A 45,193-nucleotide genomic window follows, 5' to 3' on the forward strand; every position below is an offset into this window, starting at 1 on the left:
CGGTGAGCGGATCGACATCGGTTGGGACCGTCCCGTCAGCATGCGGGAGGTGGCCGAGGTGATGGGCCGCCGGGCCGGAAGGGAGATCAAGGTGTGGGCCGTACCGTCCGCCGTCGCCCGCGGCGCGGGAGCCGTCGCCGGCCGCTTCCTGCCCCTGGTCAAGGACATGGCCGCGATGTTCCACTGGTTCGAGACCGGACGCTACGTCGCCGACCCGAGCCGCCAGGAGCAGTTGTTCGGCCCCGTTCCCACGGCCGAGGAGGCCCTCTCCCGGTTCGCCGACGAGCTGCGCACAACACCGCACCGGTGACAGGCCCGCCTCCCGAGCGGTCGACGAGAAACGACGACGTCACCGCCCGCGGATCGGGGCGCCCGTGGCGGTGGCGGTGTGCCGCGCCCGCCGGGGTATGACCGGCCGGTATGGCATCGGCGAAGCAGTTCGGTCGATGCGTCAGCGCACGCCCACCGCATCGAGCAGGGTGGCCACCGTGGGCCTGACGAGCCCGGTCAGGTGGTCGGCTCCGATCCCCGCGCGGGCGCTGGCACCGTCGAACACCAGGATGAGTTGCCTGGCAAGCAGGTCGGGGTGGCTCGCCCCACCCTGTTCCGCCTCGGCCCGGAAGAACGCTGTCAGGTTCCCTTTGACCCGGTGGGCCACTTGGCTCGCAGGGTGGGCCTGGTCTTTGAGTTCGATCTGAGCAGCCAGGTACCGACAGCCCTGGAAGCCGGGCGCGCCCGCCTGCTCCTCCAGCTGGGCGAAGACGTGCAGGATCCGCTCGCGGGGTGAACGGCCGTCGTCCGTCACGGGCAGGAGGGTCGCCACGAAGGCGGCGGCGCGCTCCTCCAGGCTCGCTGCCAGCAGTTCGTCCTTGCTCTCGAACAGCTGATACATGGAGCGCTTCGACACTCCGGCCGCCCTGCACAGCGCGTCGACGCCGATACCGACGCCGTCTCGGTAGGTGAGGGTGGCCGCCGCCTCCAGCAGCCGCTCCCTGGTGCTTGACTTCACTTCGGTGGTCACACTGCGAGGTTAACGCGATATGGACGAAATGGAAACCGATCGGTTTGCAACGTCGTCGGGGTGATCTTCGAGCCGTCCACGGCCGAGCGGCCCGACGAACTCCGCAATGCCCTTGCCGACGAGGCCCCCTTCGAAGCGCGCCAGGACAGGGGTGTAGACCGCTACGGCGCCATCGCCTGCGCGCGGGCGGAGGACGCGACCCTCGGTTGTCGGCAGACGTCGGCCACGGGGCGAACGCGTACCACGGGCCAAGGCCGCCACCCTGGACGGTGTCAGGGCCGGTCGTGAGAGGCGGACCATGGCGCGGTAGAGAGCAGCGGGCCGGGGCGCTCCGGGCAGTGCGGGGATCGGTGCGCCGGGGGCGGCGTAGGAGCGGATCATGTGGCCGACGAGGCGGCGCCAGGTGTCGGGGGCGACGTCGCCGGTGACGGTGACGACTCCCGCGTTGGCGATGAGCAGGATGGCGACGTCCTGGTGGGTGAAGGATCACAGCACTTCCCCAGATCCGCGCCGAACTGGCGAAGCCATGAGCTGGAGCCGTCCCCGCCACGGAGGCCACCTGCCAGCGCGGTGCACGAAGAGCCCCCTGTCGGATTGGAACCGACGACCTTCGCTCTACAAGGGCGATGGTCTTCTCGAAATTCGCCTGGGCGGGGACGCGGTACAGCCCCTGACAGCCGGGACCGACCGGCCCATCGCCCCTCGACACAGCGCGGGTGGCGGCACCGGCCGTCGGCCCCACCGTCGCACCCCGGAACAAGCAGGCGTCGTCTCGGAGCAGCCCCGCCTTCCTGCGCTGCTTTACGCCTTACGGACACCGATCAGCGCAGGCGACAGGGCGTTCCCCACAGTGGGTCCGGCAAGCCCGATCTCGGTAGGATCAGGCTCAGTGGGCGATCACGGGCTCGCCCTCCGACGGCGCCAGAGCCTTGTTCGGCATCAGGAACGCTGTGAGTACCGCGCCGACGACGAAGATCCCGGCGCCCCACGCCAGGGTGGCCGTGTAGCTCTCGACCCCGGCCTGCGCCACGGTGAGCGCGCCGGGCTTGTGCGAGGACAGGTAGTCGGTCGCGGCCGACGAGGCAACGGTGGTCAGCAGTGCCGTGCTGATCGAACCGCCCACCTGCTGGCCGGTGTTGATCAGCGCCGAGGCGACGCCGGCGTCCTCGTGGTGCAGGCCTGAGGTCGCCCCCTGGAACGCGGTGGTCATCACCCCGCCGATACCGAGGCCCAGCAGGATCATGCCCGGCATGATGTCGGCGACGTAGCCGCTGTCCAGCGCGAGCTGCGTCAGCAGGGCCATACCGGATGCTGCGACCAGGAAGCTGACGCTGACCACGACCTTCGGACCGACCCTGGGCAGCAGCAGCGAAGGCACCGTGGTCGACGAGGCGACGATGCCCGCGACCATCGGCAGGAAGGCGAGACCGGCCTCGATCGGCGAGTAGCCGATGCTGGCCTCCAGGTAGTAGGTCAGGAACAGGAAGATCGAGAACATCCCCATGCCCGTGACGAACACGGCCAGGAACGAACCACCTCGGGTCCGGTCCAGCACGACGCGCAGCGGCAGCAGCGGATGCGCGACCCTGAGCTCCAGCCACACGAACACGGCCAGCAGCACCACGCCGACGATCATGGAGCCGAGGGCGACCGGGTCGGTCCAGCTGGTGGATTCGACGTGTGCGAACCCGTAGACGATGCCGAACAGTGCGGCACTCACCACGACGGTGCCCGGAATATCGATTCTGGGCCGCTCGGTGACCACGGGCTTGGCCAGCCACAGCAACGCACCGGCCAGCGCGACGCCCGCGAAGATGACGTTCACGTACATCACCCAGCGCCACGACGCCCATTCGGTGAGCATGCCGCCGAGCAGCAGTCCGACCGCGGCGCCCGCACCGGACAGCGCACTGAAGATGCCGAAGGCCTTCGCCCTCTCGGCCGGCTGGGTGAAGGTCACGCTGAGCAGCGACAGTGCCGCAGGCGCGAGCAGCGCGGCGAAGACGCCCTGGGCCACCCGTGCCGCGACGAGGATCTCGAAGCTGCCGGCCGCGCCGCCGACGACGGATGCGCCCGCGAAACCGATCAGGCCGGTCACGAAGGTCGTACGCCTGCCGAACAGGTCACCGAGTCGCCCCCCGAGCAGCAGCAGGCTGCCGAACGCCAGGGCGTACCCCGTGATGACCCACTGCCGGCTGCCGTCACTGAAACCGAGGTCGTGCTGCGCCTCGGGCAGGGCGATGTTCACGACGGTCGCGTCCAGCGTGACCATGAGTTGCGCCACGCCCAGCACGACGAGCACCAGCCAGCGCACCGCGTGTGAGCCGCGGCGGCCCGAGTCTGTTTTCCCGGAGGCGGGCGCCCCGCGATCGAAGGTCGTAGTCATGTCTTCCCTTTACTGCTGGTCACAGGCTGAGCACCGGTCGGAAACCGATCTGTTTCCAGATAGGAAAACAGATCGGTTTCCTCAGTGCAAGTGGAGGGGGGTCCGGCCCGTTGAGCGAGCGGGCGGAGAGCCGGCGGAGGGCTTCGACGGCGTGCGGGATCAAGGCCCGCATCTCGGCGCCGTACCCCGTGCCGAACCGGCAGCTCGATGGCTCCTGACCGCTACCACTCGTCGGAGAGGCTGTCGGCGAGCGCCTGGATCTGCGGATCATGGGGCCAGCGTGCGACGAGTGCCGTCACGGCCTCTCGCTGCAAGTCCCGGTCGGAGTCGTCGACGGCCCGCTCCCGCAGCAGCTTCTCGGTGACGGGGTCGTCGCGCCAACCGCCTGCCAGTGCCTGGACTGCCGCGCCTCGGCTGATCGGGCCGGTTCCGCTGGTGATGATTCGGCGGAGCAGCTCGCCGGTCTCCGGGTCGCGCCAGCCCGCCGCCAGGTCGTATATGGCGGCGGCGCGCAGGTGGTCGTCCGGGTCGTCGATGGCGCGCCGGCGAAGCAGGACGGCGGTCTGCCGGGTGCGACAGTTTGTGACGAGGGCCTGGACGGCGGTCCCACGGACGTGGGGTTCAGGATCGTTCACGGCCCTGTCGTGCAACAACTCGACGGTGTCGGGGTTGTCGCTCCAGCCGGCTCCCAGCGTCCGCACCGCCGCCGCGCGTACGAACTCGGCGTTGCCGTCAACTGCGAGCCTGCGAAGCAGCGACTCGGTTGCCGGGTCGCTGCGCCATCCGGCGGCGAGGGCGAGAACGGCCAGCTCGCGGGCTCGCGACGGGCCCTTGGCTTGGGCGACGCCGCGTAGCAGCGCCCGGACGTCGGGATGGTCGGGCCAAGCCAAGTAGGCGGCCAGCAGCGCGGCCTGTACCACCGGCTCGCTCGTGTCGGAGGTGACGAGCTCACCCAGCCACGGCAGCGTTGCGGGATGGGTGTGCCATTCCGTGGCCAGTGCCCGCACCGCGGCCACGCGGACGGTGCCGTCGGGGTGGTTTCGGGCCTGTTCGCGTAGCAGCACGGGGGTCTTCGCGTCGGTGCGCCGGTCGACGACGAGGGGCTTCAGCACGGCATGTCGCGGATCCTCCGCGACGGGCGAAGACGTCGACCGGGCTGGGGCGGAGTCCGCGGGTCGCGGCTCGGTGCGAGCGAGCGCCTGCTTCGCGGCCTCTCGTACCCATGCCTCGCTTCCGACGTCGGCGGCGGCCGAACGCAACAGCGCCACAGTCTGCGGATCGTCAGGCCAGCCCTCGACGAGGATGCTGAACACCCTGCAGCGCAGGTGCGGGTCCGGATCGCGGGCGGCGCGGTCGCGTACGACGGCCGCAGCGTCCGGGTCGTACGGCCAGCCGCCCGCGATGGATTGCACCGCGGTGAGGCGGACCGAGTCGTCGCGGTCCTCGGTCGCGGATCGGCGTACCAGGGTGAATGTCTCGGGCTCGTTGCTCCAGCCGTCGGCAAGCGCGGCCAGCGCCCCCTGCCGTAGGTACCGGTCGTGGTCGGTGAGGCATGTCCGCAGCCAGTCTCTGGTGGAGCGGTCCTGGTGACGGGTCATCGCGAAGAGCTGCAGCGAGCCTCTCCTGACGTTTCCATCAGGGTCTGTCTCGGCGAACTCACGGAGCAGTCCGGCGACTTGGGGGTCGTCGGGCCATTCCTGGATGAGCGCGCGCAGCGCCTCCTCCCGGTCGGCGGGAGCGGGGCCGAAGACCGCCTTGCTGACCAGGCTCTCGCGGAACTCGCTGTTGTCGCGTAACAGCGCTGCGCCGACGCGAGCGGCCGGTGGCACCTGGACCGAGACGAAGTCCTCCCCGAACCTCGTGACGCTCAGGAACTGGCCGCGCGCCCGGTACCAGTCGTGGTAGTGCCGGCTGATGGCGGGGTTGCCTGCTCCGAGCCGGCCGAGCACGGGTGGCAGCGTCTCCGCGACCGCGCGGATGAGTGACGAATAGGGGGACGTCTTTCCCGTGACCATGTGCTCGATCAGTGCGATCACCGTGTTGACGACGGCGGAACACCGGGCGTGTAGCGTGCCCGGGTCTCGGACCTCGCCGAGGCAGCGAGCGGCGAGCACGATGTGGTGTGGTGTCTCGCTCAAGAACGCCCCGGGCCTCCGAACGAACCACAGCGGATCGGCGGCGAGGAGGTGGTCGACGATCTGGCCGGTGAGGCGCGGTTCGACCATTCCCGCGACAAGGACGAGGGTTTCGTGCCACGTGGGGTCCGCCCAGTGCTCGCCGTACACCTGGTGGATGAGGGCATCCCCGGTCAGGCTGCGCTCGACGACCAGCCGGTGCCGGATCTCCGCCGCGGCGTGGTACTCGAGGAAGGTCTGGTGGGGAAAGCCGAGGCCGTCGGCGTGGTGGACCAGCAGTCCGGTGTGCCGGAGAAGGTTCTCCAGGAATGCATCCCAACGGTCTGGGCGGATCCTGCCGGGACGTTGCACGGCTTCGTGTGCGGCCAGTGCCTCGGTGACCGGGGTCTTGTGGTCCGAAAGCCTCCGGTGGGCCAGGTAACCGATCAGCTCGGGCAGCCGTTCGTGGACACGCCGTGCGGCGGCGTCGGCTTCCTTGCGCGCCCGCGGACTCTGGACGCTTTCCACGAGGCGCTCGATCGATTCCTCGTGGCTGTCCGCGACGCGCTTGCTGTGGTTGTTCTCGTAGACCAGGTCGGTGAAGGCTTCGTACACCGCGGCGCGGCCGTCGGGCAACGGGCGCTCGGGCTCAGCGAGGTAGAGCTGGCACAGCATGAAGGCCATCAGCGGGGTACGGGCCAGTTCGTCCAGGGAGGCCCTGCGAAGCGCACCGGCGAAGTGGCGGGCGCGGCGGGTGGCTTCTTGTCGCGGCCAGCGGGTGCTGAAGTATTTCTCCATGTAGTCGCGCAGATCGTGCGGTGCGAACGCCTGCAGTTCAAAGTGCGGCGCCTTGAGGCCGAGGACCTGGTCAAGGACGCCGAGTTCGCCCTCGGCCAGAGGGCGGGTCGCTACGACGCACCGGTACAGCGGCGGTTCTGCCGCGACGGCGTTGGCAAGCTTCTCCAGCACGGCGCGGCGCTCGTCCGCGTTGGGGAGTTCGTCGAGGCCGTCGACGAGAAGCTGCCAGTGCGCCCCGGTCCAAGGCCGCTGAAGGAAGCGGTCTCGGGTCAGTTCCGGGTGCCGCCCGAACTGGCTGAGCCTTGCGGTGGCAGCGGCGAGCACATCGGGTACCTGCGTGTCCTCTCCAGCGAGGGCGCGTGCGCTCACCCATACCGGGACGGCCGGACCGGACTTTCCGGGGTGGTGCGTGCCGTCGAGCAGTTCACCGGCCGTGTCGCGCAGCCGCGCGCGCAGCAGTGTGGACTTGCCGGTTCCTGGGCCGGCGATGAGCACACACACCCGGTCGGCATACCGGAAAACCGCTTCGGCCGGCTCTCCAGGAACGGCGAGACCTGTACCGCTTCTTCCGGTGGTGGAGCCCTCGCCAGGTACGGCGTGCCCGTCCCGTGCCGCAGCGCGGCTGCGCTGGTGCACGTAGACCTCGGCCAGGGAAGGTGGTTCGGAAAGGTTCGGATACGGGTGCTTCTCAGCGGCCTTCCGGGCGGCTACGAGGTAGCCGCGTACCTCCTCGTCCATGGTGGTCCCGCGGTGGGCGTCCTCGTAGAGCTTCTTCCAGCCGGGGCGCAGCCTGCCCTCCACGTACCGGCTGTCCTGCTGGGTGGCCCATTCGAGCATCACGGCGACCACGGACCACATGTCGTCGAAGTCCTGCGGCAGGCTGGGCTCCTTCGAGCGCTCCCGCTTGGGGAACCAGCCGTTGACCGTCTGGAGGGGCAGATCCGCGCCGCCTTCGCTGCGCGGCCAGGGCACGTCCACTGAACGGCCTGCGGCTTCGCGCCGGCGCCTGTTCGCCTCCGCGACCGCGGCCTTCTGCGTCTGCCGCTCCCCGTCCAGCGCTTCCCCGAGCTGCCCAAGCTGCCGCGCCAGCGCCTGCCGTCCCGCGTGTTCTTTCCTCACGCTCGCTTCCGGCCTTTCCGCTCGGGTACCGATCTGATCCGGCTGATCCGACGCCCCAGGCCCACGGTCCCTGCCATCTGGCAGCTTGCGGCCGGAAATCCGGCGATCCGGTATCCATGTCCGGCCGTCGAAGGTCCTGGAGAAGGTGCTCGTGGCCGTCCCGTCCGGGAGGTCGAGGCTGCTTGGGGAGGGACTGACACATGGACATCTGGTGGGCAGCGGTGCCTTTGGCCGGGCTCGCGATCCTCGCGATCGCCCTGGTGACGATGACCGGTCTGGCACTGAAGGACACTGCTTCTCAGGACCGCGCCGGCATCCTGCGCGCCGTCGCGGCATGCGTGCGGGAACTGTACGGACGCCGATGACGACCCAGGCCCAGGCGTGCTGTCCCGGGACGTCGGTGACACGCGTGCTGGGTGTTTGAACAGGTGAGGGCCTTCTGAGTTCGGTGTGGATCGCGACATCTACGACCGACCGCAGGAGGCCCTCGTGTCCCACCGTGATGCCCCGCTGCCCCCGACCGGCCGACTGCGTCGGGCATCGGGACGATACCTCGCTCTGCGATCGCACGCACCGGACGCCGCCGCGCCCGCCCCTCGGGCAGACCACGCTGCTGCTGCAACACGCTCCGGCCCTCTCGCACCCCGCTTCCCCGCCACAAGTTCCAGCTCGTCATCGAGCATCGTCCAGCACTCGACAAGCTCGTCCATCCTTACCGGCCGCCGCCCCATGGCGCACATCATGCCGAAGCGACCCGGCCAAGAACGCAAAACTGCCAAAGATCCGTCTGCAGCTCCCCCAACTCCCCACGGATCCCGGCGACTTCGGAAGCCGCCTCTGTCATCGCCGCCGAGGTCAACGGCTTCACGGACAGCAATGTGGGCGAGTTGACGGGCATGCCGCTCACCGCCCACTGCCTGGGCGGCTGTCCCATCGGCGACTCTCCCGAGGCCGGCCCAGGCCGAGCGAGTGCGACGCGCGTTCGGGCAGGTGCTGTCTTCGCCTCCCGGATCACGCGGGCCCTGGACCCGATGCGGGTCGGGCTCCGGTGGCGGGAGCCGCCGGTCATCGAAGGAAGAAGTTGAGGAGCGTGTCGGTGCGCTTGCCGAAGGGGGCGTAGAGGAGGCGGGCGGCGTTGAAGTGGCCTTGCACGTAGATGCCCTTGGCGTGCCTGCGTGTCCGGAAGCCTTCGATGCCGTGGTACTGGCCCCGGGGGGGACCTGGTGGTTGACGAGGCGGGCGGCCTGGCCCCGTCCGACGGCACGGTCGCCGCGCACATCACCGCCCCCGCGCTGACCTTCCCCGACTGGGGCACACAGCGCTCCTCCTGGCGCGACAGCGAGGTGACGGTCACCGGCGACACCGAACTCGCCGCCCGCTTCCTCGACACCGTCAACGTCATCTGACGGGCCGTGATCACGGTGTACGGCGCCTTCGCGGACTTGGCGGTGTTCAGCAGCGCCGTGCTCGGGGTCGGCCAGCGGGACTCGCCGATGCAGGATCGCCGCCGCGGGGTGCGTGAGCGGGCGGCCGCTCCGGTGGCCTGGTCAGCGCCACCCCGGTGGCGGGAAACCTGATGGACGAAACGTCATGAGCGTTCCGCGCGGGCAGGCGTTTCCCACGGCCTGCCCGCGGCACCGGCCACCAGCCCGGTTCACCTGATCTCGGTCGCCTGGGACCACACGACCTGCCACCTGCCCTCGAGGCACTCGTAGGTGTCGGTGTGCCAGTAGCGGGTGCTGGGCACCCGATGGCCGCCGAAGACCACTTCGAGCACGGCCTGGTAGCGGATGACAGCGGCGTTCCCCCGGACGCGGACGGCGATGGGGCCGGGCTCCCAGGCGACGTAGTCGATGTGGCCGCTGCTGACGGCTCCCAGGTACTCGTCCTTGGTGAGGAGCGCGCCGACGGGGGTGACGAGCTGGAAGTCCGATGCGTGCAGCTCGGACGCCTCGACGACATCAGCCGCGACAAGTGCCCGGAGCCGGGCCCGCTCCACCTCGCGGATCCGTTCGGCGACCGCGCGGTCGGCGGCGGTCTCGACTGTCTGTGCCATGAAGTTCACTCCTGGTCCTGCGGACGGGCGAGCCTCCAGCCGGACAGGGACGGGGGAAGGGGGCGCCTGCGCGCCCGTGCCATCCCGCATCTGCTCTGCTTGACAAAATGTCGCAGACTGTCTAGTTGGACTCTATGAGTCCAGGAGACTAGCGTATCGGTATGCCAGATGACCGAGCCGGGCACATCCTCGACAGCGCTCTGACCGTTTTCCGTCAGTACGGGTACGCCAAGACCACCATGCAGGACATCGCCCGCGCCGCCGGAATGTCCCGGGCCGCGCTCTACCTGCATTTCGCCGGCAAGGAAGAACTCTTCCGCGCGGGATCCCGAAGGGCCCACTCCCGTGCCCTGGGACTCGTGGACGCCTCCCTCGCCGAGAAGGGTGACGTGCTGTCCAGAATCGACACCGCCATGGCCGCCTACTTCACGGAGCTGACGGCCCAGATCTCGTCGAGCGCCCACGGCGGAGAACTCTTCGACGCCACTCACACCATCACCGAGGACGTCGTCGGCGAAGCCCGGACCGCCCTGGTCACCCGGCTGACGTCCGCGCTGGAGGAGGCCGCCGAAGAGGGGGAAGTACGGTTCGCCGCCGTCGACACCACCCCCGAGGAACTCGCGCTTCTTCTCCTCGCCGTCATGGACGGACTGAAGAACACGAGCGCGAACCCGGCGGTCCGGCACGAGCGGAAAACGCTCTTCCTGCGCCTGATGCGCGCGGCGCTCACCTCACCCGCCGAGACCGGCGGCTGACCCTGCGCTACGCGCCCCCGACCGCCCCTTCCGTGTCCGCGGACGCGTGCCGGATCCCCGCGCGCGCCCGTACGCCGTCTTCAGCCGGTCGCTGTACCGCCTCCGAACCGGGCGTCTCGGGGGCCGGACGTCGGTCAGCGTTCCGTCCGGGGTGCGGTGGACGGCCTCGACGGGTGGACGAGGCGGTTCTCGTAGGCGAAGATCACGGCCTGGATCCGGTCGCGGAGTTCGAGCTTGTGCAGGATGCGCCCCAGATGGGACTTCACGGTCGCCTCCGCGAGGTACAGGGTGGCCGCGATCTCGGTGTTGGACCGGCCGCGGCCCACCTGGACGAGCACCTCGCGCTCACGGGCGCTGAGCCGGCTCAGCCGCTCGTCACGGTCGGCGCCGCTGCCGTCGGGGATGTGCGGGCGGAAGTTCTCCAGCAGGCGGCGGGTGATGCGCGGGGACACCACCGCGTCGCCCGCGGCCACACTGCGTATCGCGGTGAGCAACTCCTCGGGCCTGGTGTTCTTCAGCAGGAAGCCCGAGGCTCCGGCGTTGAGTCCGGCGAAGGCGTATTCATCCAGGTCGAAGGTGGTGAGGATGAGCACTCTGCTCTGCGGGGAGATCCGGATGACCTGCCGGGTCGCCTCGATCCCGTCCGTGCCGGGCATCCGGACGTCCATGAGGACGACATCGGGGCGCAGCTCCCGGGCGAGGCGTACGGCCTGGACGCCGTCCGCGGCTTCGCCGACCGGTGCCATGTCGGGCTGGGCCTCCATGATGGTGCTGAAGGCCATACGGAGCAGTCCTTCGTCGTCGGCGATCAGGATGCGGATCGTCATGCGGACACCGCCTCGCCGCTGTCGAGGAAGAGGCGGGTGCGGACTCGCCAGCCGCCGCCCGGAAGCGGTCCGGCCTCCAACGTCCCCCCGTAGGCGGCCGAGCGCTCGCGCATGCCGGGAATGCCGTGGCCGGACGCGGTGGCGCCGGGAAGTGGCGGGCGGGGGCCGCTGTCGGTGACGTCCACGGTGACGGTGTCGGCCGAGCACCGTATCCGGACCTTCGCGGGTGTGCCGGCGGGTGTGTGCTTGAAGGTGTTGGTCAAGGCTTCCTGTACCAGGCGGTAGACGGTCAGTTGCGCGCTGGCGGGTATGTGGGTGTGGCTTCCCTGGACCTCGACGCGGGTCGGCAGCCCGGCGGCGCACATCTGGTCGGCGAGGGTCTCCAGTTGGGCGATGCCGGGCAGCGGGTGGCGCTCCGCGTCCGGTTCGCCGGTCCGCAGGACGCCCAACGAGCGGCGCATGTCGGTCAGCGCCTGCCGGCCGTCTCGGAGGTCCGGAGCATGGCGGTGGTGGCCTTGTCGGGTGACCGGTGCTGCGCGTAGACGGCGGCGTCGGTGAGCGCGACCATGACGGACAGGTTGTGGGTGACGATGTCGTGCATCTCCCGGGTGATGCGTGTCCTCTCCTCGGCGACGGCCAGGCGCGCCTGCTGGTCCTGTTGTTGCTCCAGGCGTGCGGCCCGTTCCTCCAGGGCCGCGAGGTAGGCGCGCGTGGTCCGCACGTTCACACCCAGGACCGCGGCGGCGACGACCATCGCGGTCATCGCGACGAACGGGGTGAGGAACGCTCCTTCCGTGGCCCACCGCAGGCAGGCCAGCAGAGCCCCGACCTCCACGATGGCACCGGCCACGAGCGCGCCGCGCCGGCCCGAGTGAGCCGCCGCCGTGTAGAGAGCCACCAGCAGGGCGACGTCCGCCGGCAGGGGGACGTCCGTCAGCCACTGGACGAAGGCCGCGGCCGCCACGGCGCCGAACACCGTGAGCGGGGCCCGGCGCCGCCACACCAGCGGCAGCGCGAGGGCGGCGGTGAGGGCCACGGCCACCACGAGGTCCCCCGGCGCGCCCGTGGTCATGACGTTGAGCAGGAGCAGCGCCGGCAACAGCGAGTCCCCCACCACGGGCGGCAGCCGAAGACCCCAGCGCCGGGCGGCTCTCACCGGTCGCGCCGCTCGCGGGGAGGAGGCCAGGTCGGCGTACCCCGTCAGCCGTACGGCTGTCCTCACCCGCCGCACGCGGTACCGGCGGCGCGGCGGGCGGGCGTTGCCGGGCTCCGGGGCCGCCTCGGTCATCACACGCCCCTGTCGATCGACGTCATGGTGGCCCCGTCACGGTAGGCCGCCGGGCCCGCGAAGCACATGAGCCCACCGTCTGATGGCAGCGTGCCGGGGTACGACCGCAGGAGGAGTCCCGCTGCTTCCACGGTCGCAGAGCGGGCGTCGGTCCGGCGTGCCTGATGGCGACTCAGGTCGCACGGGAGACATGCCGGGACGCGACTGCGGCCGTACGTCCGACCTACCTCGGGCCGCGACTGCGGTCGCATGCGAGGGCCACCGGGGGCCGATGTGGCCTCGCGTGCCCCGCCCGGAGGATGGCGGCGTGAACGAGATCATCGCGGGGCTGTACATGTCCCCTCCGGAACTGCTTGCCCTGCTGGGTGCCGTCGCGCTGGTGGTGGCGCGCTGGCTTCCCCCCGCTGCACGCCCACGCGTCACGATCGCGGCGGGGGCGGCTCTCCTGCTGTCCGCGATCGTGCTGAGTGTGGTGGGGATCCGCTGGCAGGTGCTGCCGGTACTGGCAGGCGCCGCCGTCGCGTTGCCGTTCACCCTCTCTCCCCTGTTGCGACGCCGCACCGGCCGGCCGGTGCGGCGGACCCGATGGTGGTCGGCGTTGCCGGGCTCGGTGGCCTGCGCCGGCCTGATCGCCACGGGCCCGGTGGCCGCCTGGGCTTTCCCCGTACCGGTGTTCCCGGAGCCGTCGGGCCGTTTCGCGGTCGGCACCCGGGTGGTGCAGTGGACCGACCCGCGCCGTGCCGAGACCTTCACCGCCGATCCGCGCGACCGGCGCACGGTCGTGGTCCAGCTCTGGTATCCCGCGGGGAAGAGCCCCGCGGGCACGCGGCGGGCCCGGTATCTCGGACGCACGGAGCACGAGGCGCGCACCGTTTCCGACGCCCTCGCCCGCGGGGTGGGCCTGCCCGGCTTCCTGGTCGACGGCGTCGCGCGGGCCCACACCCATGCGGTCGTCGACGCCCCGGTGGCCGGCGGGGGCGGACGGTTCCCGGTCGTGCTGTTCTCTCCCGGATCGGGCGGAGTGCGCACCCAGAACACCGCCTGGGCGGAGGAACTGGCCAGCCACGGCTATCTGGTCGCCGCCCTCGACCACCCCTACGACTCCGCCGCCGTCGTTCTCACCGACGGCCGAACGATTCGCTCCAGGACCGCCTCCACCGGCGACCGGGACAAGGACACCGCGCTGTCGGCGGGCTGGACGGCCGTTCGGGCGGCCGACCTCGGCTTCGTCCTCACGCAGTTGGACCGTCTGGGCCGAGGTGAGATCGCCGGCCCGCTGACCGGACGCCTGGACACCGGTCGGGTCGCGGTCGCCGGCCACTCCATGGGTGGCGCCGCCGCCCTGCAAGCAGCCCGGCGGGACCGCCGGTTCGACGCCGTCATGGATCTGGACGGCTACCCCCACGGCCCCACGACGCCCTCCCTCCACCAGCCGACGCTCGCGCTCACCCAGGCCATCACCCCCGAAACCGACCCACGCTACCTGCCCCGCCTCACCGAGGCCCTCGAGCTGAACACCGCGACGAGCTACCGGCTCACCGTCCCCGGCGCCGCACACCTCACCTTCATGGACGGCCCCCTGTACCTGCCGCCCGTGCCGTCCGTGGTGGGCTCGCTGGGCCGCACCGAGAGCCCGCGTGTCGTCGCCGCGACCACACTCGCCTTCCTGGACACCACCCTGCGGCACGAACCCGGTGACCTGGCAGACGTTCTGTCGGCGTACGGGGACCTCAGCGTCCAGCACCCGGGCGACAGGGGCTGACCAGTTGTGCCGTGACCGCTGTCGCGGCCGGGGGAACTCGTCACAGACGCGACCTTCATGACCGGGAGGGCAGCCGCTCGTCCGGAAACAAAGCCAGGACCACGACGCCGGACACCGATGCGCACCCGGCGGTCGTCGTCCCGGCCCAGGAAGCCGTGGGCGACCAGTTCGCCGACGAGCCGGGAGGCCGTTGCCACGTGCAGCCCCGTGCGGCGCGCGATCTGGGAGACCGTCAGCACCGGTTCGTCCTGGCTGAACGCCTCCAGGATGCGAGCGGCACGGGAGAGGACCGACTCCTGGTGGGGCGCCTTCACCGTGTCACTCCTCGTCCGCGCGGGGCAGTCGTGCCCCGACGCGGGCGGCTGTCTCGCGCAGCCAGATGTGGGCCGCGTCGTGGGTGTGGACCGGGTGCCACCAGAGCGCCTCGCGCAGGGGTACCGCCTCGTACGGCGGCTCCACCACGCGTACGGCGGAGAGTGGCGCGAGGAGCCGGGCGAGGCGGGCCTGGACGAGGGCGATGCGGCGGGTGCCGGCGACCAGGAGCGGCAGAAGCTGGAAGCTGTCCACGGACACCTCGACGCGTGGCTCGATGCCGAGCATGCCGAGCTGGCGTACGGCCGGGGCGTCGTAGGTGCGCTGGTAGGTGACCCAGGGCAGCCGGGCCAGATCCTGGCGGGTGAGCCGGCCGTCGACGCTGGGGTGGTCGTCGGCGACGACGAAGACCCAGCGGTCGTCGTAGAGGTCGGTGGCGGGGAAGTCGCTGATGACGCCGTGCGGCATGAGGAGGCCGTCGGTGGCGCTGAGCAGGGTGGCCGTGTCGTCGACGACGGTGGTGGGGGTCTGGGCGAACCGGAGCCGGATGCCGGGGGCTTCCTCGTGGATCACGCGGGCCAGTTCCGCGCCGAAGACGGAGACGGCGTAGTCGGACGCGATCAGTTTGAACTCGCGGCTCTCGCGGGCGGGGTCGAAGTCGGCCTGGCTGGCGAAGAGGCGTTCCAGCACGTCGTAGGCGGTGGAGGTGCGGTCCAGGAGTACCTGGCCGAGGGCGGTCAGTTCATAGTGGCCGCCGACCCGGGCGAGGAGGTCGTCGTCGAAGTGGCGGCGCAGCCGGGCCAGGGCGGCGCTCATCGCGGGCTGGCTGAGCCCGACACGCTGCCCGGCCCGGGTGACGTTCCGCTCTTCGAGCAGGGCACGCAGGGCGACGACGAGGTTGAGGTCGAGGCGGGCTAGGTTCACGGGTCTTCCCTCTGCAGTGGGGCATTGACCAGAAAGAATAAGTATGGTGGATGCCGATCGACCAGGAAATCGCTTCCCCTGATCGCTTGGCTCGGGTCCACATCGGTCCCAGCCCGGCCAGGAGGCCATGCTGAAGCTCATGGCATCTCCGCTTCATGTTCTGGCGGCAGGAGTGCTCTCGCGCTACACCCCCAGGTACACCGGATACCCAAGATCGGAACCGGACAGAAGGTCGAACGCGCGCTCGGCCAGTTCGCTGGAACCGACAGTCACCGTCAGGTCGCCCGACTGGACTGCGTCGACCGCCCGGATGCGGCCGAAGACCACAGCGAGGAACATCCGCAACCGGCAGGTCACCGCAAGGTCGGGGCGAACCGGCGCCGGACCGCTCTTGGTCCGCATTCGGCCCTCGGCGATCTCCAAATGAAACGTCTCCGTGCCCACGTGCAGCTCGTAGATCTCCTTGAGGCCGACGAGCTTCTCCGGCGGGGCGAAGGTGGAAACGCTGAGGGCGATCAGATCCGCGCGGGTGGTCTCCGGATCGATTTCCGCCGACGGCGGGAGTCCGAGGCCCCACCGTCCGAGCTCGATGAGCGGGGCACGGAGCCCCTCGCCTCGCTCGGTGAGTTCATAGACAGCCACACCCGCGGGAGGCGGAAGCGTGCCCCGGCGAACGACCCCCGCGGCCTCGAGGCCGCGAAGGCGGGAAGTCAGGCGGTTCGGTCCGATGGCCGGAAGTACGTCGAGGAGGTCCTTGAATCGCTTGGGCCCGAGGCACAGCTCGCGCACGATCAACATCGTCCAACGCTCACCGAGAAGGTCCATGGAGCGGGCGAGCGGACACATCTGGCCGTATGTTCTCCCGGTTGCCATGAATCCACTGTACGACTGCACAACTTCTCGCTATACGTTTTGTGCACTCCATGCGGATGCCCCCAGAACCGGATCCAGCCGACCGCGAACTGACAGTGCACCTGAACGCTCGCCGGCGCCGGACAGCGCACCGTCAGCCTGGTCACTAGTGCGGGAAGCGGCGTGGCGGTCGAGTCACCACGGACTCGCGGAACTCGGTTATCCGGGAGTGGACTTGGCGCATCAGGTGGGTGTCCTCGATCCGGTCCAGATAGAGGCAGCGGGCCGCCAGGCCCGGGAGGTCGAAAGCGAAGTACAGCGCCATCAGCGGGTTCACGAACAACTCGCTGTTCCGGGTGCGGTCAGTGAACCGGACATCACCGAACGAGCCGCGCACGGCTGCCGCGATGGAACCGTTCACGATGCTGGGGCGCTCAGAGGTGTGGTCCTGAGCGTGTGCCACCGCGTCAAGATAGAGAGCGCCCTCCCGGGTGGCACGCGGTATCGAGAACGCGCCGAGGTACGCCCCTGCACGCTCCAGCGCGGCGATGCTCTCCAGCACCTGCACGTGGTTCACGCCGTGATAGGCGTCCACACCGAAGCCGACCGACACGACGAGCCGCGTCGCTATGCCGTCCAGGGCAGCGAGCGCGGCGACGCTGGTCAGGTCCTCCTCGGGCGTACCGAGTCCTGCTTCGTCGCCGCGCATCAGAATGTCCGTGCCCCCGTCGACCAGCACCACGGCATCGACGCCGTGCAGTTCGATCAGTGCCTGGTAGGCGGCGCGCAGAGGGCGCACTCCCGTCTGGGGGAAGGCGTACACGGTGCACGGATAGCCGTGCACGCGCAGCCACTGGGCGAGGGTCCGCTCGGGGAAGTAGCTCTGGTGGGGTGCGGAGTCGGGGGTGACGGCGGCCACGTCGGGGGCGACCCAGTCGTCGATCGGCAGGCCGGCGAGTGCACTGAAGGAGAGGTTCGCGAGATACACCTGCTTGCCCTGATGGAGGAGGGAGAGGGCCAACGGCAGGCCGGAGTAGATGTCGAAGCCGCCACCCGCGCCCGCGACGAGGATCCGTTCGGCATCGGCGAGGCGGGCGAAGAGCGGGTTGGAGTGGAGGGACGTCATGACGATCATTGTCCGGGGACCGGCCCCGCGTACGCTCCCGAGTTCTCGCGTACGCTCCCGAGTTCTCCCGCGACGAGGGGCACGGAGCGGACGGAATCGCGCCAGGTCGACAACCGCGTCGATGACGGTGGTGCGGCACTCGTGCCAGCGGGCGTGGTGGCGCAAGTCTTTCTGTCACTGAACGTCGAAGCGGAGCTTCGCGTCCTGCCCGGCCGCCTCGGACGGCCGCGATCACGCCGAGACGAACGGCTCCGTCAGATGCGGCGTCGCCAGGTGCAGCGTGGTGGCGGTTGCGCGGCTGAGCATGCGCTCCCGTGACCGTCTGGCCGTCTCCGGGTCGTTCTCGTGCGCGTAGGCCAGCTCGGGGTGGAGGAGTTGGAGCGCGTGCACCAGGAGGTCACCGGTGACGAGAGCCGGCTCGCGCCCGTCGGCGACCAGCACACTCTGGTGTCCGGGCGTGTGACCGGGCGTGGCGACCGCGCGTCCGGCGCGCAGCGGAGTGTCCCCGTCCAGGAGCCGGAGCCGACCGGCCGCCGCGAGCGGCTCGGTGAGGGTCTCGCGAAGCTGCGGGTTGAGCGCGTCGAGGGCGTCGAACTCGGCCCGCTGGAGCAGGTATTCGGCGTTCGGGAAATAGGGGCGGCGACCGCTGGTCGCACCGGCTGGCGAAGGGGTACCGCCCGCCGCGCCGCCCTGTGAGGGGACGGCCGCCTCGGTGACGACGGCCCATCCGACGTGGTCGGTGTGCAGGTGTGTGAGCACTACTGTGTCGACCTCGGCGGGGTCGATGCCCGCGGCGGCGAGCGACTCGGGGAGCACACCGGGCACGGGCGCCCACGCGCCGGCCGGGCTGTCCGTCGGCCCGATCCCGGCGTCGACGACGGTGAGGCCCTTCTCGCCGCGGATCGCGTAGGCGCGGAACTGGAGCCGCCAGCGGCCCTCGGAGTCGACCGCGCCGGGGTCGTAGCGGTCGGCCTCGGCCCAGTGAGCGGCTGTGGCGTCGGGGAATGCCTCGGCGCGTGGGGAGAAGAAGGGGCCCTCGCCGTCGGCGAGGGCGATGATCTCGGTCGAGCCGATCCTGAGGCGGGGCACGCTGAGGGACATGGCTGCGATCCTGCCATGCCGGAACCCACGACCAACTGCTGAACCCACAACCAACTGCCCTCCGGCGACGAGAAGTTGGAAGGGGTTCGAACGGTCCTGACCTGGTGACGAGGGGCGGACCTCGGGCCTAAGGTGAGCCGGTGATCTTCAAGAGGAAGCGGAAGGCTTCGAGCCTCACCGCCACCGTGTCCGAGTTGGAAGAGGCGGTTGCCGCTCGCGATGGCGACCGCACCACGCGTGCCTTCACCGCCGTCGTCAACGGCGTGCGGTCGGCGTCGGACGCCGAACGCGTGGTGGCGGGCCCTCGGTTGGCGGCTCTCCTCCCCGCCTTCCCGCCCACCGGTCCCCGGCCGATGCTGGCGATGGCGGCGGGTTTCTGCGTCGAGCGTGGAGCCGATCCGGTGGCCTGCGCCGAGCCGGTCCTCGGCGGCGTCCACCAGGACCTGCTCGACGCCCTGGAGTTCGCCCGCCGCTGGACCGCCACCGGCACGGCCGAAGACAAGCTGCCGGAGCCGGACGAGAAGATCATCGACGACGCGCTGCCGGTCCGCCTCGACGCGGACGCGTATGAGGCCACGCGGCTGGCTCTGGCCTGGTGCTCGGTCGAGGAGTGGCAGCCGCCCGCACTGGCCGTGCTGTGCCGCAGCGCCGAGGTGCGCCGCAGCCACGCGGCCGCGATCCTTCCCACCTGCCGCGCCCTGGCGGCCCTGGAGCGGCACGACCTCAAGTGCCTGGCCTATGCACTGGCCGTTCTGGACGACGAGCCCCTGGTGGTGTTGCACAGGCCCACCGGGACCGGGTTCGAGGTGCGTATCGGCGGTATCGGGGACAACTTCCAGTTGCACACACTGCTCGCCCACGTCCTCGTGGGCGGCGGCCACGTGCCGGGCACCGGGCCTTCGGCAGAGAGCGTCCGCCTGGCCACGGACCCCGAGCCCGCACCGGGACGCACCCAGACCATCGCGTCCGGCGCCTTCGAACTCCTCGCACCGGACGGCGAGCGGATCTGGAACGAGGGGCTGCCCGACGACATTCCCGTGGTGGAGGGACGCCGCCTGCTCGTGCTCGACGAGCCGGCATACCGGCGCAGCTGGAACGCCGACCGGTTCTTCCCCCACCTCCCGGGCACGGCCGAGCTGGCTCGTGTCCTGACCGCGGAGGAGACGCGTGCCTGGTTCGCCCGCACGTCGCCCGGCAACGCCGCCGGCCGGCCTTCCTGATCGCACTCGCCCACGGCAAGGAGAAGCCATGTTCGACCACGTCAACGGGCTGAGCCCCGAGGAGGCCGCCCGCTGGGTCACCCTGGTCGAGCAGTCCCGCCCCCTCCTCGCAGAGGACGGGATGGAGGCTGTCCAGACCTTCCTGGCCGAGCGCGGTGTGGGCGTCATCGCGGCGATCGCCATCACCCGGGCCCTCCTGGGGACCGCGGAGACACCTCTTCGGGTCGCCATCGAGATCGTGGCCACCAGTACGGCTCGGCAGTAGGTCCGCAGAGCCGTCGTGGCCACCAGTACGGCTCGGCAGTAGGTCCGCAGAGCCGTGCCCTTGCCGCCCGCGGAATCCCGCACGCGCGTCCGCGTCCAGGGCGCGCGGCCGACGGCGGCCCGACCCGGACGGTCCGATTCGGTGTCACCAACCGCGCCTGGCATGGGTGGTACGGCGGGGGGAGGGCGGAATGTACGCGGCACGGAGCCGGGTGACCAGGTCCCGGCGCAAGGCACGGTCCTGTTCGGTCTCCGTCGGCATGTCGAGCTGGACGATGCCGACCCCGGCCGCGCGCAGCAGGCCGATACGGGCGGCCACGGTCGCGGGCGAGCCGACGTAGGCGCCGGCCAGGGACCGGTCGACGTAGGCGGACAGCCGGCGGGGGTCGCCCCGCGCGGCTGCCCGGCCCCGTTCCCTGTCCAGCTCCATCCGGGGTGCCTCCAGGGGCGAACGTCGGGCGGTGGGGAGCCGCCTGTCGTGGGGCGGCTCCCCAGCCGGGACGGCGGGCGGCAGGCGGGGTTCAGGCCGCGGCCGGGCCCAGCCGGGCGAGGGTGTCCAGCACCCTGGCGCGGCTGACGAAGGTCTCCGGCGGCAGTGACACGTACAGCTGGATGGTGGTCACTCCCGGACGGTGGTAGCGCAGGATCTTCTAGTCATGCCACCGCACGTCAGTTACGAACTCACTCCGATGGGCATCACCCTCCGCGAAGCCACCGCGCCCCTGTTGGAGTGGAGTACCACGCACCTGACGCACATCGACGCCGCCCGTGCCGTGTACGACGCCCGCCCCGACACCCCGCCCGCCTGACCGGGCAGGCAGGCGGGCGGCCGGCACCGTGCGCCCCGTACCGAGGTCCCCGCAACTCCCCGCGGTCCTGATCGCCGGACCGCTGCGCACCGGCCTGTGGCTACAGGCCGAGTCGCTCCGCGAGTTCTCGGGCGCTGACGCCGTACGTCTCGCGGATCCTCACGCCGTCGGGGCCGACGTCGAAGACGCCGCAGTCGGTGTAGACGCGGCTGACGCAGCCGACTCCGGTGAGCGGGTAGGTGCACCGCGGCACGAGCTTGGGTTCTCCGGAGCGGGTGAAGAGGGTCATCATCACGTAGACGTCCTTGGCGCCGATGGCGAGGTCCATGGCGCCGCCGACGGCGGGGATGGCGTCGGGCCCGCCGGTGTGCCAGTTGGCGAGATCACCGTCGAAGGCGACCTGGTAGGCCCCGAGGACGCAGACGTCGAGGTGGCCGCCGCGCATCATCGCGAAGGAGTCGGCGTGGTGGAAGTACGCCGCCCCCGGCAGCTCGGTCACCGGGACCTTGCCCGCGTTGGTCAGGTCGGGGTCGACGGCGTCGCCCTCGGCCCTCGGCCCCATGTTGAGCATGCCGTTCTCGGTGTGCAGGACCACCCCGGAGTCGGCCGGCAGGTGATCGGCGATCTTGGTGGGCCGGCCGATACCCAGGTTGACGAAGGAACCGGCCGGAATGTCGCGTGCGACGACGGCCGCCAGTTCGTCCATCGCCAGCCGGTGATCGACGTACGGCTGCGGCTGCGTGCTCGGCGTGGTGGTCATCGGGCCCCCTGCACGGTGTAGTGGCGGGCCCGCACCTGCACGACCCGGTCGACGTAGATGGACGGGGTGACGACGGCCTCGGGGTCGAGCTGTCCGGGCTCGACGACCTCGTCGACCTGGACGATGGTCGTCGTCGCGGCCGTGGCCATGACCGGTCCGAAGTTGCGGGCCGTCTTCCGGTAGACGAGGTTGCCCAACGCATCCGCGAGGTGCGCGCCGATCAGCGCGTAGTCGCCCCTGATCGGGTACTCCAGTAGGTACTTGCGGCCGTCGATCTCACGCTCCTCCTTGCCCTCTGCCAGTGGCGTGCCGACCGCGGTCGGGCAGTAGAACGCGCCGATGCCGGCACCGGCCGCGCGCATCCGCTCGGCGAGGTTGCCCTGCGGGACCACCTCCAGCTCGATCTTCCCCTCGCGGTAGAGGCCGTCGAAGACCCAGGAGTCGGCCTGGCGCGGAAAGGAGCAGAGCACCTTGCGCACCCGGCCGGCGGCCAGCAGCGCAGCCAGTCCGACGTCACCGTTGCCGGCGTTGTTGGACACGATCGTGAGGTCCTTCGCGCCCTGCCGGATGAGCGCGTCGATCAGGTCGAACGGCATGCCCGCCATGCCGAAGCCGCCCACGAGGACCGTGGAGCCGTCCTCGATGCCGGTGACCGCCGCGTCCGCGCTGTCGACGATCTCCGTCCTGCTCATCGGTCCGCCCCCGTGACAGCGCAGTTCTCCAGCACGACGGCCAGGCCCTGTCCGACCCCGATGCAGATCGCCGCGACGCCGTAGCGCTGCCTCGTCTCGCGCAGCACCTTGGCCAGCGTGGCGAGGACGCGTCCGCCGGAGGCGCCCAGCGGGTGCCCGATCGCGATGGCGCCGCCCTTCTGGTTGACGAGGGCGGGGTCGATCTTCCACGCGTCGAGGCAGGCGAGCGACTGCACGGCGAAGGCCTCGTTGAGCTCGACCGCGCCCACCTGGTCCCAGCCGATCCCGGCCCGCGCCAGCGCACGGTCGGCGGCCTCGACCGGCGCGTACCCGAAGGCCTGTGGTTCCAGCGCCATGACGCCGCGGCCCGCGATACGGGCGATCGGGTCCGCCCCGATCGTGGCCGCGGCCTTCTCGCTGCCCAGCAGCACCGCGGAAGCACCGTCGTTGAGCGGGCTGGCGTTGCCCGCGGTGATGGTGCCGCCCTGCTCGGCCGTACGGAAGACCGGCTTGAGCCCGGCCAGGACCGCCGGCGTGGATCCGGCTCGGATGCCCTCGTCGCGGGTCAGGCCGACGCCCTCGACCGGTACCACCAGGTCGTCGTAGAAGCCCGACTCCCATGCCGCGTGGGCGAGTCGGTGGGAGCGGGCGGCGAACTCGTCCTGTCGCTCACGGGAGATCCCGTAGCGTTCCCGGAGCTGTTCGTTGGCCTCACCGAGGCTGACGGTCCACTCCTCGGGCATCCGTGGGTTGACCAGCCGCCAGCCGAGCGTGGTCGAGACCGCGGTGACATCGCCGGCCGGGAACGGCTTCGCCGACTTGGGCAGCACCCACGGCGCACGCGTCATCGACTCCACGCCGCCGGTCAACACCACCTCGGCGTCGCCGGACTCGATCGTGCGGCTGGCCGCGATCGCCGCGTCGAGGCTCGAACCGCACAGCCGGTTGACCGTGGTGCCGGGCACGCTCACCGGAAGCCCGGCGAGCAGCGCCGCCATGCGGCCGACGTTGCGGTTCTCCTCGCCGGCCCCGTTGGCGTTGCCCCACACCACGTCGTCGATCGCGGCGGGGTCGAGGTCCGGCACCCGGGCGAGCGTCGAGGTGATCGCGGCGGCGGCGAGATCGTCGGGGCGGACTTGGGCCAGCGCGCCGTTGAAGCGGCCGAACGGCGTCCGTGTCGTGGCGTACAGGAAGGCACTCATGGCAGCGACGCTAATGCCGGGCCGCGATATTCTGAAGTACGCATATACGAGCTGATTGATACGGACGGCATATGGATCTGCGCCACCTGCGGTACTTCGTGGCAGTGGCCGAGGAGCGCCATTTCGGTCGCGCCGCCGAGCGGCTCCACATGGCCCAGCCGCCGCTCTCCACACAGATCCGCCAGCTCGAAGCGGAACTCGGCGTCGCGCTGCTGCACCGCACCACACGCCGCGTCGGCCTCACCGAGGCCGGCCGGGCCTACCTCGAGCGGGCGCGCGCGATCCTCGCCGATGTCGACGAGGCCGCCCATCACGCACGGCTCGTCGCCGCGGGCTCGGTGGGCCACCTCGCGATCGGGTGCGTGGGCTCGGCGACGTACAGCGTCCTGCCCGCGCTCTCGCGGCGGCTGACCGAGGAGCTTCCCGGCGTCGACTTCTCCTTCCGCGGCGAGATGCTCGCGCCCGACCAGGCCGAGGCGCTGCGCACCGGCGCGATCGACGTCGCGCTGCTGCGCCCGGTGGCGGCCGACGTCTCCCTCACCGTGCACGTCCTGCGCCGGGACCGGCTCGTCGTCGCCGTGCCCGTCGACCACCCTCTCGCCCGCCGGAAACGGTTGCGGGCAGCGGACCTGGCCGGTGCCGACCTGATCGTGCACTCCGCGGACCGCCGGTCGGTGATGTACGACGTGGTGCTGGGCCTCCTGCGCGACGCCGGCGTCGAGCCGCACATCCGCCACGAGGTCGGCGAGACCTCGACGCTGGTCACGCTCGTGGCCGGTGGCCTCGGCGTCGCCATCGTGCCGGAGCCCGTGACCGCGCTGGCGCTCGACGGCGTCGCCTACCTGCCGCTGGCCGGGGCCGACGCACGCGTGGAGCTGGCCGTCGCCCACCGGGCGGACCGCTCCGAGCCGCACCTGGCCCGCACCGTGGGGGTCATCCGGGCGATGTTCTGAGGCGTCCACCGAGGCCGGACATGGCGGCCCCGGCGATGATCAGCAGCATTCCGTGACGGCATCCGCGCCGTGCCCCGAACACCACGGTCCGGGGCACGGCGCCCTCGCTTCACCCCGTCAGGCCGTCAGGCGTTGAAGCGGTACGAACCCGCCCGTGCCCGGTAGACCCGGTAGGCCGCCCCGCCGGATGTGTCGTCGCGGACGTGGACGACGCCTCGGGGTGCGGTCACGGGTCCGCCCTGGGCCGGAACCCAGATCTCGGCCTCGGTGTTGTACGGGATCGTGACCGCGAGGTCGATCCTGCCGTCCGGGCGGCGGCGCCATTCCGAGGAGACCTTGCCGCGCACGGTGTCGATCGAGGCGCTGACGTGGTCGAGGGTCGCGGGCGCCAGGTCGGTGTCGTCGGTGTTCGCCGGGACCCTGCTGTTGACGGCGGCCGAGGGGATGTACGGGCGGATGCGCAGCGATTCGTAGGCGGGCGAGGTCGGCTTGATACCGGCCAGGCCCTGGTAGAACCAGGTGGCCACGTTGGAGCGGTAGTGGTGGTTGACCGAGAGCCGGTCGGTCCACTGCTCCCACAGCGACGTGGCGCCCTTGGCGATCTGGTCGACGTAGCCGGGCCGGCCGGTCCGGGTGACGGCCTCGAGCGCGATGTCCGTGTAGCCGTACTCGCTGAGGATGTCGAACTCGTAGCGCGAGCCGTACATGTCGTTCTGGATGTGCTGGTCCGCCGCCACGATGCGGTCGGCGAGCAGCTTCGCCAGGGCCTTCTTGTTCTCCTCGACCGTCTTCGTGCCGGCCAGGTGGCGCGGATCGTCGGGGCTCAGGTCCGAGCCGGGCACCAGGTCGAAGGCGATGGCCAAGGCGTTCTCATTGGAAAGGCTGCCCTGGGTGAAGTGGCCCTCGGACGCGTCCCAGTAGTGGGTGATGAACGCCTTGCGGAGCATGCGCGCCAACGTGGCGTAGTGGGCGGCGCGTTCGGTGCGGCCGAGCCCGCGTCCCACCTCGTCCATGTAGTCGCAGAAGTGGATGTAGAAGGCGAGGCTGATGACGGCGTTGCTGCCGGGGCTCTCGGCGCCGGAGTAGGCACCGAGGGAGGCCTCGAACCTGTAGTCGTTCTCGGCGGTGAACAGTGTCTCGTAGTACTTCAGCAGCGTGTCCTGGTGGTCGTACAGCTCCGCGAACAGGCTGCTGTTGCCGTAGTACGTGTACAGCTCCCGCGGCATGACGAAGTACGCCGAGTCCCAGGCGGGCACCGCCTTCCACGCGGCGTTCCAGCCGGGGGTGCGGTCGTAGCCGAATCCGCCCTTGCCGAGGGGGACGACCATGGGCAGCTGGCCGGTGGAGATCTGGTTGTCGGGAAAGTGACGCAGCCAGTTGGTGAAGAGGGCGTTGACGTCCCAGGTGAGGGACTCGGACTCGGAGCTGGCCATCGCGTCGCCGGTCCAGCCGTTCTTCTCCCGCGACGGGGTGTCGGTGGGTTTCTGCACCAGGTTGTTCTGCTCGGCCCACTCCAGGTTGCGCTGGAGGCGGTTGAGCAGTGCGTTGTCGGTGGTGAACGTGCCGGTGCGGGCGAAGCCGGTACGAGCGACGCCGACCGTCAGTACGTCCGCGTCCCGTTCCAGATCGGGCGACCGGCCGAGGACGGCGTCGAGGTTCATCACTTCCAGATAGCGGAAGCCGAAGTGGCTGAACTGCTGTTCCCAGGTCTGCCGCGACCGCCTGCCGAGGGTGTAGTAGTGCGTCTGGAGGTTGGCGTCGTGCTGGAAGTTCTCCTCCTCGACGGAGAGGGGCGAGCCGGACGTGCCGGTACCGGCGACGCGGTTGCCGCCGCGGATCCGCAGCGTGAGTCCCTCCTTGCCGGGGCGTACGCCGGTGAGGGCCAGGCGGACGAGGCCCGTCATGATCTGCCCGTAGTCCAGGACCCAGACGCCTGAGCCGGGGGCCGTCTCGGTGAGGGACACCGGGCGCAGCGTCCGGCCGACCAGTACCGGTTCCGCCTCGTGTGCTCGCAGGACGGCCGGCGCGAAGCCCTCGGGGACCGTCGTGGCGGGCAGCGCGCCGTGGTATTTCGGCGAGGGGCCGGCGCAGCTGCCCGGAGGGATCAGCACGGTGGCAGGCCGCCACTCGCGGCCGGTCCGGTAGCCGGCCGAGCGCCACTCCCCCAGCTCGTCCGCGCACCGGGCATCGTACTTCTCACCCGAGTACACGGAGTCGAACGTCGTGGGTCCGTCCGTGCCGAGCCAGTCCTTGTCCGTGACCAGGGTGGTGGCGGAGCCGTCGGTGTAGGTCACGACGAGTTTCGCCCGCATACGCGGCTGGCCCGCGTAGGGGGCGAGGTGCCAGTACCACTCCTGGGGCGTGGTCACGCCGTACCAGCCACGGCCGAGTTCGGCGGCGACGACGTTCTCCCGGCCGGCTTCGAGGAGAGCGGTGACGTCGAAGGTGTCGTAGAGCACGGTGCGGTCGTAGGTGCTCTGGTCGGTGAGCAGCCGGGGGACGTTGGTCCTGTCACGGTTCGCCGGCCGGCCGTCGATGGTGATCGGGTCGCCGTTGACGGTGAACGTGACGTTGCCTGCGGCGCTCAGATGCAGGCGCGCCTTGGCGATGTAGCGTCCCCGGGGCAGTGTGAAGGCGCGGCGCAGTAGCGGTGCCGGGTTGGCGATGGGCAGCACGGCGTTTCTGCCGGGGATGTAGGGGTTCTTGGGCGGGAAGGTCAGGCCGTCGAGGGTGGCGATGCCGGCCTCGAACGGGTTGGCGCCGGTGGTGAGGTCGACGGAGAGGTCGGGGGCGCCGGTGCCGGTGACCTTGACGCTGCGGATGGTGGCCGAGGTACCGCCGGCGAAGCCGAAGCTTCCGTGGCGGCGGATCTGGTCGCCGGTGAGCGTGCGGCTGTCGACCTGGACGCCGTTGACGGTCGTGGTCACGGTGAGCCCGTGGGCCTCGACCTTCACGGTGTGGTCGCGGGTGGCCCAGGTGTCCTTGGTCAGTCCGGTCGACTCCGGCAGGGTGACGGAACCGACGGGGATGCTGCGGGTGCCGGCAGTGGTGGGGTTGGTCTCGCTCTGCGGGTCGTAGTGGTCGACGCCCCAGTGGGGCTTCGTGGTGCCGTCGTCCACCCAGGTGTTGCCGGCGTAGTGGCTGGTCTTCATCACCAGTTGCATGTCGTCGCCGGACCGCCGGACGGTCCAGTTCAGTCCCTCGCCCCACGTCTTGCCGATGGGTTCTGCTCGCAGGAGCAGAGACAGGCCGCCGGCGGCGTCGGACCCGCCGCGGAAGACGACGGTCGCGGCCAGGTCCTGCCAGTCGTGGTCCTGTGCCTCGCGACCGCCGATCCACCGCGCGCCCGACCAGTCCTTCTCGCCTTTCAACAGGCCGGTCTCCCACACCGCGGGTTCGCTCCAGCGACCGGCCGCGCCCTTCTCGTCCCAGGCCCGCACCCGCCAGAAGTACGCCTGCTCCGAGCCCAGCGCGCCGCCCCCGTAGGCCACCTCGGTGCTGTTGGAGCCGGCCACCTTGCCACTGCGCCAGACGTCCGCCTTCCCGGGGCCGGTGCCGACCTGGATCTCGTACGCGGTCTGCCTGGCCACCGGGGGCACCCAGCTGAACGCAGGGGCGGTCTCCGTGCCGAGGGGCTCGTCCCGTGAGTTGACCTGCATGCGTGCGGGGCGGGAACCGTTCGGGCCGGATGCCGCCACGGCGTTCGGCGCGGTGGCGAGCGGGAGGGAGGCCCCGGCTGCCGCCGCCGTCATGATCCCGAGCAGGTGTCGGCGGCTCAACGCACTTCTGTTCGCCTCGGCCACGGCTCATTCCTTTCGTACGCGCACAACGAGATGCGCAGACAGGGGACTGCGATCAACGGCCCCGTGAGGTATTGCCGCGCTGGATTCCGGGGGCCCTCCCCCCTCCACGCCTGGTGCTCATGGCTGGGCATGGGCGGCAGCAGGCGAAACAGCGAGCTGAAACGTTTCAATACCTTCCAAGTGGAAAGCTTACGAACAACCGTGGCCAAAACACAATGGTCCGTATCGGGGACGACGCCCACCGGTACGGATCCGTACCGGTCAGCCACCTCGCCGGAACTGCGCGAGCGGATCGCCGGGCGAGGCGTCGAGCCTCCTCGCCGCCGAGCTCGTACGTCTCGCTCTCCTGCACCGGCGGTGAACACCGCGAGGGCGACGGAGGTGTGGCCGCCAACGCCGCCACGGCAGCCGGAAGGTACTCACCGACGTTCCGACCGAGCCGGGTCCGCACGCGAGTACGGCCGCCCACACCCGAGCGAACGAAGAGCGACCCTAAGGTAGGGATCAAGGCCCAGCTGCTGCGCTGGACCAGTCACACCAAGGAGAGTGACCGCACCGTGGGCCAGCCGAAAGCGCGTGAGCCGAAAGCGCGTGGGCCGTACGCCAAGACCGCGGCCCGCAGAGCGGAGATCGTACGGGCCGCCCGCGACAGTTTCGCCCAGAACGGCTTTGCCAAGGCCTCCCTGCGCGACATCGCGGAGCGGGCCGGCATCACCCACGCCGGCCTCCTGCATCACTTCGCCAGCAAGGAGGAACTCCTCGCCCAGGTGCTCGCCGCACGCGACGCCGAGGACTGGCAGCAGGGCCTGGAACAGGTCGACGGCCCGGACCGGCTCGCGCCCTACCTCGCCGAACTCATCCGCCACCACCAGAAGGCGCCCGAGCTGATGCGCCTGTGGATCGAGCTGGCCGCAGCGGCCTCACGGCCGGATCATCCCGCCCACACCTACTTCGTGGAGCGCTACGAACGGGGGCGCACCCAGTTCGCCGAGGGATTGCAGGGCACGGCAGCCCGCAGCAGGCTGCGCGAGGGCATCAGCCCCGACAGCGCCGCCGCACTCTTCCACGCCGTGCTCAACGGGCTCCAGATGCAGTGGGTCCTCGACTCCGACCTCGACATCGTCGGACCTGTCACCGACTTCGTCCGCCTGCTCTTCGACGAGGACCTTGGCGACGGGTGAGCGCCTCGGCACCACCCGCATTCTGCGGATCTCTCCCGGACACGTGGCCCAGCACACCCCCTCGGGGCCTTCCCCCGTCGGCGTGCGACACTCCTGCCATGTTCGGCGTCAACGACCTCCCCACCTACCTGGCGGGCCTAGCCCTGATCATCCTGCTGCCGGGCCCCAACTCGCTGTACGTTCTCTCCGTGGCCGCCCGGCGCGGAGTACGGTCCGGCTACACGGCCGCAGCCGGCGTGTGGTGCGGGGACGCCGTGCTGATGACCCTCTCCGCCGCCGGTGTCGCCTCGCTGCTTCAGGGCAACTCCCTCCTCTTCGGCATCGTGAAATACGCAGGCGCCGGCTACCTGACGTGGCTGGCCGTCGGCATGCTCCGGGCCGCGTGGGGGATGTGGCGCAGCCGACGGGAGCGGACCACGCCGAGCGCCCTGTCCGCCACCGTCGCCGAAGAACGGCCTTTCCTGCGGGCTTTGGTCATCAGCCTCGTCAACCCCAAGGCGATCTTGTTCTTCGTCGCCTTCTTCGTGCAGTTCGTCGACCCCGGTTATGCGCATCCGGCCCTGTCGTTCGTCTTTCTCGGCATGTTCGCGCAGTTGGCGAGCGTGCTGTACCTCAGCGCGCTGATCTTCGGCGGGACACGCCTGGCGGCAGCGTTCCGGCGGCGCAAGCGGCTGGCCGCGGGGGCCACGTCGGCCGCGGGTGCGCTCTTTCTCGGGTTCGCCGTCAAACTGTCACTGGCCAACGCCTGATCCGCGGCGCGCCGACGCCGCTCTGCCGGCACGTGCCGGGGTCGTACGCGGTTCGGTGCGTCCGGAAGTCTCGACCCCATCACCGAGATCGCCGCCGAAACCGGAACCGGGCAGGCCGGTGCATTCAGGTGCCTTCGGCATGCGCCGGACGGTCCGTGCCAGGAGCGAAGGAAGCATCCGTGCGACCGGCGTGGACCATGAGCATGCCGCCGAACGCCTCACCCCCGGCCAGGACCACACCCCGGCCGACGCCCTCGGTGAACTCCTGTCCGTGACTACGGGTGCAGCTTCTCGCCCTTCGCCAGCATCGCTACGTACTTCTCGATCCGGCGCGCCCGGGTCTCGGGCTTCTTGGCGTCCTGGATCCGGTACAGGATCGCGTAGCGGTTCTGCCGGTCCAGTGTCTCGAAGGACTTCGCCGCGGCCGGGTCGGCGGTCAGCGCCGCCGCGAGGTCGTCCGGCACCGTCGCGGTCTTCGCACCGGCGTAGGCCGCCTCCCAGCGGCCGTCCGCCTTCGCGCGGTCGACCTCGGCCTGCCCCGGCGGACGCATCCGGCCCTGCTCGATCAGGGCGGCCACCTCGTCTCGGTTGATCTTGGACCACTTGCTGCGCGGCGTGCGCGGGGTGAACCGCTGGAGCCACCACTCGTCGTCGAACTTGGCCTTCTGACCGTCGATCCAGCCGTAGCAGAGTGCCACGTCGAGCGCCTGGGGGTAGTCAAGCGCGACGATTCCGGGGCCCTTCTTGCGCAGCTTGAGCCAGATGCCGGGCGAGACGGCGTGGTTCTCGCCGAGCCATGCCTGGAATGCCTCGGCGGATTCGAATGCGAAGATCTCCAAGTCCTGAGTCACCCCAGCAGCGAACCACACACGGCCACTTGTCGTGACGCATTCGGGCAGGGCCCAAGATGCGGGACGCCCGTGAGCCTGCGTGATCACCTCTGTTCCCGACACAGAACGATCACGGGGAGCCACGGACTTGGTCAACGGTACGTTGCTGCTGCTCGACACAACGGGGGCGCGTGGCGTCGGTTGAACGGCTGGCCGACGAAGGGCGCCCAGTTCGCCTGGTCACGGCCGACGAGTGGCCCAACGCCTGCCCGGCCTGCGGAGTAGTCGCCACCCGCCGAGCCCCCGGACACCTCCTCACCTCGTCGTCAGCTGCTGCACCCGGTGATCATCGATGCTGCTGAAGAACCTGAACGTCAGAACACGATCCGAAGCCGGATCGGCCGCGTGAAGGACAACGATGCGCCGCGGAGCGGTGCCCACATGTCCGAAGGTGTCACGGCTCCACCCGGCCCCCAAGATGCCCTGCGGCAAGTCGCGCTGGAAGCCGAGTCCCCAGCTGCGCGGACCGAGGTCGTAGAGCTGTATCGAACGTCTGATTTCGAGCAAGCTCCGGGCAGTTGACGGTGCGAGTAGAGTGCCCTGGCCTTTCAGGGACTTCAAGAGATCCGCATACACCAGGCCCATGTCCGCAGCCGTCGACACGCCGGCCTGACCGGGATTTACAGGGCTCAGGCCTCGCGCCTCGTCCTCGACGGGGACGAAGCACATGCTCCCGTCACGGCGATGAAGTGGGCCGTATGGCCTGCCCGGACGCGGCATGAGGGACAGGTCGCGCAGGGAAAGCGGGGAAGCGACCTTCTCGGCTATCACGCGTTCGAGAGGCATCGAGTACACGCGCTCGAGAATCCCGCCGAGCAACGCCGACGTGGTCTGTGCGTTGTAGTGGGCGCTTCCCGGCCGAGGCACGGCACGATTCACGACGCGACGAGCACGTTCGTCCAGTGAGGCGGCGTTCTTGTGCAGGGTGGGCGGAAGCAGGACGGTGTGTCCGAGGAGGTCCGCGATGGTCACCGCAGCCATGGCCGGCGTGCAGTCGTCGAAGTAGTGTGACAGCGCGGTGTGCAGGCCGACGAGGCCCTCCTCCGACGCGATGCCTGTGGTGACGGCCAGCACGGGCTTGTTCGCGCAGTAGAGCCGTCCGGCGATATCGGGCGTGACGTCAGTCCCCGGGGCTGCCTCTCCTACCACGATGTGACAGCCCTCGCCGTCCTCCAGAGAGAACCCCTGAGCACCGAGGATGATCTTGCGGTCCACTAATTCCTGCAGCAGCACATGAATACGCGTCACGGACTCGGGGGTCCGGCCATCTTTCCGCACAGATAGTCCTTGCCTTCACCGGCTCTTCTTGAGATACATCAGCACCCGCTCTTCGAATTCACCCAGAGCTTTTTCTGCAGCGGAAGCAGAAAATAGTCGAGCATCCACTTCGAGGGACAGGCGAAATACGCCTGCCGGGCCCTTTCCCGAGTCGATCTTCAACGCACGCCCGTTCTGATGCACCCGGAAGTGCGGATGTTCAAAAGTGCTGAGCTTCAAAAGGGATTCGAGATCGTCCCTTCGCGTGGCGGGCTGCGCCGACGGATTGATCGTGGCGCTGTATCCGTCATTGAGGGAAACCCCGATCATCGCCCTGTCCGGCCATCCTGTTTCTCGGCACACGGCATCGAAATCCGTGGGATCGCACGCGGCGAAGAGCTGTCCGCGCATCATCATTCTCGCCGCGTCCCTGATGCACTCGTCAACCGTCCGCCCACGCGTTTTCAGGCTGATCGGTATGGATCGTGAATACATCCCCAACGCGGATCGTTCCGCTTGGGAGCGGCGGGTCGAGACAATCATGTTGAAATGAGGTGGAATTCCCGCGAAGCCCTCGAAAGTCAAGGCTGCGAGATGGCAGAGAACATGCGCGACGCTCACCTGATGACGCTCTGCGATAATCGGAAGTGCCGCGCCGAGGAACGGCGAGTCCAGGGAGACCTTGGAAAAGTTGAGTGCGCTTCCGCTCCTCGCCGCGGCCACATGGGACAACCATGCGTCGGGGGCGGGTGCCTTCAGTTCGAATCTCCAATATTCCATAGCCTTTTTGTTGCGCCGCCGTCTGGCTTCCGACGACTCAAGGGCCACCTGATCGGCGGGCTGGTGTATCGGGCCGGCCGGGGTCCCTTCTCCGGAGATGACACTTCGAAAGTAGCGCTTCAGGTGTACAGCACCCGCCAAATCAGTGACGATGTGGTCGAGGAACACGTGGAGCCGGACTGGTTCCCCTTCACTTCCGAGCCCGATGGCCAAGCATGCAGGCGGATGTCCATGAAGATCAAAATTGTGCGTGCGCATTGACTCGTCAATGCTTTCCGGGAGTACCGGGGAATCCTTTTCCGCAGTGTAGAAATAGACGGGTATGTGCGCCTGGCGCTCAACCACCTGCACTGGTACGGATCTACCGGTGAGCTCGTATCGGGTCCGCAGAGTGTCGAACCTTCCGACTATGTCTGCCAGCACCTCCAGAGCACCCGTGAGAGACATGCCGGACGGAAAATCGAGAGAAAATATCATGTTCCCTCTTCGCCTGTCCGGACTTTCTGGAGGAAACTCGTTCCACCACCACCGCTGCCCCCAGGTGAAGGGCAGGGTGTCCGGTTCGCCCCGCACCGTCAGTGTCGTCATTTCCTTCATGTCCGGCATACCCTCCTGAGCATCGCGTCCCCTGGTCCGGCAGAGGCCCCTTCCGCGTCGAGCCGAACTCCCGCAGTCCTTGGCACGATCATTCAGCTCAGCGAGTGGTACCTCACCTTGCCGGACGGTGTTCTCGGGAGATGCGCGACGGTTCGCAGCTTCAGGCAGCCCGGTGGAATTCCCAGACCAGCCAGGCCCCAGGCACGCAGCCGCTTCAGAGACTCGGGTCCTCCCTCGACATGGAGGTGGACCTGATCGGGTTCCGTGAGCACGGCAGCCGCGGCCGTCCCGCCGAGAGCGGACACCGCGGCGGCCTCGACAGCGTCCAGATTGACCTTTTCACCCAGTACCTTGACCTGGCGATCGACGCGGCCCTCCAGATACAACACGCCGTCTTGCAGTCGGCCTACGTCACCCGTTCCCAGTTCCCCACCGCAGAGGTCGGACAGGGCGAGGTCGTCACGCGTGACGGCATAGCCGAGCATGACGTTGGGTCCCTTGTAGTACACCTCGCCCCGCCGGCCGGGGCCGACCTCGAGTCCGTCCGGTCCGCGGATCTCGATCCGCCCACCCGCTATCGGAACTCCGACACTTCCTTCGTGCTCGGCCGCCAACTCCGGGTCCAGGCAGGTCATCCGCGCGGTCGCCTCGGTCTGGCCATACATGTAGAAGACGGATCCCTGCGGACCGACCGCTTCACGGAGCCGTCGCAACGAGTCGGCCTGCAAGGAACCACCGGCCACCAGCAGCGATCTCAGCACGGACAGCCGTGCCTTCGATTCCGGATCCTGCAGCATGAAACGCACCGTGGACGGAACCATCCCCGTGGACGTCACGCCCCAGCGCTCGACATCCGTCCAGAAGCGGTCCATGGTCGGCGATGCCGTGGTCAGGCCCACGGCGGCGCCCGCCACGAGATGAGAATGGAACATGGACAGACCGAAGCTGTAGTCCAGGCGCAGTGACGTCGCGACAAGGTCCGATCCACGGATGTCTGTCGCAGCGACGATACCTGCGGCATTACTCACGAGGTTGTCGTAGGAGAGCCGTACCAGTTTGCCCTCGGATGTGGAGCCGGAGGTGCGGGCGACCAGGGCCAGATCCTCAGCGAGCGCGGCCGGATCGGCGTCGATGGCCCACCGGGCCACCCCGCCGTGAGGAACCTCCCGCACCTGGCGCTGATAGTGCGGCGAAGCTTCGGCCGCTCTGACACATGAGGGCCCCATGAGCACATCCGGGCGAAGTCGCTCGATCAGCCTGGGCGCGTCACCCTGACCCGCGGCTTCCATCAGCATCACCGCATGGCCGGCACGCAGCGCAGCCACATAGGCCAGAGCCCCCGACAAGGAACGGGGGTTGTCCACCATCACGAGCTGCTTCGTGCCATCGCCCAGGAATCGGGCGATGCCATCGGCCATCTCCCGTGCCTGCCCGCGGGTGAGAACCCGCGTGCCATCGACAAGAGCCGCCGCGTCGTACTCGCCGGCTGCCAGCAGGTCGAAGGCAACGGACGTCATCGTCCCGCCTCGACGTCCGCGGCAAGGGCGGCGAGGGAGTCGACCCGGAAGACATCCACGGGCTCGATCTCCACATCCCAGATGTCGGCGATGGCCTCACTCAACTCAAGGCAGAGCAACGAATCGCCCCCCAGGTCCTTGATGTCGTCGGTCATGCTCAGTACCGCGGTATCGGGCAGGGTGAGGTGGATCCTCTCCGCCAACTGCGACTCCACCGGCCCTTCGGGGGTCCGCATCCGGTGGAACTTCCTGGCGGCCACCACCTCGTCGCTGACGGCGTCGTCCTCCAGGCCTTCTCCCGAATGAAGGACCGTGAAGACGAATCGGTGCGGCGGTGCCTCAAGCAGCTCGCTCAACACGGCGCGCACTTCCGGCACGGACATGAAGGAGCGGGGCGCCACCGCGACGACACAAGCACTGTCTGCCGTACGGCGGTAAATCCCTTGGAAGTGCGGGTTCTCAGGAATCGCTTGCACGGTCACTGCTCTTCTCCCTTGCGAGGTACATCTGCCGCGAAGTACATCTGCGCCATTTCCGAGATCACGGTGCGGTTGACCTTGCCCGACGGTGACCGGGGAACAGCCTCTACTTCGATGATTCTGCGAGGAACGGCGGCGGGCGGCAGTACCCGTCGCAGCGCGGGAATCAACTCGTTCGGCTCGGCGTCGGAACCGTGGGAGTCGCGCACCACGAAGCAGACGACACGCTGTCCCGTCACGTGATTGGACACTGCCGCCGCAGCCGCGTCCTGGATTCCGGGGACGTCGAGCAGCGCCTCCTCGATGTCCGTAGCCAGGACAGTGGTCCCGCCGACCGTGATCCGCAGCTGAGGCCTCGGCTCGAGATAGAGATAGCCGTCCGTGTCGAGCCGGCCCTGGTCGCCGATACTGACGTGCCCGTCACTGGTCCACGTGACGACGTCTCGTTGTCCGACGTGCAGCGGTCGCGCCGATGTTCCGCTCTTGAAGTAGACGTCACCCAGTACGCCGGGCGCCGCCGGGCGGCCGAAGGAGTCCATGACGCTCACCGAGGTGTAGAAGCCCCTGCCGACTGTGCCTGGACGCTCCTCCCATTCATCTCCTCGAGCCACCGTGGTCCCGATTCCCTCGGAGGCTCCGAACACTTCGTACACGTTCTCGGCACCGAGCGTGGAGTGCCAGAACCGTTTGACCGGCGTCGAGCACGCCGCACTCATGTGGACGACGGTCCTGAGGTCCGACGTACCCTTACCGTCCTGCAGTTGGCGTTGCATGATCCGCAGATGAAGTGGAGTGGTGACGATCCATTGGACGCTGTCCCGGCGGATGTGGTGCAACACCTGGGCCGGGTCGGGCTTCTCGAACACGTGGACCTGCGTGTGATAGTTCAGCGCGTCCAACAGCATGCTCAGGTGGGCGGCGTGACGAATCGAACCGGCAAGAGAAGCGCGTTTCCCGTCCTTCAGCCCCAGTGCACTCGCCAGGCTCAACCGACGATTCCGGCCCAGGGTGCGGCGCATGCTGGTGTTCACCGCGTAACGGATCCGGCCGCTGGTGCCTCCGGTTCTGAGCAGGAGGGCATGGCTCGGCAGTACCTCGCGCCGGGCGGGCTCGTCTCGTGGCTGCCGTTCTTGTCCGAGCGCACCGGCCGTCAACCCCAGGCGGGCCAGTTGAGCGATCGCCGCGGAGGTGTCATCGTCCGGTACGGCCACCGGATTTGGCAGTCCGAGGGCTGCCAGGAGTTCCAGCAGGAAACGCTCGAAGGACGCTTTCCCGTTTGGCAGGAGGCAGATGGAATCGTCGGAGGCCACCTCCTGGCGCAGCTCCTCTCGGATCTGCGCCAAGCGCGCTCGGAGATCATCCCGTTCGACGAAGTGCGTGCTGCCGTCGCGTGCGTGGAGAACGAGAGACGCGGCGGGCATCCACTCGCCGGCCGACCGGCCTGTGTTCCGTGCAGTGGTCAACGTCGTCACCGCGCTTCCGGCTCGAGCATGGATCGGTCACGGTAGAGAACCAGGATTCCGACAGCCACGGCCGCGACGGCACCGGCACAGATGGCGAAGATGTGCTGCCATGAGGTGTGCGTCATCATCAGTCCTGCGATGGCCGCCCCGATCACCCGACCCGTGCGCGTCACCATCCGGTAGGCGGCGGTCGTACGACCCAACAGATGGCCCGCGGTGGCGAGTTGCCGAGCCGTGATGGAGACGGTGTTCCACAGCAGCCCGGCGGAACCGCCCAGGACGAGACAGGCGAGGATCGCGTACCAACTCGATGTCAGAGCGGGAACGACGAACCAGACGACCCAGACGGCCAGGCTCATGGACAACACGGTGCGCAAGGGAAACGTCCGCGTCACGTGCTGCACCAGTTGGTTGCCGACGAGCGCTCCCGCTGTGCCGGCCAGGAGCAGCACCGAGTAGCCGAGACTTGAGGCGCCCAGTCCGTTGTCGGCCAGTGCGAAGGCCGTGAAGGACGTCTGCCAGACGTACCAGATGGCCGAGACCGTGAAACTCAGAGCAGCCAGCGTCAAAAGCGTGCGCTGACGGTAGATGTGGCGGAATCCGTCCAACCCCACTGTCACCATGGTCTGTACGCGCATGGGTTCATCACGCAGGGCGGGTGTTTCCGGTAGCCCCAGCGTGACGATCAGAGTGATCAGGGCGAACATCGCCAGAGCGATCGTGGCACCCGACTGGCTCCAGGTCAGCAGCGCCCCGCCCACCAACGGTCCGACGAAACCGCCGTACAGCTGGGATACCTTGGCGATCTCCGTGTTGGCGGAGACGAGCTGGTCCGGCTTCGACACCAGCTGCGGCACGAGCGACTGGCGGGCGATCTCCGAAGCCACGGCACAGCTGCCCAACCCGAAGGCCACGACCGCCACGAGCCCCGGCGCGGGACTGCCGAACAGGTACAGGGCGGCGAGCAGTGCGGCGAGCCCCGTGCGTACGACGGCCGCGATCCTCAGCAGACGCGTGCGCGACATGTGGTCGGCGAGGTATCCGATCGGGAGCGACGCCAGTGCCCAGGGTGCCGTAACCGCCACGAAGACCGCCGCCACACCGTACTTCCCGGTGGACTGCTCCGCGAGAACGGGAAGGACCAGGGCGAACGCACCGTCTTCCAGGCTCGATGCCGTGCTGGTCCTGCGCAGCACCTTGACGGGGCTCGGCGTCTTCTTCTCGACAGAGGAACGCATCACCGGCCCCCCTGCACATCCGCGTGATGTCCCGGCATTTCCTGCATCAGTGCGGCCATCGGATGCTGGTAGACCTCACGGTCGGGGCGGGTGCGCGCCGCCCACGACAACGGATCGGCGAGGCGGGCGTCGTACGGGGACCGGTGCCATGGCGAACGGCGCGGCAGGCGATCACTGGTCTCCAGGCGAGTCCGCAGGCGAAGTGCTGCGCTTCGCCATTGGGCGGGCGTCACCTCGCCCGCCGCCAGGATCGTGTCGAGCGCCCGCTGGACGCTCGCCAGGCTCGTCGGCTCGGACCGCGCGGAGGAGGTGAACGTCAGCGCCAGGACACCGTCGCCGGGCGTACTCGGGAGCAGCGCCAGGTGAACTCGGAACAGTGTGCCGTTGAGCCGGCCCGCACGCATCAGGGGACTTGAGAAGCCCCCCGCGAAGCACTCGCACAGGCACAGCCACGACAGCACATCGTCGCAGGAGGCGACTCGCACGGACGTGGTGGCAGAGAAGTGCGAGGGCCGCCGGACGAGGTCCATGGTCGTGCCCCAGCGGTTCAGGCGTGTCACGGGCTTTGGCATCTAGGCCCCCGCCAGCATGGCAGCCGCGGACGCGCTGCGCTCGACGAGAGCGGAGTCGAGGGGGGCGAAGGGAATGCCCAGTCGCCCCCCGGACAGCATCCAGGCCATCGACCGCGCGCACGCCGAGGGTGACGTGACGCGGGCGGCCCACTCCTGCGACAGCCGCTCGCGAGCCCAGTTCATGGCGCTCGGCTCCACCGAGGTCTCTCGAAGCTCGTGCAGTCGCCGTTCGAGCGCACCGAAGTCGGCGTCAGCGGGGACGGAAACGGTGACGGTCGTCGGGGCGTTCTCACTGAACCACTCGTCGAAGAGGCCGTAGCGTATGTCCGCGACCGCTTGACCGTGCACCGCGGTCACCTCTCTCGCCACCAGCTTGGCTGCGATCAATGCGGCGCTCTGCCCGGCCAGGTCGTTGGTGTCCACCGGAAGGACGATTTCGTCGCGAACTGTCCGGGGGTCGGTGTCGGGGCGCGGAACGTCGCGGGCGTCAGGCAGCGACCTGGCACCGAGCACCGATTCCATGTCCTCGGGAGCAACCAGTGCGGGATCGGCGACCACTGCGGCACTGCACCGCTCAAGACGCACGTTCTGCACGGCGAACGCCTTCCATGCCTCGTGGTGGACCGCCGGCCCCGCGAGCGCCGGGGCGACGACGGGGTCGTGGTCCACGCCGATCCCACCGCCGGGCGCGGGGATACACCAACGCCAGCGATCCGACCGGGGAGCGAGCCCGGTCTTCTCCAGCACTTCGTTGTGGATGATCTCCGCTTGCTGAAGGGCGGCATCGGCCGGACGGCGAAGGTCGGTGAGGTGGGCGACCATGGTCTCGGCGGCGCGCAGCAGGTGTCTTTGTGGTCCGCTGACGGTGACAGTGAGATGGTCCCGTCTGGTCTGCGCCTCCAGCAGGCAACCCTGTTCCTCGAATTGGGCGTACGGGTGGGCGGCCCCGTCCCTCGGTGCCATGAGCAAGTGTTCGGTGAAGTGGGCGAGGCCGGGACGGTCGGCGCCTTCCGCCACGAAGCCGGCGGGAAACGTCAGCGCGAACGCGCCGACGCTGCCGTCGTGGTCGTACCACCCCAGCCCCGGAGCCGCCTCTCGCATCCGGTGCATCTCAACGCTCCGACAGGCTGATCAGGCCCCGCTGTGCGAGTTCACGGACCACGTCGAATGGCTTGCTCACACCGCTGACAGAGAGCAGGTCCTCCACCGCCATCTCGTCGGTCGCGCTGAGACAGGCCAGGACCTGCGCGTGTTCGTCCGCCCCGTCCGGCAGGATGTTCACGAAGGAGCGCCGGGCGAAGAGCGTGGTGGTCCCGCTCGGTTCGGCCTCGCGGACGGCGTAGGGAAGGTTCACGTACGACGGTGCCACTCCCCTGCTCAGTCCTTCTTCGAGGAAGGTGCTCACGTCGGTGTCACTGATCTTGTGCGTCCGCTCGGCAAGTGCCGTGGCCGTGGCTCCGGGATCGCCCTCATCGATGGCTGCCAGCAGACCGGTGTCCTGTGAATGGGAGATCGTCCACGACAGCAGCTCCTGCACATTGGGCCGCGGTATGGCGAAGGTGATGTGCAGGGCCCCTTCAGCGCCGGTGGCCACGTCGTGGCTGGTGCCCTCCGGCAGGTACAGCACGTCGCCCGCGACCATGGTCAGTTGTGAGGTGTCGGCCCCGGTCCCCAAGGTCCAGTGCTTCTTCCCACGGCCCTGGACCACGAAGACGTCATGGGTGTCCTTGTGCGCGCCGAATCCGGGCGCTCCACGCAGCGACGCGTAGAGATTGGCCTGGACCCGTGTCGTGAAGATGCCGGCCAGAGCGCGGGCCACCTGATCGGCCCAGGGATTGATCAGGTCCAGCTGGTCGATCACAAGGGTCCCGCCGGTCGCGAGGGCCCGGTGCACTGCCTCGGGGACGATCCGGAGGAAGGTGCGTGAGCCACCCGCGACCGACCTGTGGAACAGCTCGTCGACGGACACGTCACCGCCGACGAGCCGCACTTGATCCGGACCGAGATTGCCGTACCGCAAGGACGTGTTCAGGTCGTTCCACGAATAGGTGTGATGGGACTGCAGGGCGGCGCTCCGGTGAAGCCACCTACGCCCCTTCGCCTCGGACAGCTCTGCTTTGCCAACGCCAAGAACGGGCTCGACGTTGTCGTCCGTTACGAGCATCTCAGCGCTCCTCCTCTATGAGGCTGAAGGCGATGGCCGCCACCGGCACCTCCGATTCGGGGGTGCAGAAAAGGAGCTGGCCCAGCGGAACGTCCGCGAACCCGCCGAGGACGCAGGACCCGATCGACGCGGCGCCGGCCACGAGGGAGACCGTCTGGGAGGCGGCACCGGTCTCGATCAACCCGTAGCGGTACCCGCGGTCGCCGTACTTCGTCTCGAGCCTGTCCATCGACAGGGTGATGACCAGGAGCGCGCAGGTCTTGGTCACCCACCCGTCGCCGAAGACGAAACGCAGCATGGGCTCGGTCGCGGCGGGACGCAGTCGATGCAGCTCATGGCGAGCCGTGCCGTAGCTGTAGACGCCCGGCGGAAGGCCTTCGACGGTTCGCGCGATGACGTAGAACTCGCAGCCGAGGCGCCCGCCGGCGGACGGGTACGGCCGGTGCCAGCTGCCGGGAGCGTATTCCTCCGGAGGATCGGAGTGTGTCGTGTACCAGAGCACCTGGGAGAGAGCGGCGAGAGACATCTGATCGAGAGCAGTACGACTGCTGGCCCGACGGGCCAGCCATTCACGGCCGAGGCCGGAAGGCGGAGCCTCCGGCACCTGGAGTTGCACCCTCTCAAGGCGGGGGAAACTCTTCTCGTTGTACGTGAACCACTCATCGGGCCACTGGTCGACGGGAAGCATTGCCCAGTCGGAGAGCATCGCCGCGTCGGCGTAGGTTGTCCGGTGAAAATCGAGTGCCGAGACAGCCGCACCCTTGTTCGCGCTCATATTCACTTCCCGTCAGGCATAGGGGTGCGGTTCGGAGGAGATCAAGCTCGCGTCCGGATCGCCGAGGATCCGCTTCTCGCCCTCGGCGAAGAACAGAGGTTGAAGCCGCGGGTGGACAACCTTCACAACCGAAATTCCGGCCTCGGCGAACAGCGGTGTGGTGATGTCCGCCACGTATCCCTCGTCCAGGAAGCCGTTTGTGTACGTACCTTCGAGCGGCATGGAGCTGCCGAAGAGGTAATCAAGTCTCTCGATGGTTTGTGGCTGACCCCAGTAGACGACACGGTCCTCGATCGTCTCCAGCTCCCTCGCATCCACGGCTGCGACGTTCGTCAGAAAGTCCCGAGCCTGTCTGCGCGCGTACAGTGCCTCACTCATCGCACCGCCTACGGCTTCCTCGAGTGAGACTCCGCAGGCGCTGCCGGTGGTGAGCGCCGGAAACCTGCCGGACGGGTCGACCACACAGCAGACGACCACGGGGAAGGGAGTCTCGACCAGGCATGCCACCCGTATCCCCAGCCCCAGCGCGGTTGCCTCCATCGCCATGGCCATGGGCCCTGGCTCAAGGGCCAGGTCGCGCCAGTCCAATTCCCTGCCACTCAGCCGCAAGTAGTGGGAAAGCATGATGGCGTGACGTTCGAACGCCTCTCGCGTCGCGCGCACCACCGCATCTTCGACAGAGAAGCCGGCGGCGGCTCCGTTACTGCTCGGGTCCCAGAGCATCGCGCGTTCATCGGTCTCCCTGAACGGGCAGTACACGAGTTGCGCCGGAATCATGACGGGCGTCGATGACGGTGAGCCGATCTTGGTGGCCTCGCACCAGTGGAGGGGCATCCGCCATACCGGAGAATCCCGCCAAGGTGTCGGAAACGCCTCAGCAGCGAGGCAGTTGTCGAACTCCGATACTGAGCCGTACCGGAGTGCCTCTTTGGGTATCGTGCTGAGGCAGATGCGCTCAGCTGCCTCCATCAGGGCTTTCAGTCGAGCCAGTTCCCCTCGACCTCGCCCTCCGGTGGCTCGCGGATTGTGGGCCGAACCCAGCGGCAGGTGCGCATTGGGCGGCAATTGCGCCACCCAGCCCTGTCCCCGAGGCTCGTCGTTGTAGAAGTCGTCAAGGGGCTGGAGAGTCGATACCTGGCCGCTCTGTTCGAGTAGAAGATCTTCCAGCTGACGTATGCGGTGCGGCTGCGGTCCATGGATCCTGTTCATCCCAGCGACTCTGTTCATCCCAGCGCCCCCTGGAAGGCGAACTCGAGCAACGACGAGCACACCTCGCAGCCGTCGACCTGGCCGATCCTCGTGGTGCCCACTGTCCCCGTGGCGTGATCGATCCGGATCAAGCCGCCCAGGGTCATGGGCAGGGTGTTCTCGGCACGCACAACTCTGTCGATCTCCTGAGCCACAGTGACGGAGATCAGCTTCACGGTGAGCGCCGAGACATCGGGTGCACCTGCCTGCTCGTCCGCCACGGCAAGTGGTGTCGTCGAGTCGAGGCAACCGCGGTAGTCGGCGCACTGGATGCAGGCGGCGTAGCCGGGATTGGTGAGCGGTCCCACTGATGTGTGCTGCGCGCCGATGACGACGGGAAGGTGAAGGCCGCCGCGTCGAGCCCAGTCGAGGGCTCGGGGAAGAAGGTTGTCGATTTCGCCGGCGCCCACGACATCCACGCACAGGGTCTGCGCCGCGGTTTCGCCCTCGTATGCCGAGTTGTGTTCACCGTCGATGGACGGCAGCGCTTTCAACTCCGTGACAACGGATGTGTACGCCCGGGTCGTGAGAACGCGGACACCGGACACTGCGACCGGGGGGAAAGTCACTGGAGCCCTCCGGCGGTCACGGGCGATCCACCCGGCTGCTCGCCGCACACATCGAGGAGACGGCGCAACAGTCTCCGTGGATCATTCGCAGCCGCCAACTGTCGCCATTCCCCACTGAGATGTCCGCTCACGATTTCGGCCTTCCGTTGCAGTGCCGGGTAAGTGCTTCCTCGGCCGGTCTCTTTATGGATCGTTTCAGTGCTGGCCGTCACGACTCCGTCACTGATCACCGCTGTCACCGCCGCCGCTGTCCGATCAGACACTTCATGCAGCGTGATCAGCCTTGCGGCCCGTTCCACGACGTCGGTCGGCAGTTCTGCCAAGGGAGTCCAGGCGTCCCTTCCCAGCACCCAGCAGATGGCGATGTTGTGCACAAGATCGAACGGGTCCAGCCAGGTCACACCGGCCGAACCACGATGTGCGGCGAGGGCATACCGAGGGACGTGCACGTGCAGCTGCCGCAATGCGCCGGCAGGAACTCTTCTCCGGAGGTCTGCGACAGCAGCCAAGGTTTCGAAGAAGTACGCGCAGCACGGCGCGGACTTCAAAGTGGTGGCCCCTGAACGGGAGAGCCATTGTTCCGACTCTTTTGACTGCGTATTCATCGGTACACCCATGGCAGAAAACGGTTGCCACCATTCGTCGGCAGCGCGTCGATCGATATTGGAGTGCAGACCACCTTCCACGACGACTCCGTGCGCCTGTCTCATGGCCTGACGCATCTGGTACATACGCCCGTCACTGCCCAGGAGTTGATAGTCGGACCTGTATGTCGAGAGGTAGAGACGCAGACACCATCTGATCCGGTCCACCGGCAATTCGCTTCTGCGGGCCAGCGCGTACACAGCACTCAGCCCTCCGATAATCGGCGTGACATGAAATGCGTGGGCACGCACTTGGTCCTTGACCGCCTGTCCGAGACGTACACCAAATTCGGTGGCGACTGCTTGAATGCGCAGCATCTCGTCCACGGGGACACCCGGCCGGAGAAACAGAGATGGGGTCAGGAAAGCCGCCAGGTGCCCTCCCGCCAAATAGTGAACCGAGTCGAAATCGGAGGCGATGCCCGCGACGAGATTCGCCGAGGCCGCGCGTTCGGCCGTGGCAGTCTTTCCGGTCCACCAGATCGGGGCCCCCGAGGTGTCCTCGGCATCCGTGCCGTCGCCGGCACGCCGGCCGCCCTCACTCGCCTGCAACCGGCTGATCAGCGCGCAGAGCAGGAAGTCGGCGGAAGCGGCTGCCGAGTCCTCGACCAGCGCCTCGGGGACGTCGAGGCTCCCTGACACGCCGTCCATCCAGTCGTTGAGCGCCTCGCCGAAGTTCTTACCATCGGGCCACACAGCATCCTCGCGATCGGTGGTGCGACTGCCGTAGGCGAATTCCTGCCGCCAGGGACGCGTGTGGTTTCGATTCCGGGGATACCGGAATCGAAACCACACGCACTGAATTCTGCCTGGCCAGGCTATTCAGACGGCACACTTACCGGAACCGAGGGAAAGACCCCAGGATTTCCGGCATGCTCGGCAACTCAGGGCGAACCTACCGCCCGTTGTCACTGGACGCCGGGACC

At 68.9% G+C, this 45,193-nt stretch carries 39 protein-coding genes, 1 tRNA gene and 3 pseudogenes; 11 read left to right on the forward strand and 32 right to left on the reverse strand.

All coding sequences use genetic code 11. The features are described from left to right. Window positions 1–310, forward strand: a pseudogene (locus tag BZL64_RS17940) (SDR family oxidoreductase); the annotation flags it as partial. Between the two features lie 141 nt (window positions 311–451). Here the strand turns inward: BZL64_RS17940 and BZL64_RS17945 are convergent. The 4 genes from BZL64_RS17945 to BZL64_RS17960 form a co-directional block, all read right to left on the reverse strand. Continuing rightward, entirely contained in the window at window positions 452–1,021 is a 570-nt protein-coding gene (locus BZL64_RS17945; protein WP_086770204.1) for a TetR/AcrR family transcriptional regulator, read from the reverse strand. A gap of 580 nt (window positions 1,022–1,601) precedes the next feature. Then, window positions 1,602–1,673: transfer RNA gene (locus tag BZL64_RS39850), tRNA-Tyr, on the reverse strand. A 234-nt stretch (window positions 1,674–1,907) separates the two neighbouring features. Then, on the reverse strand, window positions 1,908–3,407 hold the full coding sequence (locus BZL64_RS17955) for an MFS transporter (RefSeq protein WP_086770205.1): 1,500 nt from the start codon (window positions 3,405–3,407) through the stop codon (window positions 1,908–1,910). Window positions 3,408–3,628: 221 nt separating this feature from the next. Further along, entirely contained in the window at window positions 3,629–7,438 is a 3,810-nt protein-coding gene (locus BZL64_RS17960; RefSeq protein ID WP_107430306.1) for a HEAT repeat domain-containing protein, read from the reverse strand. A 200-nt stretch (window positions 7,439–7,638) separates the two neighbouring features. Here BZL64_RS17960 and BZL64_RS39855 point away from each other — a divergent pair, with 200 nt between their 5' ends. Beyond that, a complete protein-coding gene (locus tag BZL64_RS39855) occupies window positions 7,639–7,803 on the forward strand; it encodes a hypothetical protein (RefSeq protein WP_158101538.1) in 165 nt (54 codons plus the stop codon). 858 nt (window positions 7,804–8,661) lie between these two features. Next, entirely contained in the window at window positions 8,662–8,844 is a 183-nt protein-coding gene (locus BZL64_RS17970) for a hypothetical protein (protein WP_086770208.1), read from the forward strand. Between the two features lie 248 nt (window positions 8,845–9,092). Here BZL64_RS17970 and BZL64_RS17975 read toward each other — a convergent pair whose 3' ends face one another. Further along, on the reverse strand, window positions 9,093–9,494 hold the full coding sequence (locus BZL64_RS17975) for a nuclear transport factor 2 family protein (RefSeq protein WP_086770257.1): 402 nt from the start codon (window positions 9,492–9,494) through the stop codon (window positions 9,093–9,095). Window positions 9,495–9,655: 161 nt separating this feature from the next. Between BZL64_RS17975 and BZL64_RS17980 the strand changes: the two genes are divergently transcribed. Then, window positions 9,656–10,249, forward strand: coding sequence for a TetR/AcrR family transcriptional regulator (locus BZL64_RS17980; RefSeq protein WP_086770209.1), 594 nt, complete (start codon window positions 9,656–9,658; stop codon window positions 10,247–10,249). 134 nt (window positions 10,250–10,383) lie between these two features. Here the strand turns inward: BZL64_RS17980 and BZL64_RS17985 are convergent, their stop codons facing one another. From BZL64_RS17985 to BZL64_RS41220, 3 genes are read right to left on the reverse strand one after another with little or no spacing between them, the layout of a single operon-like run. Continuing rightward, window positions 10,384–11,076, reverse strand: coding sequence for a response regulator (locus BZL64_RS17985; protein WP_086770210.1), 693 nt, complete (start codon window positions 11,074–11,076; stop codon window positions 10,384–10,386). Continuing rightward, window positions 11,073–11,537, reverse strand: a complete 465-nt coding sequence (locus BZL64_RS41215; protein WP_244205381.1) for a sensor histidine kinase — start codon at window positions 11,535–11,537, stop codon at window positions 11,073–11,075. The genes BZL64_RS17985 and BZL64_RS41215 overlap by 4 nt, the downstream gene beginning before the upstream one ends. A gap of 5 nt (window positions 11,538–11,542) precedes the next feature. Next, window positions 11,543–12,364, reverse strand: a complete 822-nt coding sequence (locus tag BZL64_RS41220; protein WP_244205382.1) for a DUF7134 domain-containing protein — start codon at window positions 12,362–12,364, stop codon at window positions 11,543–11,545. Window positions 12,365–12,635: 271 nt separating this feature from the next. Between BZL64_RS41220 and BZL64_RS17995 the strand changes: the two genes are divergently transcribed. Beyond that, a complete protein-coding gene (locus tag BZL64_RS17995; RefSeq protein WP_086770211.1) occupies window positions 12,636–14,126 on the forward strand; it encodes an alpha/beta hydrolase family protein in 1,491 nt (496 codons plus the stop codon). Window positions 14,127–14,263: 137 nt separating this feature from the next. Here BZL64_RS17995 and BZL64_RS41945 read toward each other — a convergent pair. The 5 genes and pseudogenes from BZL64_RS41945 to BZL64_RS18020 all read right to left on the reverse strand — a co-directional run. Further along, window positions 14,264–14,440, reverse strand: a pseudogene (locus BZL64_RS41945) (helix-turn-helix domain-containing protein); the annotation flags it as partial. A 4-nt stretch (window positions 14,441–14,444) separates the two neighbouring features. Then, complete coding sequence (locus BZL64_RS18005) at window positions 14,445–15,362, reverse strand: LysR family transcriptional regulator (RefSeq protein ID WP_086770212.1); 918 nt, start codon at window positions 15,360–15,362, stop codon at window positions 14,445–14,447. A 183-nt stretch (window positions 15,363–15,545) separates the two neighbouring features. Continuing rightward, window positions 15,546–16,235, reverse strand: coding sequence for a winged helix-turn-helix transcriptional regulator (locus BZL64_RS18010; RefSeq protein WP_143663191.1), 690 nt, complete (start codon window positions 16,233–16,235; stop codon window positions 15,546–15,548). 145 nt (window positions 16,236–16,380) lie between these two features. Further along, complete coding sequence (locus tag BZL64_RS18015; protein ID WP_086770258.1) at window positions 16,381–17,340, reverse strand: DUF1152 domain-containing protein; 960 nt, start codon at window positions 17,338–17,340, stop codon at window positions 16,381–16,383. A 231-nt stretch (window positions 17,341–17,571) separates the two neighbouring features. Continuing rightward, complete coding sequence (locus tag BZL64_RS18020; protein WP_086770214.1) at window positions 17,572–18,441, reverse strand: MBL fold metallo-hydrolase; 870 nt, start codon at window positions 18,439–18,441, stop codon at window positions 17,572–17,574. Window positions 18,442–18,581: 140 nt separating this feature from the next. Between BZL64_RS18020 and BZL64_RS18025 the strand changes: the two genes are divergently transcribed. Continuing rightward, on the forward strand, window positions 18,582–19,661 hold the full coding sequence (locus tag BZL64_RS18025) for a hypothetical protein (RefSeq protein ID WP_086770215.1): 1,080 nt from the start codon (window positions 18,582–18,584) through the stop codon (window positions 19,659–19,661). 28 nt (window positions 19,662–19,689) lie between these two features. After that, window positions 19,690–19,926 (forward strand): hypothetical protein, encoded by a 237-nt coding sequence (locus BZL64_RS18030; protein WP_086770216.1) that lies wholly within the window; start codon window positions 19,690–19,692, stop codon window positions 19,924–19,926. A 144-nt stretch (window positions 19,927–20,070) separates the two neighbouring features. On the opposite strand, the gene BZL64_RS18035 is transcribed toward BZL64_RS18030, so the two are convergent. Further along, complete coding sequence (locus tag BZL64_RS18035; protein WP_086770217.1) at window positions 20,071–20,355, reverse strand: hypothetical protein; 285 nt, start codon at window positions 20,353–20,355, stop codon at window positions 20,071–20,073. A gap of 181 nt (window positions 20,356–20,536) precedes the next feature. Between BZL64_RS18035 and BZL64_RS18040 the strand changes: the two are divergent. Continuing rightward, window positions 20,537–20,734: pseudogene (locus tag BZL64_RS18040) on the forward strand (winged helix-turn-helix transcriptional regulator); the annotation flags it as partial. A 100-nt stretch (window positions 20,735–20,834) separates the two neighbouring features. Here BZL64_RS18040 and BZL64_RS18045 read toward each other — a convergent pair. The 3 genes from BZL64_RS18045 to BZL64_RS18055 are packed head-to-tail and all read right to left on the reverse strand — an operon-like array spanning window position 20,835 to window position 23,388. Continuing rightward, window positions 20,835–21,494, reverse strand: a complete 660-nt coding sequence (locus BZL64_RS18045; protein ID WP_086770218.1) for a 3-oxoacid CoA-transferase subunit B — start codon at window positions 21,492–21,494, stop codon at window positions 20,835–20,837. Further along, a complete protein-coding gene (locus BZL64_RS18050) occupies window positions 21,491–22,186 on the reverse strand; it encodes a 3-oxoacid CoA-transferase subunit A (protein WP_086770219.1) in 696 nt (231 codons plus the stop codon). Before BZL64_RS18050 ends, BZL64_RS18045 begins: the two co-directional genes overlap by 4 nt. Next, window positions 22,183–23,388: a thiolase family protein gene (locus tag BZL64_RS18055; protein ID WP_086770220.1), complete on the reverse strand. Its 1,206-nt coding sequence runs from the start codon at window positions 23,386–23,388 to the stop codon at window positions 22,183–22,185. The genes BZL64_RS18050 and BZL64_RS18055 overlap by 4 nt, the downstream gene beginning before the upstream one ends. A 71-nt stretch (window positions 23,389–23,459) precedes the next feature. Here BZL64_RS18055 and BZL64_RS18060 point away from each other — a divergent pair, with 71 nt between their 5' ends. Beyond that, on the forward strand, window positions 23,460–24,341 hold the full coding sequence (locus tag BZL64_RS18060; protein ID WP_086770221.1) for a LysR substrate-binding domain-containing protein: 882 nt from the start codon (window positions 23,460–23,462) through the stop codon (window positions 24,339–24,341). A gap of 125 nt (window positions 24,342–24,466) precedes the next feature. Here BZL64_RS18060 and BZL64_RS18065 read toward each other — a convergent pair whose 3' ends face one another. Beyond that, window positions 24,467–28,144 carry a family 78 glycoside hydrolase catalytic domain gene (locus BZL64_RS18065; protein WP_244205383.1) on the reverse strand — a complete coding sequence of 1,226 codons (3,678 nt, stop codon included), beginning with the start codon at window positions 28,142–28,144 and terminating at the stop codon, window positions 24,467–24,469. 557 nt (window positions 28,145–28,701) lie between these two features. On the opposite strand from BZL64_RS18065, the gene BZL64_RS18070 reads away from it, so the two are divergent. Both BZL64_RS18070 and leuE read left to right on the forward strand, forming a co-directional pair. Then, the gene (locus BZL64_RS18070; RefSeq protein WP_086770222.1) at window positions 28,702–29,325 is read left to right on the forward strand and encodes a TetR/AcrR family transcriptional regulator; all 624 of its coding nucleotides are present in this window, start codon (window positions 28,702–28,704) and stop codon (window positions 29,323–29,325) included. A 98-nt stretch (window positions 29,326–29,423) separates the two neighbouring features. Continuing rightward, window positions 29,424–30,074 (forward strand): leucine efflux protein LeuE, encoded by a 651-nt coding sequence (gene leuE, locus BZL64_RS18075; protein WP_086770223.1) that lies wholly within the window; start codon window positions 29,424–29,426, stop codon window positions 30,072–30,074. A gap of 275 nt (window positions 30,075–30,349) precedes the next feature. Here the strand turns inward: leuE and BZL64_RS18080 are convergent, their stop codons facing one another. The 14 genes from BZL64_RS18080 to BZL64_RS18145 all read right to left on the reverse strand — a co-directional run bounded on the left by BZL64_RS18080 (window position 30,350) and on the right by BZL64_RS18145 (window position 45,062). Beyond that, window positions 30,350–30,943 (reverse strand): YdeI/OmpD-associated family protein, encoded by a 594-nt coding sequence (locus BZL64_RS18080; RefSeq protein ID WP_086770224.1) that lies wholly within the window; start codon window positions 30,941–30,943, stop codon window positions 30,350–30,352. 276 nt (window positions 30,944–31,219) lie between these two features. Then, window positions 31,220–32,212, reverse strand: a complete 993-nt coding sequence (locus tag BZL64_RS18085; RefSeq protein WP_158101539.1) for a serine hydrolase domain-containing protein — start codon at window positions 32,210–32,212, stop codon at window positions 31,220–31,222. 45 nt (window positions 32,213–32,257) lie between these two features. Further along, window positions 32,258–33,607, reverse strand: a complete 1,350-nt coding sequence (locus tag BZL64_RS18090) for a condensation domain-containing protein (RefSeq protein WP_086770226.1) — start codon at window positions 33,605–33,607, stop codon at window positions 32,258–32,260. A gap of 83 nt (window positions 33,608–33,690) precedes the next feature. Next, entirely contained in the window at window positions 33,691–35,115 is a 1,425-nt protein-coding gene (locus BZL64_RS18095) for an AMP-binding protein (protein WP_086770227.1), read from the reverse strand. Continuing rightward, window positions 35,112–35,597, reverse strand: coding sequence for an acyl carrier protein (locus BZL64_RS18100; protein ID WP_086770228.1), 486 nt, complete (start codon window positions 35,595–35,597; stop codon window positions 35,112–35,114). The genes BZL64_RS18095 and BZL64_RS18100 overlap by 4 nt, the downstream gene beginning before the upstream one ends. Continuing rightward, window positions 35,594–37,066, reverse strand: a complete 1,473-nt coding sequence (locus BZL64_RS18105) for an AMP-binding enzyme (protein ID WP_086770229.1) — start codon at window positions 37,064–37,066, stop codon at window positions 35,594–35,596. The genes BZL64_RS18100 and BZL64_RS18105 overlap by 4 nt, the downstream gene beginning before the upstream one ends. Next, complete coding sequence (locus BZL64_RS18110) at window positions 37,063–38,295, reverse strand: MFS transporter (RefSeq protein WP_086770230.1); 1,233 nt, start codon at window positions 38,293–38,295, stop codon at window positions 37,063–37,065. Before BZL64_RS18110 ends, BZL64_RS18105 begins: the two co-directional genes overlap by 4 nt. Next, the gene (locus tag BZL64_RS18115; RefSeq protein ID WP_143663193.1) at window positions 38,295–38,855 is read right to left on the reverse strand and encodes a hypothetical protein; all 561 of its coding nucleotides are present in this window, start codon (window positions 38,853–38,855) and stop codon (window positions 38,295–38,297) included. The genes BZL64_RS18110 and BZL64_RS18115 overlap by 1 nt, the downstream gene beginning before the upstream one ends. Window positions 38,856–38,867: 12 nt before the next feature. After that, complete coding sequence (locus BZL64_RS18120) at window positions 38,868–39,977, reverse strand: insulinase family protein (RefSeq protein WP_086770232.1); 1,110 nt, start codon at window positions 39,975–39,977, stop codon at window positions 38,868–38,870. Between the two features lies 1 nt (window position 39,978). Next, window positions 39,979–41,031 (reverse strand): JmjC domain-containing protein, encoded by a 1,053-nt coding sequence (locus tag BZL64_RS18125; protein ID WP_086770233.1) that lies wholly within the window; start codon window positions 41,029–41,031, stop codon window positions 39,979–39,981. Window position 41,032: 1 nt separating this feature from the next. Further along, window positions 41,033–41,806 (reverse strand): SagB/ThcOx family dehydrogenase, encoded by a 774-nt coding sequence (locus BZL64_RS18130; protein WP_086770234.1) that lies wholly within the window; start codon window positions 41,804–41,806, stop codon window positions 41,033–41,035. Between the two features lie 12 nt (window positions 41,807–41,818). Continuing rightward, window positions 41,819–43,015 carry a YcaO-like family protein gene (locus BZL64_RS18135; RefSeq protein WP_158101540.1) on the reverse strand — a complete coding sequence of 399 codons (1,197 nt, stop codon included), beginning with the start codon at window positions 43,013–43,015 and terminating at the stop codon, window positions 41,819–41,821. A 14-nt stretch (window positions 43,016–43,029) separates the two neighbouring features. After that, window positions 43,030–43,548: a TOMM precursor leader peptide-binding protein gene (locus BZL64_RS18140; protein WP_158101541.1), complete on the reverse strand. Its 519-nt coding sequence runs from the start codon at window positions 43,546–43,548 to the stop codon at window positions 43,030–43,032. 71 nt (window positions 43,549–43,619) lie between these two features. Beyond that, on the reverse strand, window positions 43,620–45,062 hold the full coding sequence (locus BZL64_RS18145; RefSeq protein ID WP_143663194.1) for an MmgE/PrpD family protein: 1,443 nt from the start codon (window positions 45,060–45,062) through the stop codon (window positions 43,620–43,622). Between the last annotated feature and the right edge of the window lie 131 nt (window positions 45,063–45,193).

Source organism: Streptomyces bobili (assembly GCF_002154575.1).
GTDB classification, from domain to species: domain Bacteria; phylum Actinomycetota; class Actinomycetes; order Streptomycetales; family Streptomycetaceae; genus Streptomyces; species Streptomyces bobili.

Bases quoted from the DNA above. Each gene is read 5' to 3' on its own strand.
- BZL64_RS17955 (WP_086770205.1), bottom strand. From the start codon at position 3,407: ATGACTACGACCTTCGATCGCGGGGCGCCCGCCTCCGGGAAAACAGAC.
- BZL64_RS39855 (WP_158101538.1), top strand. From the start codon at position 7,639: ATGGACATCTGGTGGGCAGCGGTGCCTTTGGCCGGGCTCGCGATCCTC.
- BZL64_RS17975 (WP_086770257.1), bottom strand. From the start codon at position 9,494: ATGGCACAGACAGTCGAGACCGCCGCCGACCGCGCGGTCGCCGAACGG.
- BZL64_RS17980 (WP_086770209.1), top strand. From the start codon at position 9,656: ATGCCAGATGACCGAGCCGGGCACATCCTCGACAGCGCTCTGACCGTT.
- BZL64_RS17985 (WP_086770210.1), bottom strand. From the start codon at position 11,076: ATGACGATCCGCATCCTGATCGCCGACGACGAAGGACTGCTCCGTATG.
- BZL64_RS41215 (WP_244205381.1), bottom strand. From the start codon at position 11,537: ATGCGCCGCTCGTTGGGCGTCCTGCGGACCGGCGAACCGGACGCGGAG.
- BZL64_RS41220 (WP_244205382.1), bottom strand. From the start codon at position 12,364: ATGACCGAGGCGGCCCCGGAGCCCGGCAACGCCCGCCCGCCGCGCCGC.
- BZL64_RS17995 (WP_086770211.1), top strand. From the start codon at position 12,636: ATGTGGCCTCGCGTGCCCCGCCCGGAGGATGGCGGCGTGAACGAGATC.
- BZL64_RS18010 (WP_143663191.1), bottom strand. From the start codon at position 16,235: ATGGCAACCGGGAGAACATACGGCCAGATGTGTCCGCTCGCCCGCTCC.
- BZL64_RS18015 (WP_086770258.1), bottom strand. From the start codon at position 17,340: ATGACGTCCCTCCACTCCAACCCGCTCTTCGCCCGCCTCGCCGATGCC.
- BZL64_RS18020 (WP_086770214.1), bottom strand. From the start codon at position 18,441: ATGTCCCTCAGCGTGCCCCGCCTCAGGATCGGCTCGACCGAGATCATC.
- BZL64_RS18030 (WP_086770216.1), top strand. From the start codon at position 19,690: ATGTTCGACCACGTCAACGGGCTGAGCCCCGAGGAGGCCGCCCGCTGG.
- BZL64_RS18035 (WP_086770217.1), bottom strand. From the start codon at position 20,355: ATGGAGCTGGACAGGGAACGGGGCCGGGCAGCCGCGCGGGGCGACCCC.
- BZL64_RS18045 (WP_086770218.1), bottom strand. From the start codon at position 21,494: ATGACCACCACGCCGAGCACGCAGCCGCAGCCGTACGTCGATCACCGG.
- BZL64_RS18050 (WP_086770219.1), bottom strand. From the start codon at position 22,186: ATGAGCAGGACGGAGATCGTCGACAGCGCGGACGCGGCGGTCACCGGC.
- BZL64_RS18055 (WP_086770220.1), bottom strand. From the start codon at position 23,388: ATGAGTGCCTTCCTGTACGCCACGACACGGACGCCGTTCGGCCGCTTC.
- BZL64_RS18060 (WP_086770221.1), top strand. From the start codon at position 23,460: ATGGATCTGCGCCACCTGCGGTACTTCGTGGCAGTGGCCGAGGAGCGC.
- leuE (WP_086770223.1), top strand. From the start codon at position 29,424: ATGTTCGGCGTCAACGACCTCCCCACCTACCTGGCGGGCCTAGCCCTG.
- BZL64_RS18090 (WP_086770226.1), bottom strand. From the start codon at position 33,607: ATGCCGGACATGAAGGAAATGACGACACTGACGGTGCGGGGCGAACCG.
- BZL64_RS18095 (WP_086770227.1), bottom strand. From the start codon at position 35,115: ATGACGTCCGTTGCCTTCGACCTGCTGGCAGCCGGCGAGTACGACGCG.
- BZL64_RS18110 (WP_086770230.1), bottom strand. From the start codon at position 38,295: ATGCGTTCCTCTGTCGAGAAGAAGACGCCGAGCCCCGTCAAGGTGCTG.
- BZL64_RS18120 (WP_086770232.1), bottom strand. From the start codon at position 39,977: ATGCACCGGATGCGAGAGGCGGCTCCGGGGCTGGGGTGGTACGACCAC.
- BZL64_RS18125 (WP_086770233.1), bottom strand. From the start codon at position 41,031: ATGCTCGTAACGGACGACAACGTCGAGCCCGTTCTTGGCGTTGGCAAA.
- BZL64_RS18130 (WP_086770234.1), bottom strand. From the start codon at position 41,806: ATGAGCGCGAACAAGGGTGCGGCTGTCTCGGCACTCGATTTTCACCGG.
- BZL64_RS18135 (WP_158101540.1), bottom strand. From the start codon at position 43,015: ATGAACAGGATCCATGGACCGCAGCCGCACCGCATACGTCAGCTGGAA.